The 57,671-nt window shown below is 43.2% G+C and carries 41 protein-coding genes and 2 pseudogenes; 13 read left to right on the top strand and 30 right to left on the bottom strand.

Annotation, left to right across the window (positions count from 1 at the left end; all coding sequences use genetic code 11):
• Positions 1 to 333 precede the first annotated feature (333 nt).
• Positions 334 to 1,638, bottom strand: coding sequence for an ATP-binding protein (locus F597_RS0117305; protein ID WP_026327596.1), 1,305 nt, complete (start codon positions 1,636 to 1,638; stop codon positions 334 to 336).
• 297 nt (positions 1,639 to 1,935) lie between these two features.
• Between F597_RS0117305 and F597_RS0117300 the strand changes: the two genes are divergently transcribed.
• The gene (locus tag F597_RS0117300; protein WP_019541014.1) at positions 1,936 to 2,508 is read left to right on the top strand and encodes a DNA-binding domain-containing protein; all 573 of its coding nucleotides are present in this window, start codon (positions 1,936 to 1,938) and stop codon (positions 2,506 to 2,508) included.
• 345 nt (positions 2,509 to 2,853) lie between these two features.
• Here the strand turns inward: F597_RS0117300 and F597_RS0117295 are convergent, their stop codons facing one another.
• The 5 genes from F597_RS0117295 to bamJ (F597_RS0117275) all read right to left on the bottom strand — a co-directional run bounded on the left by F597_RS0117295 (position 2,854) and on the right by bamJ (F597_RS0117275) (position 10,623).
• Complete coding sequence (locus F597_RS0117295) at positions 2,854 to 3,249, bottom strand: DUF5053 domain-containing protein (RefSeq protein ID WP_019541013.1); 396 nt, start codon at positions 3,247 to 3,249, stop codon at positions 2,854 to 2,856.
• 623 nt (positions 3,250 to 3,872) lie between these two features.
• Entirely contained in the window at positions 3,873 to 5,270 is a 1,398-nt protein-coding gene (locus F597_RS0117290; RefSeq protein WP_019541012.1) for a RagB/SusD family nutrient uptake outer membrane protein, read from the bottom strand.
• 12 nt (positions 5,271 to 5,282) lie between these two features.
• Positions 5,283 to 8,375 (bottom strand): SusC/RagA family TonB-linked outer membrane protein, encoded by a 3,093-nt coding sequence (locus F597_RS0117285; protein WP_026327594.1) that lies wholly within the window; start codon positions 8,373 to 8,375, stop codon positions 5,283 to 5,285.
• A gap of 575 nt (positions 8,376 to 8,950) precedes the next feature.
• Positions 8,951 to 9,964 carry a BamJ family beta-barrel-assembly machinery protein gene (gene bamJ, locus F597_RS23010; RefSeq protein ID WP_026327593.1) on the bottom strand — a complete coding sequence of 338 codons (1,014 nt, stop codon included), beginning with the start codon at positions 9,962 to 9,964 and terminating at the stop codon, positions 8,951 to 8,953.
• A gap of 74 nt (positions 9,965 to 10,038) precedes the next feature.
• Positions 10,039 to 10,623 (bottom strand): BamJ family beta-barrel-assembly machinery protein, encoded by a 585-nt coding sequence (gene bamJ / locus F597_RS0117275; protein ID WP_019541009.1) that lies wholly within the window; start codon positions 10,621 to 10,623, stop codon positions 10,039 to 10,041.
• A 114-nt stretch (positions 10,624 to 10,737) separates the two neighbouring features.
• On the opposite strand from bamJ (F597_RS0117275), the gene F597_RS0117270 reads away from it, so the two are divergent.
• The 4 genes from F597_RS0117270 to F597_RS0117255 all read left to right on the top strand — a co-directional run bounded on the left by F597_RS0117270 (position 10,738) and on the right by F597_RS0117255 (position 15,529).
• Positions 10,738 to 11,424: an SIR2 family NAD-dependent protein deacylase gene (locus tag F597_RS0117270; protein WP_026327592.1), complete on the top strand. Its 687-nt coding sequence runs from the start codon at positions 10,738 to 10,740 to the stop codon at positions 11,422 to 11,424.
• A 283-nt stretch (positions 11,425 to 11,707) separates the two neighbouring features.
• Positions 11,708 to 14,296, top strand: a complete 2,589-nt coding sequence (gene mutS, locus F597_RS0117265) for a DNA mismatch repair protein MutS (RefSeq protein WP_019541007.1) — start codon at positions 11,708 to 11,710, stop codon at positions 14,294 to 14,296.
• A 69-nt stretch (positions 14,297 to 14,365) separates the two neighbouring features.
• On the top strand, positions 14,366 to 14,947 hold the full coding sequence (locus tag F597_RS0117260; protein ID WP_019541006.1) for a thymidine kinase: 582 nt from the start codon (positions 14,366 to 14,368) through the stop codon (positions 14,945 to 14,947).
• A 111-nt stretch (positions 14,948 to 15,058) separates the two neighbouring features.
• Positions 15,059 to 15,529, top strand: coding sequence for a hypothetical protein (locus tag F597_RS0117255; protein WP_026327591.1), 471 nt, complete (start codon positions 15,059 to 15,061; stop codon positions 15,527 to 15,529).
• A gap of 116 nt (positions 15,530 to 15,645) precedes the next feature.
• On the opposite strand, the gene F597_RS21805 is transcribed toward F597_RS0117255, so the two are convergent.
• Complete coding sequence (locus F597_RS21805; protein WP_019541004.1) at positions 15,646 to 16,026, bottom strand: hypothetical protein; 381 nt, start codon at positions 16,024 to 16,026, stop codon at positions 15,646 to 15,648.
• A 120-nt stretch (positions 16,027 to 16,146) separates the two neighbouring features.
• Here F597_RS21805 and F597_RS0117245 point away from each other — a divergent pair, with 120 nt between their 5' ends.
• Positions 16,147 to 16,329, top strand: a complete 183-nt coding sequence (locus F597_RS0117245) for a hypothetical protein (RefSeq protein ID WP_019541003.1) — start codon at positions 16,147 to 16,149, stop codon at positions 16,327 to 16,329.
• Between the two features lie 130 nt (positions 16,330 to 16,459).
• Entirely contained in the window at positions 16,460 to 16,942 is a 483-nt protein-coding gene (locus F597_RS0117240; protein WP_019541002.1) for a helix-turn-helix domain-containing protein, read from the top strand.
• Positions 16,943 to 17,125: 183 nt separating this feature from the next.
• On the opposite strand, the gene F597_RS0117235 is transcribed toward F597_RS0117240, so the two are convergent.
• The 9 genes from F597_RS0117235 to F597_RS0117195 all read right to left on the bottom strand — a co-directional run bounded on the left by F597_RS0117235 (position 17,126) and on the right by F597_RS0117195 (position 30,303).
• Positions 17,126 to 18,496, bottom strand: coding sequence for a family 43 glycosylhydrolase (locus F597_RS0117235; RefSeq protein ID WP_019541001.1), 1,371 nt, complete (start codon positions 18,494 to 18,496; stop codon positions 17,126 to 17,128).
• Between the two features lie 143 nt (positions 18,497 to 18,639).
• The gene (locus tag F597_RS0117230; protein ID WP_019541000.1) at positions 18,640 to 19,755 is read right to left on the bottom strand and encodes a glycoside hydrolase family 88/105 protein; all 1,116 of its coding nucleotides are present in this window, start codon (positions 19,753 to 19,755) and stop codon (positions 18,640 to 18,642) included.
• Between the two features lie 112 nt (positions 19,756 to 19,867).
• Positions 19,868 to 20,071: a hypothetical protein gene (locus F597_RS0117225; RefSeq protein WP_139224165.1), complete on the bottom strand. Its 204-nt coding sequence runs from the start codon at positions 20,069 to 20,071 to the stop codon at positions 19,868 to 19,870.
• Positions 20,072 to 20,179: 108 nt separating this feature from the next.
• Positions 20,180 to 21,298, bottom strand: coding sequence for an Ig-like domain-containing protein (locus tag F597_RS0117220; RefSeq protein WP_019540998.1), 1,119 nt, complete (start codon positions 21,296 to 21,298; stop codon positions 20,180 to 20,182).
• A 39-nt stretch (positions 21,299 to 21,337) separates the two neighbouring features.
• On the bottom strand, positions 21,338 to 23,173 hold the full coding sequence (locus F597_RS0117215) for a RagB/SusD family nutrient uptake outer membrane protein (protein ID WP_019540997.1): 1,836 nt from the start codon (positions 23,171 to 23,173) through the stop codon (positions 21,338 to 21,340).
• Between the two features lie 212 nt (positions 23,174 to 23,385).
• The gene (locus tag F597_RS0117210; protein WP_019540996.1) at positions 23,386 to 26,814 is read right to left on the bottom strand and encodes a TonB-dependent receptor; all 3,429 of its coding nucleotides are present in this window, start codon (positions 26,812 to 26,814) and stop codon (positions 23,386 to 23,388) included.
• Positions 26,815 to 26,977: 163 nt separating this feature from the next.
• Positions 26,978 to 28,159, bottom strand: coding sequence for a glycoside hydrolase family 88/105 protein (locus F597_RS0117205; protein ID WP_019540995.1), 1,182 nt, complete (start codon positions 28,157 to 28,159; stop codon positions 26,978 to 26,980).
• Positions 28,160 to 28,502: 343 nt separating this feature from the next.
• Positions 28,503 to 29,603: a FecR family protein gene (locus tag F597_RS21125; protein WP_161947582.1), complete on the bottom strand. Its 1,101-nt coding sequence runs from the start codon at positions 29,601 to 29,603 to the stop codon at positions 28,503 to 28,505.
• 127 nt (positions 29,604 to 29,730) lie between these two features.
• Complete coding sequence (locus F597_RS0117195; RefSeq protein WP_026327589.1) at positions 29,731 to 30,303, bottom strand: RNA polymerase sigma factor; 573 nt, start codon at positions 30,301 to 30,303, stop codon at positions 29,731 to 29,733.
• Between the two features lie 338 nt (positions 30,304 to 30,641).
• Here F597_RS0117195 and F597_RS0117185 point away from each other — a divergent pair, with 338 nt between their 5' ends.
• Positions 30,642 to 32,951, top strand: a complete 2,310-nt coding sequence (locus tag F597_RS0117185; protein WP_019540991.1) for an ATP-dependent helicase — start codon at positions 30,642 to 30,644, stop codon at positions 32,949 to 32,951.
• A gap of 65 nt (positions 32,952 to 33,016) precedes the next feature.
• Here F597_RS0117185 and odhB read toward each other — a convergent pair whose 3' ends face one another.
• Both odhB and F597_RS0117175 read right to left on the bottom strand, forming a co-directional pair.
• Positions 33,017 to 34,366, bottom strand: a complete 1,350-nt coding sequence (gene odhB / locus F597_RS0117180; protein ID WP_019540990.1) for a 2-oxoglutarate dehydrogenase complex dihydrolipoyllysine-residue succinyltransferase — start codon at positions 34,364 to 34,366, stop codon at positions 33,017 to 33,019.
• 123 nt (positions 34,367 to 34,489) lie between these two features.
• Positions 34,490 to 37,225, bottom strand: coding sequence for a 2-oxoglutarate dehydrogenase E1 component (locus F597_RS0117175; RefSeq protein ID WP_019540989.1), 2,736 nt, complete (start codon positions 37,223 to 37,225; stop codon positions 34,490 to 34,492).
• A gap of 314 nt (positions 37,226 to 37,539) precedes the next feature.
• Here F597_RS0117175 and F597_RS0117170 point away from each other — a divergent pair, with 314 nt between their 5' ends.
• Positions 37,540 to 39,198 (top strand): diphosphate--fructose-6-phosphate 1-phosphotransferase, encoded by a 1,659-nt coding sequence (locus F597_RS0117170; RefSeq protein WP_019540988.1) that lies wholly within the window; start codon positions 37,540 to 37,542, stop codon positions 39,196 to 39,198.
• 83 nt (positions 39,199 to 39,281) lie between these two features.
• Here F597_RS0117170 and F597_RS0117165 read toward each other — a convergent pair whose 3' ends face one another.
• The 8 genes from F597_RS0117165 to F597_RS0117130 all read right to left on the bottom strand — a co-directional run bounded on the left by F597_RS0117165 (position 39,282) and on the right by F597_RS0117130 (position 49,912).
• Positions 39,282 to 41,411 carry a peptidylprolyl isomerase gene (locus F597_RS0117165; RefSeq protein ID WP_019540987.1) on the bottom strand — a complete coding sequence of 710 codons (2,130 nt, stop codon included), beginning with the start codon at positions 41,409 to 41,411 and terminating at the stop codon, positions 39,282 to 39,284.
• Positions 41,412 to 41,541: 130 nt separating this feature from the next.
• Complete coding sequence (locus F597_RS0117160; protein ID WP_019540986.1) at positions 41,542 to 42,831, bottom strand: hemolysin family protein; 1,290 nt, start codon at positions 42,829 to 42,831, stop codon at positions 41,542 to 41,544.
• A gap of 71 nt (positions 42,832 to 42,902) precedes the next feature.
• Positions 42,903 to 43,553, bottom strand: coding sequence for an LPS export ABC transporter periplasmic protein LptC (gene lptC, locus F597_RS0117155; protein ID WP_026327586.1), 651 nt, complete (start codon positions 43,551 to 43,553; stop codon positions 42,903 to 42,905).
• A gap of 26 nt (positions 43,554 to 43,579) precedes the next feature.
• Positions 43,580 to 44,944 carry a tetratricopeptide repeat protein gene (locus F597_RS0117150; RefSeq protein ID WP_019540984.1) on the bottom strand — a complete coding sequence of 455 codons (1,365 nt, stop codon included), beginning with the start codon at positions 44,942 to 44,944 and terminating at the stop codon, positions 43,580 to 43,582.
• A 146-nt stretch (positions 44,945 to 45,090) separates the two neighbouring features.
• Positions 45,091 to 46,437, bottom strand: coding sequence for a BamG family beta-barrel-assembly machinery protein (gene bamG, locus F597_RS0117145; RefSeq protein WP_019540983.1), 1,347 nt, complete (start codon positions 46,435 to 46,437; stop codon positions 45,091 to 45,093).
• Positions 46,438 to 46,620: 183 nt separating this feature from the next.
• A complete protein-coding gene (locus F597_RS0117140; protein WP_019540982.1) occupies positions 46,621 to 47,178 on the bottom strand; it encodes a nitroreductase family protein in 558 nt (185 codons plus the stop codon).
• 1 nt (position 47,179) lies between these two features.
• A complete protein-coding gene (locus F597_RS0117135) occupies positions 47,180 to 47,785 on the bottom strand; it encodes a riboflavin synthase (RefSeq protein ID WP_019540981.1) in 606 nt (201 codons plus the stop codon).
• 93 nt (positions 47,786 to 47,878) lie between these two features.
• Positions 47,879 to 49,912: a M13 family metallopeptidase gene (locus F597_RS0117130; RefSeq protein WP_019540980.1), complete on the bottom strand. Its 2,034-nt coding sequence runs from the start codon at positions 49,910 to 49,912 to the stop codon at positions 47,879 to 47,881.
• 350 nt (positions 49,913 to 50,262) lie between these two features.
• Between F597_RS0117130 and F597_RS0117120 the strand changes: the two genes are divergently transcribed.
• The 3 genes and pseudogenes from F597_RS0117120 (at position 50,263) to F597_RS21120 (ending at position 51,346) form a co-directional block, all read left to right on the top strand.
• Positions 50,263 to 50,505 (top strand): DUF4160 domain-containing protein, encoded by a 243-nt coding sequence (locus tag F597_RS0117120; RefSeq protein WP_019540979.1) that lies wholly within the window; start codon positions 50,263 to 50,265, stop codon positions 50,503 to 50,505.
• Between the two features lie 9 nt (positions 50,506 to 50,514).
• Positions 50,515 to 50,946 carry a DUF2442 domain-containing protein gene (locus F597_RS0117115; protein WP_019540978.1) on the top strand — a complete coding sequence of 144 codons (432 nt, stop codon included), beginning with the start codon at positions 50,515 to 50,517 and terminating at the stop codon, positions 50,944 to 50,946.
• Between the two features lie 50 nt (positions 50,947 to 50,996).
• A pseudogene (locus F597_RS21120) lies at positions 50,997 to 51,346 on the top strand (helix-turn-helix domain-containing protein).
• A gap of 88 nt (positions 51,347 to 51,434) precedes the next feature.
• Here the strand turns inward: F597_RS21120 and F597_RS0117100 are convergent.
• The 4 genes from F597_RS0117100 to F597_RS0117085 all read right to left on the bottom strand — a co-directional run bounded on the left by F597_RS0117100 (position 51,435) and on the right by F597_RS0117085 (position 57,325).
• Positions 51,435 to 51,902, bottom strand: a complete 468-nt coding sequence (locus F597_RS0117100; protein ID WP_221406113.1) for a PIN domain-containing protein — start codon at positions 51,900 to 51,902, stop codon at positions 51,435 to 51,437.
• The gene (locus tag F597_RS0117095; RefSeq protein WP_019540975.1) at positions 51,883 to 52,110 is read right to left on the bottom strand and encodes a UPF0175 family protein; all 228 of its coding nucleotides are present in this window, start codon (positions 52,108 to 52,110) and stop codon (positions 51,883 to 51,885) included. The genes F597_RS0117100 and F597_RS0117095 overlap by 20 nt, the downstream gene beginning before the upstream one ends.
• A 489-nt stretch (positions 52,111 to 52,599) precedes the next feature.
• Positions 52,600 to 54,189, bottom strand: a complete 1,590-nt coding sequence (locus F597_RS0117090) for a RagB/SusD family nutrient uptake outer membrane protein (protein WP_019540974.1) — start codon at positions 54,187 to 54,189, stop codon at positions 52,600 to 52,602.
• A gap of 28 nt (positions 54,190 to 54,217) precedes the next feature.
• Positions 54,218 to 57,325: a SusC/RagA family TonB-linked outer membrane protein gene (locus F597_RS0117085; protein WP_026327583.1), complete on the bottom strand. Its 3,108-nt coding sequence runs from the start codon at positions 57,323 to 57,325 to the stop codon at positions 54,218 to 54,220.
• Positions 57,326 to 57,451: 126 nt separating this feature from the next.
• Between F597_RS0117085 and F597_RS22740 the strand changes: the two are divergent.
• Positions 57,452 to 57,671: pseudogene (locus F597_RS22740) on the top strand (hypothetical protein); the annotation flags it as partial.

Below are 57,671 nucleotides of genomic sequence, written 5' to 3'. Positions count from 1 at the left end.
GAAATATCACGCCTTCAAACTATCTCCATCCATCAAGAACTCATAGATATTCGTAAAGACAACACCATCGACATCTTTTTTATCAATGTAAGGATGATTGAATTTCCTCTTGTAATCAGTAACTTTTTATGCATTCGTCTACCTATTTTATCGCTCCGGGTATTTCGTTTAATAATATATACATGGGGTTTTCGTTATCGTATCGTGTAATTCAATTCTGGAAATGACTTCGTCCGATACGAATGACAGGTTGACGTTATTACGTTTCAACCCCTGAAATATTTCTTACAATTTTGGAATTGAATTCCAAAATTGTAAACTTCAACTTCTGTGCTATGGCTCTAAAATATCCTGTATAGCCAAGGCATACAAGGGGATGTTAATTAACCTATCCTGTTCCCGGTAGTCGGACATGGAAATCCTTAGAGCAACATCCGGATTGTATTTTTGACAATAGGATTGTAAGCTTTTTGCTTTGAGGTTTTCTTCGGCTTTTACTTCAATTGGAATTACTTTTCCGGAATATTGTATGACAAAGTCCACTTCTGCCGTTGCTTTTTCAGCAGACCAATAAAAAATCGGCATATCCGGATTGACAATAAGTTGCTGGAGCACATATTGTTCGGTCAACGCTCCTTTAAATTCTTCAAAGATAGCATTACCTTCCAATAGTGTTTTTACGTCTATATCCCCCATAGCGGCCAACAAACCGACATCTGACATATATATTTTAAATGCGGAATTGTCGGCATACCCTTTCAGCGGAATATCCGGTTTGGAAATCCGTTTGATCTGGTATATGAGACCACAGTCGATAAGCCACATCAAGGCCATCTCATATTCCCTTGCACGGGCTCCTTTTTTTATCAACCCGAAAATAAACTTCCTGTTTTCTTTTGATAATTGACTGGGGATAGAATTCCATAGCTGCCGCAAACGCGGAACAACATCAGGAGGTACATGTTTAGAAAAATCCTGATCATAGGCAGTCAGAATTTCTTTTTGAATACTTCTCACCTCATCATAATCATTATTATGAATAAACGAAGAAACAACTTCCGGCATCCCCCCGATATAATAATAGTGGCGCAAAAAATAGCTGTATTTTTCTTTAAACGTTCTCACGAGTCCCCAGTCTCTGCTTTGTAAAAGGTCTAACAGAGGTTTCTGATGAAGGGCCGACAAAAACTCAGCGAAATTCAACGGATAAAGCTCCATGAATTCGACTTTCCCGACGGGGAAGGACTTTGTACTATGTAATGAAATGCCCAATAAAGAACCGGCCGCGATTATATGATATTCGGGCGCATTTTCACAGAAGTACTTTAACGAGGTAAGCCCTCCCTCAGCTTCCTGTATCTCATCAAAAACAATTAACGTGCTCTCCGCATGCACCTGTATCCCTGTCTCAATCTGTATGGCATTGATAATCCTTGGAATATCAAAATCAGAGGAGAATAAACCTTGCATGATTCTTGACTCCTCAAAATTGATATATGCCATTTGTGCATACTCTTCTCTACCGAATTTTTTTATCAGCCACGTTTTTCCTACCTGACGTGCTCCGCGCACAATAAGCGGTTTTCTTTTCGCCTTATGCTTCCACGTTTTTAGATGATTCATTGCTATTCTTTCCATATCAATATTGTGCTTTTAAAGAAATTACCCGAGGAAACCATGCGCAAAGATACATTTTTCCAAAGGATAATATGTTATAAAATACATTTTTCCAAAGGATATTTTGAAAACTTATCACCCCGAGTCCTAAAAGCAAACAATTATTCACTTTTTCATTAAATAGTATGACTTTACCCTGACTTCGGATTAGGAACTAAATGGGATCCATGTTCGAGATTGTGAATGAAGGGTCATTTACAAAGAAACGAGGAATGTAGCAAATCTATATCCTTGAAACAATATCTAAATCAAATAATAATGGCAACAACTGGAAAAAACAAGGTAATGGTAGAGTTGTACGACCTTCCGATCACCAAGCGCAAAGACGACCGTTTCGGCCGTGTGGTAACCAGTAAATCGCTCACTGAGGACGACCTGATAAGAACGGCGGTAGCCCGCCGGACCGACCTGAATGCCACTACCCTGAAAGCATCTTTCGACATCCTCAAACAAGTAGCCGTGGAGGAACTCTGTAACGGGGCATCCGTCTCTTTCGGCCTTGGCTTTTTCATGCTAAAGGTAAACGGCCTGTTCATAGGGGACAATGCCCAGTGGGACAGTAGCAGGCATAGCCTGTCGATACGCATGGCTCCAAGTCCGGACGTGCGAAAGGCCCTGGAATCGACTACCGTCAACGTCAGGGGACTGGCTGTTTCCGATACCGTCATTAACTCCGTAATGGATACCACTTCCGGCAAAGAGAACAGCCAACTCACGCCCGGGGGCGGGGTCAATGTAAAGGGCACCCGCATACGTATCAAAGGGGATGCCCCGAAAACACTACTGAAAGAACCCCGTTCATACACATTCGAGTATCCGCTCACCGTATAAGGGCATTCGACACGAGGCTGTCGGACTATTCTACTCGGGGCTGTCGGTTTATTCGATACGAGGCTATCGAACCGGTCGACATTAGGCTATCAAACTATTCGTTATTAGAATACCGCATCGTTCGATATTAGGCTACAAGCTCCTTTTCTAATTTCCTCCGTTCTCTTGATACGTAGAATATCCGCTTGCTGGAAGAACCGGGGAAACAGTTTCATGAATTATCACGCATTTCGCCTTCTTATAGCCAAGGTAATACAATAAGGAGCCACCTTCCTTTTTCCTTTACCCTGACCGCTGATCAGGGATTAAATGGGTTCCACATCCGGGTAGCGAATGCGGGGTTGTTTACAAAGAAACACGAAATGCAGCTAATTTTTGAGACAGATCGGAAAACGCTTTGTTGAGCGTATCTATTTCTTCGGGCGTAAATTGAGCCTGTCTGCCGTTCACATCGTGCCCATTTATACGCTGGCTAAGCCAGCTTTTTGTTTTGTTGAAATAATTCTTCGCGATATACGACATGGATACGAATTGTGTAATCTCTCTCATTTGCTCTTTTATTCTCAAACGCTTGGCGTCTACAAGCGTTTGCTTTGCACTTGCTATAAAAGCGGCTTCAAAACCTTCCGGATCGTTATTTGCAAGCTGTTCTAATTCTTTATCAATAACCATCCGCTCCCGATCAGATTTGGCAGCTATGTCTTTCTTTTTCATCTCTTCAAATTTTTCGCCTGTTGTCATATTTTTTTCGTTTTTGTGTCTTACCCCTTATCAGGTAAGACCTTCTGTTAAACATCACTTTTCAACTCCTCTACGATTTGCGATATAATCCAACCCAGATCATTTTTATGTGTAAACCGGGATTGAAGAACCGGTATTTACGAAGATAAAATAGGTGTTCCTTTTCCAGTTTCCTCCGTTCTTTTGACACGTACTGTTTCATGGCGCTCCTTTGTTAATTATCCTTCTTCGACTCGACAAAGGTAATAAACTTTTGTTTATTATGCAGACGATATCCTAAATCTCATTCTATATTGCCTACGTTTTCGGCGGGTTTTCTTCCTGAAAGTTGCGGTCATCTCCTATATAGTCACCTGACGGATATCTTTCGCCTTTTAAATGTATCACTTACTACCTTGACTTTTGGACAAAGCAGCATACACCGGCTTACACCTCTTCCTGTAAAGCGATTGCGGGAGGCCAAACTCCCATCTATATTGCAGTTACGAACGAGAGAATTATCTCCCGTTTTCACGGCACACTGCACAGCATATCACCAAAAAAGCTGCCTCGTCTTGAGACAGCTTTTCCTCTTAGCTTAATCACAGAATCTAAACTATGGTTATTTGTATAATTTCAACTTTTTAGCGATTGGGCAAGTTATCACTCCAACCTTCGTTTTGGATCACACCAAATCCAGCATTGATCTCTTCAGAAGGAATAGGATATACAAAGTTGGCAGCTACAAACTGATCATCACCTGCAATGGTAGCGACTGCTCCGGTTCTTCTCAGATCATAGAAACGATGTCCTTCTGTGAAGAACTCACGAATTCTTTCGTCCGCTATAAATTCCAATAAACCGGCCTGGGTAGCAGGTAGATCTGCGACTGTGGTTATATCGGTATTTCTTTTTGCAGTATAAAGCAGAGCAGTCTGGGCAGCACTGATATTATTCAATTGTGCTTGAGACTCAGCAACGATCAAATACATTTCAGATAGCCTGAAAACAGGAACGTTACTAACTGCAGCAGCAGAAGGTATTCCATCATATTTTCCGGGATGATTCGTAGCAGAAATTAAACCTCCACGGATATCATTAGCTGCAAATTTTTCTTTTGTAAATTGAGATACCTGTCCTCCATATGATCCGTACAACGTGTTCAATGCATTAGCGGACAAGTTATCATCATTTGATTTTACCAAAGTGAATATATCCTCACCACTTATAGCCGTACTTCTCCACATTGACAAATAGGTCGCATTATCGACTCCATTAGAGTTGCGGAGCTCAATGGCTTTATTGGCTGCTGTGATTGCAGCTTCATACCTATGCATATAGAGATTTACACGTGCTTCCAACGCATAGATGGCCGCTTCATTGAAATAATATTGATTGATCCCTCCTGTTACATACTGCTTGGCACTGTTGATATCTTTCAATACATGTGCATAGGTCTCTTCTACTGTCGATCTTGAAACTTGTTGAAAATCTTCAATAGGCTCCTGATCTACAATAACTATACCCAACTGAGAGTTATTTCCACCTGCCTTATAAGGAAGACCAAAAAGATTTACTAAGTCAAAATGTGCTAATGCTCTCAATGCATAGAATTGAGAGAGAGCTGATTCCAACCTGGCATCATCACCCTCAGGCAGATTTCCGCCATTAAGCAATTCCAGGGAACCGTTGATCCCTCTTGTGGACTGGTCTATTACTTTATAAGCATATGTCCAGGCATCCAATAATTCACCACTGGTATCGGTAAATGTCCACATATTGATTGCGACGAAGTGACCTGTACTAGCATCCGCTTCAGCTACATCTGAAGCCATATCGCCTATAGCAATCACCCTGTTTCCCCTGTAGTAATAACTTCCCACATTTCTATATGCTCCATTCAATGCATTTTCTATATCCTGTGCCGATCCGAAAGCATTATCCATGTCAATGGCTGTGTAGATATCCGTTTCGAAATCGCAAGACCAGAATGTCGATAATCCGACAACCAGACTAAATATATATATAAGTATTCTTTTCATAATCTATCAATTTTAAAATCCTAAAGTTAAACCAAACACAAATGAACGTGGAGTAGGATAATTCCACCATTGAACACCATTAGCATCAACGCTTCCGGGATCAAAACCCCTATAATCTGCATCGGCAATCGTGAATAGATTTTCAGCATTGAAAAACAGACGGGTCTTACTCAATCCGATATTCGATACAATGCGATTAGGCAAGGTATAACCTAAAGACAAAGATCTGAATTTCACATAAGAGCCATCCATCAGGAAACGGGATGAATGCGAATTTTCGGTTACACCGGTGGTAAACATTAACATCGGCACCTTTGCAATATCCCCAGGTTTCTGCCATCTGTTTTCAGCCACATATTTTGTAAATGGAGATCCGAACGAATTACCAATTTGTTCATCATAACGCAGATGGTTTCCATATATTTTACCGCCTACCGAGAAATTAATTTGGAAACTCATATCAAACCCTTTCCATTGGAGATTATTGGTAAGTCCACCTTGAAAATCAGGAGTCGCTTTACCCACATACCGTTTTTTAGCAGCATTATAATTGGTGGTTGTTTCATCTCCTTCTTCGTTCAGGTACCACATACCAACTCCGGTTTCCGGGTCAACCCCAGCCCACTCTTTCATAAAGAAAGTATAGTAATCTTTTCCCGGTTCTATAATTTGATAAGTATATTCAATTGGATTATCAGTGCTTAACTTGATAATCTCATTTTTATTGTGTGAACCGTTTAGAGTCACGTTCCAGGAGAAATCATTCCGACTGAAGAGACGTGCCATTATGGAGAATTCCACACCTTGGTTTTCCAATTCTCCCACATTGAGGTAAGAAGAACTCATACCTGTAGTGCGTGAAAGCGGTACACCAAATACCATATCCTTTGTTCTGTGTTTATAATAATCGGCAGACACAGTCAGGAAATTAAATAACATAACATCCAATCCCACATTAAATTTGGCAGTTCTTTCCCATTTCAACGAACTATTTCCAATCTGCAAACGGTTTGAACCCGGTTGTCCATTGTAGTTATAACCAAAATCATAGAGATTGCGCGAAGCATACCAACCCTGCATTATATCAAGATTTCCTACTGTTTGATTACCTGATGTACCGTAGCTGGCACGAACGGTCAAATCATCCAACCAGTCAATTCCTTGCATAAAGTTTTCACTTGATATACGATACTTAGCACCGGCTGACCAGAAAGGAGCCCATCGGTTTTCCTTTGAGAATCTGGAAGAACCATCCATACGAAAACTTCCGGACAGATAATATTTTTCATTATAGTTATATTCAGCTCTTGAAAAATATGAATTTAAAACCAACTCCCTCCTGGTTGTAGAAGCACTACCCGGAGTAGCTGCCAGTTCAACATCTTCCAAATAGTCAACGGGATAATTTGATCCGGCCAGATAAGTACCTTTATAGTTGGTTTTTTGTCCTTCCTGCCCTAACAATACATCCAGATTATGTCCGTCAAAATTTTTGCCATAATTGAGTGTGTTCGTAATGGTTGTAACAAAATTAGCCCTGTAACCATTTTCACCCAAGCCTCTCATATCCTTACCTTGTGGTTGCAGGAATGACCAGGTTCCAAACTCATCAATCAGGTACCCATCCACACCTAATCGTGATGTAAAACTTAATTCATCAATAAATTTATAAGTTACATAGGGAGAAAAAATAAAACGATACTGTTTTGCTTCACTTTTATCTCCTAACTCACTTCTTTGGGCAACCGGGTTATAACCATTAATGGTATTAAAATTCCATGTGCCGTCTTCATTATAGACAGGAGAAAGCGGACTTTGCATAATAGCCTGCGTGATGGGATCGGAGAAATATCCTCCTCCGGCTCCCATATTGGTAATGGTATGTGCCACATTGGAATTGAATCCATAAGCTACTTTCTCAGTAGGTGCCTGATCAAAATTAAAACGGAAAGAATACCTCTTCATGTCTTTTCCTCTCACGATAGCCTTCGTATCGAAATAATCCACAGAAGTATAATAACGTGCCGCTGTAGCAGTTTCACCGCCTCCATTGAGTGTCAGGGTATAATTTTGAATCAATCCCGTACGTGTAACCTCTTTTAACCAGTCAGTATTATAAGGAGAGTCGTAATCAATTTCGGTATACCAACTGAAAAAATCTTCTGCTCCCGATTCATTATAAGGAAGTCCTAAGCTATAAGCGTCATTATATAGTTGAAAGTAACTTGATCTTCCTACTGTCGAAGCATAATTATAACCATTCAACAATGCTTCCTTTGAAAGTTGTCTATAGGTATCGGCATCCACAAGTTTATAGTTATCTGTATAACTCGGCATACTCTCGGTACCCACTCTTGCCGTAAAATCAATATTCAATCCTCTCTTACCTTTTTTCGTGGTAATCACAATTACACCATTGGCAGCCCTTGCTCCATAAATAGAAGTAGCACTTGCATCCTTCAGTACCGTAACACTTTCAATATCCTGCGCACTAATGGTGGCCAGAGGGCTCATCTGTTGCCCTTCACTCTGACGCATTCCCTGTATACCCGTCTCGAAGGGTACTCCATCAATTACATATAAAGGTTGCGTACCGGAGTTTACGGAGTTTCGACCTCTAATAAAGATATTGGCCGGAGCACCCGGTTGTCCGGAACCTACATTCATCTGCAAGCCGGGAACAGTTCCGGCAAGTGCCTTAACAGGATTAATATCAATCTTGTTTTCAATTAAATCATTGGAAACAGAGGAAGCGGCACCGGTAAAAGCTCTCCGGGTTGTTGTTCCATACCCAACCACAACCACCTCATCCAATAATTCTGTGTCAGTAGTTAATTGCACCTGCACATTTGCACTCACGGGCACTTCCTGTGTTTGATATCCTACATAGGAAATCACGAGCGTACCACCGGCAGGGGCAGACAGGTTGAAATTACCGTCAATATCGGAAACGGTTCCCTGCGATGTTCCTTTAATCTGGATGGTAGCCCCGATCACCGGTTCGCCCGCTTCATCAACCACGGTACCGCGTACCTGGGTCTGAGCCACAGCAAGCCCTATCCCAATAAAGAACAGGGCTAAAAACATAGTTAGCTTTCTTTTCATAAACTCTACTTTTAAATTAAACACTATTATAATATCATCTTTTATCCTATCAATTCAATAGGCTGGAAGGGCTTTAACTAATAATACAAGATTAATTATCAAAATAATTAACATACAAACACCTTTCCTATCATAGAGACTCTATAACTCTACTATCTTACAACACCACTCTACATAATTTTAACATTTTTGTGGTTATATATACGTTGCGCAAATATAAATCATTTATTTTAATTACGTGGTTTTTTGCACTTTTTTTTTAAAAAAAACGTCAGACTGAAATTTTCATCCCTGTTTTTGATATATTTCATTAAAAATTCCACCGAAACATAATAGCAAAAACGGTCATGGGATTTTAACAAATTCAAATACTACAACCTTACAATCTATAATAGTGCAAATATACACCCTCAAAAAACATTATGCAAGTAAAAATTGAAAATTTCTTTATTTTTTATTGAATATTGAAGAAATCAATATAAAAAAGATAAAACCAATCGATTATTCAAAAAACAATAAAACAAAAAAAGAGTGACCTTTTGGCCACCCTTTCTTACTCCTATTCCGAGAATTGCTTATTCTTCTATTCCCAATAATTCTACATCGAAAATAAGATTGGAAAATGGTTTGATGGTTCCACGATCCTGTGCTCCGTATGCCAGATCATAGGGAACATATAATCTCCATTTCGATCCTACGGGCATCAGCTTCAACGCTTCAGTCCAACCGGCGATCACCTGGTTCACACCAAATGTGGCGGGTTCTCCCCTGTTTACAGTACTGTCAAACACAGTACCATTGATCAACGTACCGTGGTAATGTACTTTCACACGATCGGTATCAGTGGGAATCGGCCCGTTACCTTCACGAAGGACCTCATATTGCAATCCGCTGGGGAGCGTAACCACTCCTTCTCTTTTAGCATTCTCGGCAAGATACGCATCACCGGCGGCAATACTATCGGCATACTGTACCTTAAGTTCTTCTTCCTGACGAGCTTGGCTGGCAGCCTGGGCCTCCTCCATCTTTTTCTGCACTAACGCGTTGGCATCCATCGTACTGATAGCCAACTGTTGATTTTTCAATACAGAGATCAATCCGGCCATAATCTGGTCGTTATCCACTTTTTGTGTGGAGTCGGATCCGAAAAGCATCGAGTTGAATTGAGGAAGCATCATCTGGGAAAACTGTACTCCAATACTTAACCCCTGGGCATAAGGAGACTTCTCCTCAAGATTCATTGCTGCTTTTAACCCTTTAATAAATTCATTAAGACGGGGAGCATTGATCTTGTTCACTGAGTCGATCTTTGCGGCCATCTCTTTTTGTAATGCTGCCTTTTGGGTAGAATCGGCAGCAGCAATCCTCATCTGATAATCGTATTCGATGTTGGATGCACTTTGCAATACTCCTTGCTGTTCGAGGTATTGCACTAATCCCTGCTCTGCCATACTTACACCATAGGCATAAGAGACACTGTCCACAGAATTTTTCAGGGAGGTCTTCGGCGTGGAGGCTCCTCCGCAGGACACCATCAACACTGCCAGCACAGTCATGGCACAAAATGCGCCTAAAATTGTTTTCTTCATTTTCTTCTATATATTAATAATGTATTATGTTGATTTTGTAAGGGAAAATAAGAAAGTAATATAAGTATTATTAATTACTCTATTCCCAATAACTCTACATCGAAAATAAGAGCGGAATTAGGTTCAATGGAGTTTCCTGCCCCCTGTGTTCCGTAAGCAAGATCGGAAGGAATATACAATCTCCACTTCGACCCTACAGACATTAGTTGAAGCGCTTCTACCCATCCTTTGATCACCTGATTTACACCAAAAACAGCAGGTTGGCCTCTCTGTACGGAACTGTCAAAGACTTGACCATTCAATAATGTGCCGTGATAGTGGCATTTCACTTTGTCGGTAGCTTTCGGTTTAGCTCCGTCTCCTTCCTTCAGCACTTCATACTGTAATCCGCTGGAAAGCGTAACTACACCCTCTTTTTTACTGTTCTCTTCAAGAAATGCTTCTCCCTCTTTCAGATTATTCTCCAACATCTCATCCTGTATCTTGCTAAAATAGCTTTGAATAACCTGATTTGCCTCCTGAGGGCTCATGGAGGGGGTGGTATTATTCATAATCTCCGTAAAGGCTTTCACAAATGATTCCACATCGATCAGCTTCAATCCTGAATTCATCAAATTTGAAGCCATACTCATCCCTAACGCGTAACTTAGTTTGTCCATCTAACTCTTTCTTTTTGATTTTAACTCACAAAAGTAAGATTTTAATATGAATTATCTTCATTTTCCGGCAATAAAAAACTATATTTGCCTCTGGCTGACATAACAAAGAAGAATATGCAAAAGAAACTGGTTGTACTTACAGGAGCCGGGATGAGCGCAGAGAGCGGGATTGCTACTTTCCGGGATTCCGGAGGGTTGTGGGAACAATATCCGGTGGAACAAGTAGCTACTCCCGAAGGGTTTGAAGTGAATCCCGAATTAGTCCTGAATTTCTACAATATACGCCGTCGTGAACTGATGAAAGCCATACCCAATGAAGGGCATTATGAACTGGCAGAGATGGAAAAAGAGTTCGATATCCACATTATCACTCAAAATATCGATAACCTGCATGAGCAGGCCGGAAGCACAAAGGTACTGCATCTACATGGGGAACTGATGAAAGCACGTTCTACCGGAGATGATTCGCTTGTTTACGATATCGACCCGGAGCATATCGATATGCATTTGGGTGACACCTGTGAAAAAGGGTTCCAGCTACGCCCCCATATCGTCTGGTTCGGCGAGGCGGTTCCTATGATCCACGAAGCGGAAAAAATTTGCCGGCAGGCCGATATCTTCGTTATCATCGGTACTTCCATGAATGTATATCCGGCCGCCGGATTGCTCAATGACATAAGAAAGAATGCACCGGTATATTTAATTGATCCAAAAGATGTGCATACAAACCGTTACGATATCCATCATATTCAAAAAGGGGCTTCGGAAGGGATTAAAGAACTAAGACGACTGCTACAGTAATTCTTAAAGCGTTTGTTCATTAATGATCTGATCTCGTATGATATAGACATCAATAATTTCACGGAATAAATACACTGATTGTATCCCATAAAGCAGGTTTTATCATTATCGAGAAAATTACAAATCGATTTTAATTTTTCGATAGTCATGCTTTTTTTGTAATTTCGCTTCTTGGATTCACAATTTCAAATTCAAGATTCAAGATTCAAGATTTGGTAATTAGTAATTGCTAATTGGTAATTGTAAATAAAGATTTGTGGGAAAAAAGATAGCAGAAACACCGATGATGAAGCAGTACGTTGAGATAAAAACACAACATCCCGACGCTATATTGCTGTTTCGTGTAGGTGATTTTTATGAGACATTTTCGGATGATGCCGTCGTGGCTTCAGAAATACTGGGTATTACACTTACACGAAGGGCAAACGGTACGGCGCAGTTTGTGGAACTGGCAGGTTTTCCTCATCATGCTCTGGATACCTACCTGCCGAAACTAGTGCGTGCAGGCAAACGGGTGGCTATCTGCGACCAATTGGAAGATCCAAAGATGACCAAGAAACTGGTGAAGCGGGGAATTACGGAATTAGTCACTCCTGGGGTCTCTATCAACGATAACATATTGAATCACAAAGAAAATAATTTTCTCTGTGCAATGCATATGGAAAAAGGGAATCGGTTCGGGACTGCTTTTCTCGATATTTCTACCGGTGAATTCCTCACTGCTGAAGGTACAGTGGATGATATTGATAAGCTTCTTTCCAACTTTGCTCCGAAAGAGATACTCATTGAACGAGGCAATAAAAAGAAGTTTGAAGAAGCCTTCGGTTCTCAATGGTTCCTTTTTGAACTGGACGACTGGATTTTTACTGAAAGCAGTGCCCGCGACAGATTACTTTCCCATTTTCAGACAAAAAATCTGAAAGGCTTCGGGATCGAGCAGCTTACACAAGGAATTATCGCTTCAGGTGCCATACTCCATTACCTGGATATCACGCAACATAAACATATTGGACATATAACTTCCTTGTTACGTATTGAAGAAGAGCGTTTCGTAAGACTCGACAGATTCACCATACGCAACCTGGAATTGATCAATCCTCTCAACGAAGGAGGAAAAAGCCTTCTCAATGTGCTTGACAAAACCATTTCCCCAATGGGTTCACGACTGCTGCGCAGATGGACGGTGTTTCCCTTGAAGGAAGCTAAACCTATCGAGTCACGCCTGGACGTAGTAGAACATTTTTTCCGGAATCCGGAACTGAAAATGTTGCTTGAACAACAACTCCCACTCATAGGCGATTTAGAGCGGATCATCTCTAAAGCCGCCACGGGGAGGATCAATCCGAGGGAAGTAGCGCAATTGAGAGTAGCGCTCACTGCCATTGAGCCAATCAGGGAAGCTTTCCTCTCATCCGATAACCAAAGTATTGTAGAGATGGGAGAGAAACTCGACCCCTGCCTCGCGATCCGGGATCGTATCGAAAAAGAGATTGTCCCTGACCCACCGACCTTGCTACACAAGGGTGGATATATCAGGAAGGGTGTGGACAAAGAGTTGGACGAACTGCGCCAGATCGCCTATTCAGGTAAAGATTACCTGATGCAAATCCAGCAACGAGAGAGTGAAAGGACCGGTATACCATCGCTAAAAGTAGCTTTTAACAATGTCTTCGGCTATTATATCGAAGTACGCAACACCCATAAAGACAAAGCCCCGGCAGACTGGATACGCAAACAGACATTAGTAAACGCCGAACGATATATCACGGCAGAACTGAAAGAATATGAAGAGAAGATCCTGGGAGCCGAAGAGAAAATTATCTCGCTTGAGAACCGTATTTACTCCTCATTGGTAGAAAGCCTGCTGGGATATATTCCTGCTATACAGACCAACGCTAACATAATTGCCCGGGCCGATTGTCTTCTCGCTTTCGCCAACGTAGCACAAGAAAACAAGTATATCCGGCCGGAGATCAACGACTCCGAAATCATCGACATACAAAGCGGCCGCCATCCGGTAATCGAGAAACAACTCCCTGCCGGAGAACCGTTTATTGCAAACGACCTTTATTTGGATAGCGAAAACCAACAGATCATCATCATTACGGGACCCAATATGGCGGGAAAATCGGCACTCCTCCGCCAGATTGCACTTATCACGCTGATGGCACAGATCGGATGTTTTGTACCGGCCGATTCCGCGAAGATCGGACTGGTAGATAAGATATTTACCAGAGTAGGTGCATCGGACAACATCTCTCTTGGTGAATCCACTTTTATGGTAGAGATGAACGAAGCGGCCAATATCCTCAATAACCTGTCAGATCGCAGTTTGGTCCTTTTTGATGAACTGGGACGTGGGACAAGCACCTACGACGGTATCTCCATCGCCTGGGCGATAGTGGAATATATACACGAAAATCCGAAAGCGCGAGCCAAGACACTCTTCGCTACGCATTATCACGAACTGAATGAGATGGAGAAATCGTTCAAACGTATTAAGAACTACAATGTGGCGGTAAAGGAGATCGACAATAAAGTGATCTTCCTGCGTAAATTAGTGCCGGGCGGAAGCGAGCACAGCTTCGGTATCCATGTGGCAAAAATGGCCGGTGTTCCACAAAGTATTACCAACCGGGCAGATGCGATCCTTGCCCAGATGGAATCCTCTAACCGGAAAGAGATGATCAAAAAACCTATTCAGGATTTTGTAGAAAAACGGGAAGGCTATCAGTTGAGTTTCTTCCAATTGGATGATCCGATCCTCAGTCAGGTGCGAGACGAGATCATCAACCTCGATGTAAACAACCTAACCCCCATCGAGGCACTCAACAAACTAAACGAAATCAAGAAAATTGTCAAAGGAAAATAATTCCCCTTATATTGCCGTACCTGGTAAACCGTCAGAAAACATATCAGGAAAGAAACATCCGAACAGAAGATGTATAACGAAAACAAACTAAACGAAACAGCACGCACCGGACGCATCGAAGTTATTTGCGGATCAATGTTCTCCGGCAAAACCGAAGAATTACTGCGCAGATTACGCCGTGCCCAGTTTGCACGTCAAACGGTAGAAATCTTTAAGCCCGCCATCGATACCCGCTATTCCGAAGAGGAGGTAGTATCGCACGATAAAAACGCCATTCTTTCCACCCCTGTGGAACACTCCAGTAATATCTTACTTCTCTCCTCGGGAGCGGAAGTGATAGGGATCGATGAGGCACAGTTCTTCGACATGGGATTAGTGGATGTGTGCCAGAATCTGGCCGACCAGGGGATCAGGGTGATCATTGCCGGGCTCGACATGGATTTCAAACGCATTCCCTTCGGCCCGATGCCGGCATTGTGTGCCATTGCCGATGATGTAATAAAAGTACATGCCATCTGCGTACGTTGCGGTAACCTGGCAAACTACTCGCACCGGTTGGTAAAAAACGATAAACAGGTGATGTTAGGCGAGACCGACGAATACCAGCCTCTCTGCAGAAAATGCTATTTAGAAGTGAAAAGTGAAAAGTGAAAAACTAATAGTGAAACCGGGAAGAGGTTGGGATGATAATTCGATAATGTTTTTAAATGACAGCAAACAATATGCACGGTTATTTGTTATCTTCCTATATAAACCAATCGTATGAAACTAAAAAAACTACTTTTCGCAGCTCTTCTAATGACAGCTTTTGCAACTACACTCAACGCACAACAGTACAATACCGCCCTCGGTGTGAGATTGGGCTATGACAGCGGTGTAACGCTGAAACATTTCTTTGCACCCGCATCGGCAGGCGAGTTTATCCTTGCAGCATCACCCAATTACTTCTTGCTTACCGGGTTGTACGAATATCAACAACCTATCCCCGGTGCACCCGGCTTAGATTGGTATGTGGGACTTGGCGCCCATCTCGGGGGAATACGCAAAGATAAAAACCGTTACGACAACGCTTTTCTGCTTGGAGCTGATCTGATTGGAGGTATCGAGTATGTCTTCCCCACGGCTCCGTTTAATGTCTCTTTAGACTGGAAGCCCTCGTTTAATTTCACCAACAGCTACAACGACTATTGGTTTAGCGGATTTGCACTCAGTTTGCGCTACACGTTCAGATAAAAATTAAGAAACTGTTTTGAATTTTACGAGTAATTCTTTTCTAGAGAGGGAGTTGTCTCTAACAAGGCAACTCCTTTTTTTTTGACCAAATGGATGGTAAAATTATATGACCTCAATTACGGCCCGACGACAGCAGAAGATTTATAAGACAGGCTTTTTTTTCCTATTTCATTGGCTAAACGTTCATTTTCCATTTTTAGTCTCTCATTCTTGGCTGATAATTCTTTGATCTCATTGAGAAGTTTATCTAAAACCGGTTCCGGAATATTATTATCTCCCGGATCATTGAACATTTCACCTCTGCCTAAAATCAACCACATCGGGTTCAAATCCGGACAATTTTCTATTATCTGTAAAAGAATACCCTCCCCTACATCCGAAAGCCTTGCATACATTTTACTTATATAACCATTGGAAACGCCAATCATCCTCTCAAACTCAGCCGGCCTTACCCCCTTCTCATTTATATATTGATATAACCTTTGTATTATTTTCATGAAAAAATAGAAAATTGTCCGGGAAAATTTGATTAATTAGAAAATTGTCTATAACTTTGCGTAAAGTTTCAATTTGAAAACCGCTATAAAGGTATAGAAAAATTTTCACATATAACAAAAATGGAAAATACTATCATAAAAGTTGACTATTCGGTACGAAAAGAGATTATGAAACTGCTCAATGTAACGTACCCTACGATCCGGAAGGCGTTAAATGGTAAAACAAATACGGAATTATCAAAAAGAATCAGACAAACAGCGATTGCAAAAGGGGGTGTCGAATTAAAAATTATCGACAAATAAAAGTCAAAAACACCCTACCCAACTATATATCAATAATTTATACACTTATCTGCAAAACCCTGTAAAAGTAGCATATTCGCTGTCTTGACTGCGGTCATTAAAAATATTCATCTAAGTAGTGGAAGATTGTATGGACGGCATTAAATTAAAAAATAACAGAAGGAATGACGTACGCAAATATTTGCTGACGGATGTAGTATCATGCACGTTTACTTTCTCGGACGGACTAAAAAGCAGAGTTACCTCGTCGCCCGATAATGAGATCGTACTTGTAAAACTGATCCCGCGTTCTTCAAAATCAAAACGCTTTGAGGATAGTGTGTTAAGTAATTACTCTTCTGCAAAAAATATGTATGAACTGGCGGGACTTTGTGGTTATGATTGCATAAAAACTTTCACACGTCATTTTAAGAAGTGTTTCGGACAAACGCCTTATCAATGGATGTTAGACAGGAAAATGGAAGAAATCAACTCATTAGTGGTCAATTCGGATATGAGCATTACAGATATAGCCGCCATGTACAACTTCAAGAATATATCGCATTTGATAAGCCTATATACCAAACGTTACGGTATTCCACCCCGTAAAAGCAGATTACAGGATATTCCCTGATCCCTGTTCTTACAGAAAAAACAGTATCTTGCATATATTTGTTTACCCGGGCACCCGACGACCGCCTTCAAGGCGGATGTCTATTTTACCCTCATATTCCTAAAGTACAAGCGGTACAACACTGATAAACATCGGCACGGATATGCCCCATACCCGTGCCGACAATAATATTGATGATGAGCATCAGTGGCTTTCACCCGAAGGGATTGCCAGGCTCTCTCCCCATCCCGCAGGAGTTCCGAAAGACGGTGTTCCATCGGGCTTCCACGTAAATTTCTGAATGAATGTCGACCTGCCTGATGACCAACCGCTGTCGTTACGGTTTTTGACATGGTAGACGATCCAGTCTTCCGCATCGTCAGGCGATTTTGTGAAGCTACAGTGCCCCACTCCGTTCACTCCATCAGCACCGGCCGAATCATCGTTGCGGTAAAAGACGTCCGTTACGGACTTAGTCCAGTTAGCAGGATGGGTGGGATCAGCCAACGTATCATTGAGCATAATATAACCCAGACGATAGTGCTTTGTCCATGAACCGTTGCAGGAGTAGACCACAAAAAATTTACCCTGCTCCCTGTTTTTCAGGAATGCCGGTCCTTCATTTATTTTCGTCGCAGAAGAGATGAGTTCCCAATACTTATCGGCACCCGATATCGCGGATCTTGACGAGGATATGGTGCAGGGATCAGACATGGCGGCAATGTAGAGCTTTTGCTCGGAACTGCCAGCCGGATTCCCCGACCACACAGCGTATAATTTTCCGTTCAACATGAATACACCCAGATCAATCGCGTAATGGGTGTTGGAAGCATCGGGCACGACGCCCGGCTGGTAGTTATCGCCCGTATAGAGCATGCCCATATCTTCCCACTCCCCCATCGGATCGTCGGTCTTCGCCCGTAATACCCCGCTACGCTGATAGCCGTAGGAATTTGTCTCTGAGTGGGGACGTCCGGCAGCGTAATAGATGTACCACCTGCCGTCGACGCGATGTAATTCGGGCGCCCAGACATGTGTCACGTTCCACGGTTTACTGTTCCCCACGTCAATAGGACAATTCCATACCCTGCGGGTATGGGGGAATTCGGACAGCTTGTCGGACCGGGCTATATTTATTCCATTTCCGTCCGCTTTACACAGGTAATAAGATCCTTCATGCTTTATGATCCACGGATCCGGTATTCCCGCTATGGGATTGGTGAACGTAAGCCTGGTCTGGGTTACGGTCAGTTCAACAGGGGATACCCCTTCACAGGTAAACACAATGATACCGGTACGTTTATCCGCAGTACTCTCATCATACTGAATTCTTACCGATATATCCCCTTTTCCTTCCTTTCTTTCCGGTCTCAGCCATGAATTTTTGGATTCAATGGTCCATGAACTATTGGAAGTCACATAGATGTCGAATGATCCGGCAGCATTCGCAACCAGTTTTTCCTGTGTATTTATTTTCAGAGCAGGCTTTTCGCTATTGCCCGGATCATCCGGACCATCTTCACAACCAAAGCAAAGAAGGGAAAAGATACATAAACAAGCATACAGATGTCTCATAATTGAAGTTGTTTTATTGAAGTATTCTAAATCGCTGACACATTAACCTTTCAATTTCATTAGGCGTTTTTTCGCTATGGCATAGTATAAGCAAGCTTATCCTCTGCTCATTTAGCTTAACGAAAACGTTCAATTTCATTAGACTATTTATCGAGTAAGGCATAAGCACACCATAATACAGGCGCTTGTCCATGAAAATCGCCTGCTATACGAGGGCGATCAAGGTAATATTGCTTACTGTTCTTTTTACCAGTGCCGATACATACTTCGGTAAGATCATTGTCATCGTTTATATAATTGCACAATGAGAGCCAGGCCCTGCGGGCGACAGGTGCAAATTCCCCCTCATCCAGCCAGCCGTTCTTCACACCGGCAATCATGGCATAAGTGAACATGGCCGATCCGGATGTTTCCGTCCAGGATTCGGGATCATCGATCAGTTGATTCCAAAGTCCGTCTCTGTTGATATATTTTTTCAGATTGTTCATCATCAGGAGATACCCTTTAAGGATGCGTTCCCTGTTGGGATCGCTTTCCGGTAAATTGAACAGAAGTTCGGTCATTCCTACCGCCATCCAGCCGTCGCCCCGTCCCCAATAAAAAGGCACGTCCGGTGCATGGTAGAAAAGGCCATTGGCATGTTGCAACTCATCCAGATACAATACCATCTCTTTGGCGGCCCTGTTCATGTATTCGGCATTCCCGGTAATAGTATAGGCTTCGGATTGTACGATCGTAATCATATACATATCATCTATCCAGAGGCGGGTTTGCCAGGAATATCCTTTCTCATGCCATTTACGCTCTTCCTCTCTGGCATTGGCCGGCAGTATCCATTGGGTGTCGGCATAGGGCAGCCCGAGATCCAGATAGCGCTTATCCCCGGTTATACCGTACAATCTGAGAGGCAGGCATCCGAACATATTCTGGTCTACATGGATGGGCGGGGGAAGAAGATCCTTTTCTATGTGGAACAGTAATTCGAAGCGGTTTCTCAGTTGTTTTATCAATGCCTGATCATCGGTCAGCTCTGCGAACCGGAGTGCTCCATACCAGGTGCATACTTCAGCATAATGTATTCCTTTATCGAAATACAACTGATGTTTACTCTCCAAAAAGCGTTTACTCAGTTTATCACCAACACTTTTGGGATCTGCATTTACAGGGAAATTATCAAAATAATCCTGAGACGCAACAGAGTTTGTTGCCAAGAAAACAGTTACAAATAATACACAAATAAAGCGGTAATTCTTTTTCATACGATAAATGTTGGAGCCAGGAATCAAGACACAAGACAATTTAAGTATGCCTTGGGAGTAATAATGCCCATGCTCGTTTTATACAATTCATTGATTTTAACTTACAATCCGGTTACAGGTATCTGGTTTGCCGTACTTGCCAGGGAGGCATCGGAAACTCGGTGCTCCTCAGCCCGTCATGTGACACCCTTATCCGGTATAGTTTAGGGGCATCCGTAACCGGACTATTATTTCCCGGACCGTCATTTTTGTCACCACAGGCTATAAAGACACAGCAGAGTGCCAGTAAAACTGTTGCTTTGAAAAATCTTTCCATTATATAAATATTTGAATGACCCGTGATACATTTTCTATTCAATCGTGACGGAATAATCAACCATGCATCACGGATCATTTATAACCTCAGTTCATCAATGGAAGAATACTATTTACCTATATAGATTTCGGCCAACTGTACCGATCCCCGGTCTGTTGCAAAACATTCCGGCTTCTGAGAATAAAATTTCAGATACCTGTATGTCGATTGAGGGATCACAAGATTCGGCGTCTCTACTGTGGCCGCTACATCCCAGCCCGGGACAACAACATCCGTAGCAATAGGAGTGAAATTCACGCCATCGTTACTCCCGGAAACCTCTTCTATGATCCGGTATCTGAGAAGCGTATCGGTACCGCTCCTGTGACGGATCCTGAAGTAACTTACCTCGCGTTCTGCTTTCATATCGACAATGAAATAAACAAAGCCGCCATTTGCCGCAGTAGGTATTGAAATACCCGCATGACTTTTCCCCGGTTTCACCAAAGCAAACCATGTAGCAGGATCTCCGTCGAGTGCATGTTCCAGTTTATTATTGTTCCCTTCTACAAAAAGAGGATTTTGCGAGGCGGTTAACGTCCATCCTTCACGCGAATAGTCTTCAAACACCCTTACATTAAATTCTCCCGAAACGGATGGATCATATTTGGATGTAACGGTTACCTTTGCGGTTCCACCAGCGACCCCCGTGATGATCCCGCTTGTGTTTACATCCACGACCGACGGGTTGTCGGAACTGTAGAGCAAATCGTTGATAGAAGCTTCCGCGGGAGATATGATGATGAGTGTTTTCAGATCTTCGGCAGATCCTACATTGATATGTATTTCAGGATCAATGATTTCTATTTCAGAGATTTCGATGACGTCTTTTTCTCTTACCGTCAATGTAAATTCGTCGGATTTTCCATCTACCGTTACAGCTATTACAGCGGTACCCACTGAATTTGTATTGATTTTTCCCCTGGCATCCACCACGGCCACATCGGCATCGGAAGAGGCAAACGTTTGCATTTTATTGGTGGCATCTTCCGGAAAAACGGTTAACCGGTTTGCAATCACCAGAGAGTCGCCGATCTCTATACTTACTCCTTTTTTGAGGTCTTCGTCCAATGTTATACTTTCCACACTGACATTCTCATATTTGGGTATGTTATTGTCACAATTGGTCAATGATAATCCGGTAACAAAGAACACCAGAAGAATGACTATTAATGTATTTTTTGTCATAGCACACTGTTTTTATGTTATTATCATCTATCATTTATTTTACCAACCCGGATTCTGAACAAGTTGCTCACTTTTCTGAATGGCGGCGTAAGGTATGGGATCAAAATAATTTTTCCTTTTAAAGCTACGGTCATGTATGACCGTTCTTGTATGAAATGTGGTTTTGTTCCCATACATGTTCATGCCGTGGAAGTTTCCTCCCTGTCCGCCTTCTCCCGGCGCGTTTTCAGCGATCATCCACCGCCGCACGTCGAAATAACGTTGTCCTTCGGTTGCCAGCTCGATGCGCCTTTCCCTGCGGATGGCTTCCCGTTGTAAATTTTGGTCTCCTTTTATAGCAGGGTTGAGTTCTTCCAGCTTCGGCAATCCGGCACGTTCCCTTACACGGTTTACATATTCCAATACATCGGGATCGGACGGGGTGACTTCATTCAATGCCTCGGCATATAACAGGTAAAAGTCAGCCAGGCGGAAGATGATGGAAGGTCTGAACTTGGACTTGACTCCCGGGGAATCCATGTGCACGGTACGATTAACCCTCTTATAGAGGAGATACCCTGTCCTCGGGGATCCTTCCACCCTGTTGTCGGCGTTCCCACCTCTGTAGAACTGCACTTCTTTATTACTGATATGCCATCTTTTCCCGGAAAAGGTGACCGTATTGTAAAAGCGCGGCTCACGGTCGATATACATATTGGAAACCTCCACTCCATTGTATGTGCCGAATCCGGTTTCACTGTACAATGGAGACTTAGACAAAAAAGACGTATTTTTGATCGGCAACCCGTCTTTCATATAAAAATCGTCAACCAGTTCCTGTACAACCGCTATATCTCCCAATCCCTTACTCTCGCTGCGGGGTGTGGTAAAGGTATCATAATCGTTTCCGTCCGCACCTCCCCAGGAGGTGACCGAAGTAGCCCATATGATCTCCCTGTTATACTCCTGGAAAACCCCGTAAACGGATTGATCAGGATCTAAAACTCCGTTAGACATCACTCTATACAATTCGTACCTGTTATTTTCTTCTGCATAGTGGATGAAAGCCTTGCACGCATCAAGCGCTTTCTGCTTTTTGCTTTCATCTTTGGCAGGGAACAGGTATTTACCGTCTTTATTCTGCAACTGCAAAGCCTCCGTATATTCGCCGTTATAAAGCGGGCTGGCAGCATACATCCATAATTTAGCAAGCACAGCCAGGGCCACTCCTTTGGTAGGTACCGCCCTGAAACTTTCATTATCATGGTAAGGTTCCTGCTCCATGCCCGGGATGGCTTCCTTGATCTCGGTATCTATAAAATCAATGACTTCATCCAATGAGTTACGGGGGATATCCAGCTCATCATCCAGTGTAAAAGACTGGGTAATAACAGGTATCGGCCCATTTAACTCCATCAGGTAAAAATGATACAATGCTCTCATAAAGCGCACATTGGCCTTATATCGATCAACCTCCGCCTGCGTAAGTGTGGCTGCATTAGGACCTCCTTCTTCTACGATGGGTTTGGCTTTTTCCAGGAATATATTCGCCTGCCTTATCCTCTGGTATAACTCGACCCACCTTTCCGAAGTGTTGTTCGTTGCATTCCAGTCGTTATACCGCCCTGTATTATTTGCCCACCGGTTATACACCTCATCGGTATACGCGCTCCATATACCACCCATTCCATTCGCATTGCAAAACCTGGAATAATTAGGCATATTACTATACACATTTGCATACCATCTCTTGGTATAATCCACATTGCTAAAGACCTGATCGAAAGAGGACAGTCCTCCCGAGAGTTCGTCAGATACGTCCAGATAATCCAAACAAGAATTGAAAGAACTGACCAATAAGCCGATAATCAGTATTTTTATTGATTTGATTTTCATACGATTAAATTTTAGAACCAAGAGTCAAGAATCAAGATCCAAGACGATTTCATCATTCGTCCGGTTATTCATCTTTTATCATGGTTGTTTCATACGATTATTTTATTTGTTTACATCAATGTGTATGGAACCTTTGATGTTTAAGATAATCATTCCCTTCGGGTGTTTAATGATTATCTTAAGCATGTCGGTTTCATACGATTATTTTATTTTTAAAAATTTAATTCAACCCCCAACGTAAACGTTCGGGGCAGCGGATAACTATTTCCCCCGTTCTGGTTACCGAGTTCCGGATCCCAATATTTCACATCATCCCATACATACATATTATACCCCTGGAGGTATACCCTGGCGCCATTCAACAGTAACTGCTGCGTATATTGCTTTGGGATGTTATAGCCTACTTCAAGATTCTTGAAACGAAGGAAACTTCCGTTTCTCAACCACCACGTACTGGGTTCCTTGTTCACATTTTTAGCATAGCCTACGTGTAATCTCGGCATGATCACATCCTGGCTTGGATTGTCGGCTGTCCACCGACTGTCGAGGAACTCTTTACGGATATTTGATTTTTCGATTCCCCAGTTGAAAGGCCAGAAGGTGTTGTTGCCGCTTGCCAGAAGGATAGATGAATTACCTGTCCCCTGGAAAAAAGTACTTACATAAAATCCTTTGTACTCGACATTTATCCCGAAGCCATAGTTTATTTCCGGATTGTAAGGATGACCGACTCCTCTTACCTTGTCAAAGTTGTCGATCCTGCCGTCATTATTGATATCCCTGTATTTGATATCACCGGGACCTAGGATACCTTCCAACGTGACTTCGGGTAATCCGGGTTTCAGTTCGTATGTATAAGTACCATTCGCTTTTTGTGTTTTTATGAAATCGTCTTCCGTGTACAGCCTTTCAGCAATATACAACTCATGGTCTCCCACTCTTGTGCCGGTGACGGCCTGCCACGGATATTCCTTCGGCAATTCATCGTATTCGATAATTTTATTCCGTGCAAAAGTGAAGGTACCTCTCATGCTTACTTTTACCGGTCCCCAATCCTGGCGGACATTCAGACTGGCATCCACACCCCGGTTATCCACAATCCCGAAATTTTCCCAGGGCCTTGCGTGGAACCCGGCTACACCGGGAATGGTGTTCCGCTCCATCAGTATATTCTCCCTCCTGTTATTGAAATAATCGGCGGTCAGTTCGATCCGGTTGTTCATGAATCCAAGATCGACACCCACATTTCTTTTATTCTCAATTTCCCATTGGATATTGTTATTCACGAACCGGATATCCTTGATCCCGTCTCCCAGTCCATTGGTGCCGCCGTTGGAACCTATTCCCTGATTGAAACCGCCTGCATCCATCTGAAATGTAGCGCGGTAAAGGAAACGGGCGCTTCCGGTATCGTCATTTCCCGTACGTCCGTAAGAAAGCCTTATCTTCGCCTTGTTCATGATATTGCTCAATGCTGCAGGATAGAATTTTTCGTTCGAAATATAATAGCTCAATCCCACGGCAGGGAAGAATCCGAATTTTTTGCCTTTGGCAAAGGTTTCACTGCCGGTATATCCGAAGTTACCCTCTATAAAATACCGGTCGTCGTACGAATAAGTCGCACGGCCTACCATCCCCTGCTTCCTGAACGGAAGAACCACATCCGATGCCTGCGTTTCTTTCTGCATATACAGGAGCATACCTCCTACCGTATGTTTCTCCTGAAAGGTGCGTAAGTAATTGAATGAACCTTCTATATAGATCCTGCGGTACGATACGCTTGGTTGCGTTTCAGGATCTTTCAGCTCAGGAGAACCGGATTCCGATGTCGCGAAAATCAGGGTTCCGTCTTCATCACGCCCGATGGCATTGAACAAGCTGGGCCAGTGATTTCTTAAGGTCTGGAAATTTCCGTCATAATCCAGACTGACTTTCCCGTTAAATTTCAATCCTGGAGTAACAAAGCTAAGATCCTGGTTTAAACCGATATTCGATTGGATCATTGTCCCCCACATTTTCCTGTATCCCTGGTTCATCAGCATATTATACGGATTCCTGTTATTGCCGTCACTCTGGGTAAGATAAGTGGCAAGCGTGCCGTCGCTGTAAACAGGAGGGAACAAATGGGGCGGGGTATGCAACATGAATCTGAAGATATCGCCGGGCGACCGGTTGGATGTCGTGCGATTGACATACTGCCCGCTTAGGTCAATGCTCAGAAGGGTCGATTTCGTTACATTCAAATCGATATTGCTCCTGAGATTATACCGCTCAAACCCGAAGTCGCCTTTATACTTTTCCATCGGATTTTGCTTGAAGATCCCCTCCTGCTGGAAATAGGCCATTGACACGAAGTACTTGGCATTCTCCGCCCCACCCCTGAAATTCAGGGTATACCGCTGGTTGGAATAATTATTGGCCAGTAACTCATCCATCCATTTACTGTTCGGGTACAGGTCATTGTCGACCCTGTTACGGTATCTTTCTATTTCCTCCGGATATTTATAAGGGTTCTCCCCGTCATTGAAGTTGGCTTCATTGGCCAGTTCGATATAATCCCACGAATCGACGAATTCAGGCAGGCGGGTCGGTTGGGAAACCGAATATTCGCCGCGAAAAGAGATCCTCGGTTTTGAGATATTTCCGCGTTTGGAAGTGATCAGGATAACGCCGTTCGCTCCTTCGGCTCCGTATACCGCTGTGGCCGCGGCATCTTTCAACAGGCTGAACGTTTCTATTTCATCAGGCTCAATGTTACTGATTGCCCTGGGAATCCCATCGACTAACACAAGCGGATTGGTTCCCCCTTTGAATGTGCTGATACCCCGTATCCAGAATTCCGCGTCATCACGACCGGGTTCCCCGGAGCGCTGGATACTGATCAGTCCGGCAAGCTGGCCTGCCAGGTTATTCGTAAGATTACTGGTGGGCACGGACAATTCTTTTGAAGTGACCGTACTTACAGAGCTCACCACACTCGATTTGCTCTGTTGCCCGTAACCGACAACCACCACTTCTTCGAGCATCTGTTCGTCTTCCTGAAGCGTTATGTTCAATACATTCCGGTCCCCTATACGGACTTCCTGGGTGAGAAAACCAATATAGTTGAATACAAGAATATCCGTATCATTGGCATCGATTACATACAATCCGTCTATATTGGTGACGGTACCATTTGTCGTGTTCCTGACCGACACGTTCGCCCCGATCATGGGATCGCCGTTGGCATCGGTGACGGTACCGGTGATGCGTTTTTTTCCACTTTGCCTTATCTGCGGGTGCTTTTTGGACAGGTAGATCTGTCTGTCTTTGATCAAGTAACCTGTATCGGTTGATCTGAAAATCTGATCCAGTATTTCATTGATCTTCTTCTCTTTCACATTCACTGTAACCTTTCTATCCAGATCCACATCATCATGGAAATAAAAAAATATAAATTCACTGTTCTTCTCTATTTCCGCAAAGACTTCTTTGACGGTTTTTTCTTCCAGGTTTAAAGAGAGTTCCTTGTCTTGTGAATAGCTGTTGGCAGCTCCACAGATACCGACACATGTCAATAAGAGTATAGTTGCTATTTTCATCCTCCGTAACAGCTGAATATTAATGATATGGCTAATACCATACTTATCGAAATTTTTCATACATTTGTAAATGGTTTTAATATTGTTATAAAAATCGTTAACTTGTTGAAACCGGACCGGGCGGTATGTGAGAGTGCCGTCCGGTTATTTTTTTTAATGTTCGGGGTATCTTTCCATAGGCTATCTGTTTTTAAATAAAGTGAATCTGTTCTTTTCTGAATCGTTATTTTTTTGTCGTTTCCCTATCGCGGCACAAAGCATCCGCACACCAAAGGAGGGGTGCCTGGCCATGCAGGTCGCCGGTATTTCGTTTGCGGTCAAGGTAATATTGATGGTCGTTTTTGGCATTTGTGCCCTCACAAACATTTTTGATATTATCGTCCTCATTCAGATAGGTTAAGAGCGCAAGCCATCCCTTACGGGCAGCCGCACCGTATGTTTTTTCATCGAGCCAGCCATTCTTTACCCCGACAATCATCGCATAGGTAAACATGGCGGTACATGACGTTTCCTTCCATGATGAAAAATCGTCTATGAGCTGGCGCCACATCCCGTCATTCGCTTGATATTTGAGTAAGGTCTGCATCATTAATCTATAGGCTTTTTCGATTTTTTCCCTGTCGGGATTATCTTTCGGCAGCACCCTCAATAAATCCGCCATCCCTACGGCCATCCATCCGTTTCCTCGGCCCCAGAAGAATGGCACATCGGGAGTATGATAAAACAGTCCGTTAGGTCGTTGTATCCGGTCGAGATACATTGCCATTTCCCGTGCCGTTCTGTCAATATATTTCCTGTCTCCGGTGACCAGGTATGCCTGTGACTGAACAGTTGTGATCATATACATATCGTCAATCCATATACGTGTCTGCCAGGAATAACCCTGATCGTGCCAGTTTTTTTGCGATTCCTTGGGATCCGGCGGCAGTTCCCACTGCGTATCCGCGTACATCAATCCCAGTTCAAGGTATTTATCTTCTTTCTTTGTTTTATATATTTCCAGCGGAACCGATCCGAATACATTATTATCCACATGGTTTGGAGCGGGGTACAGGTTATTCGATTCTGAAGAAAAAAAGATATTGTCATATCTTTCAAGCAGCCTGTTATATAACTGATCGTCGCTGATAGTCTGTGTAAACCGGAAAGCGCCCAACCAGGTACACACATAGGGATAGTTCACACGGGGGTTTTGGGTATCGATGGTACGAATATATCGTTCGGAGAGTCTTACACCGATTGCCTTAGGATCGGCTCCCTGGGGAAAATTTGTTAAATCGTAACTCTCCGGCGTTATTTTTCCTGTATTCCCGCTCTCAGCCGGATGATCTGACGAGCAGCCATATAAATGGGAAACAGTATAAAAAGAAAAGAGGGTCACAGCAATTAAAATTCTTTTTTTCATATGATTTAAATTAATATTTTTTTACTAACGTTAAATAAAGATGTCGTAGATAATTGAGCGAAGCGAAATCGCCGACTTCCTTTAAATGATTATTTATTCATGGAATGAATGTTCCTTATGCTATACAATTAAAGAAATTTTTCATATAAAAAAGCATACATCTCTCATGGCCGGATCATGCAGATGATCTTTAATCCGGCAGAATATCGGTAAAAATCCGGTTCAGATTTCTTTCAGAGAAAAGTCAGTATTCTGAAAATCAATGAGATTTAAGAGGGGCTTTTCATTTTCATTATTTAATTTTTTATAGTGTTATTATATATAGGACCGTATGGCATCCGGATTAATAAATTTTATAGGTATTATTACCGGATGTATATTTCAGGTTGAGATTATCTAAAATATCATTTAAACTTTCTTTTAAATCAAGTTTTCCCGAGCACCGTAACTGTCCGGTTTCAGGGCTGCACGCTATTTTCTTTCCATAGTACTTCGAAAGGCGTTTCAGGACGACCTCGAGCTTTTCATTATCAACGATATATAACCCGTTGATCCATGATGTATAATATTCGGCATTGACCTGTTTTTTCATGGACTGCCCCTCGTGAAGCTCAAACATTTCATTCGGTTGCAGGAAAACATCCTGCCGTTTGCCCGATTGGGATATTTTTACCGACCCGGAGACCAACACAACGTTATTGATTTCATTCTCATACGTGGAGACATTGAACTTCGTACCCAAAACCCGGATATCAAAGTTATCCGTTTTTACAATGAAAGGGCGATCCGTATCGTGGGCAATATCCAGAAAGACTTCTCCGCTTACATAGATCTCTCGCCTCGTATCCGTGAATTCAACAGGATAAGTAAGGTGGGTTCCCGCATTTACCCATATTTTGGTACCATCGGACAATGTAAGTCTTGATCTTTTTCCATATGGGACAATCAACTGGTTATATTCTGCCGATTCGGCCTTGGAAATTTCTGTCGTCGCTAATTTTATCTCTTTCGAATCGTAGGCAATGACAGGTTCAACTTCTTCGGTGACAATTATTTTCTGATCAGAAATAATCAGTTTGACTGTCGTATCATCCAGATTAATTGTTTTGTTTTTTTCCACGTATGACAATATTTTATCCTGCCCGAGGGTCAATGGTCCGGGCTCTTGAACTATCATTATTACGGCAATAACGCATGCAGCAATACCAGCCGCAACCCCCATCCAATAGCGTACAACCCGCCTTTTTTTATTTGTCCGCCCGAGGTTTATATCCATGATCCGATCTAGCAGCTGATCCACCTCTTCGTCAGGCAACATCCGGCTTTCGTCATCCCTGATCGCAAGAAGTATTTGTTTTGCCTGAATGAATTCCCCTATATTGGACGGATTCCTTTTCGTGAATTCGGACCAGAAATTCTCGGATTCTTCCGTCGGTTCCTTCATTGAGCGTATAAAAAAAGTATCTGACAGAAACTCTTCGGACCTATAGTTTACGTATTTGTTCTTGTGATCTGAATAAAGCATATTACATGAACGTTATATATATAACTTCGGGTTTATTTTTTAATACTCACTTCAACGAATCTTTTTTCAAATGTTGACGAATTTTTTTTAAAGACCGGGAAAGGATATTCTGCAAAGACTGGTAGTTCAGATCCATCAGACGGCATATTTCTTCAGGGGTTAAACAATCTATATAACGGTAACGGACTGCTTCTCTTTGCCTGTCGGTCAGAAGGGACATGGCCAGGTTGATTTTATCTCCCATGGCCCTATCCTCTTCCCGTTCTATCAGGATGTCTTCTATATTCTTTTCAGGCAGATTCCCTGCATTTGTGTCTTCCCTCTCAACATCCATATATATTTTCTCTTTGGATATCGCGGTGAGCAACTGATTACGCATGGAGGTCAGGAGGTAATATTTTATATTGTCAGTATCCCCTAAATTCGAACGGTATTTATATAACTTGGTGAAAACATCTTGTATACAGTCCTTAATGATTTCCTTATTTTTGGTAAATTGAAGTCCCTGAAAATATAAATCCCGGACATATGTCCTATAAATAAGAATATATGCATCATCGTTCCCATTTCTGAAACTATTCCATAATAAAACGGGATCATTGGTGTCACTCTTTTTCATAATCACTGATCATCCGTAATGGGTGCTGTTATCAATTTTTATTCTGAAATCCGGTTGATACGAAACGGCTGTAAAAGCGAGCGCATCAGATTGTTTTTCCCGGAAGGATCTTTGGTTGAACTGATGGCAAAACTCATAGGAAAAACATTGTCAGTCCGACAAAGTTATCTATTTTTTCTTAAATTTCCCTTTTTCACCCGATTATTCTGAATACTCTCCCAGTCCCCCCTTGCTTAACACCCATATAAGCAAACCATTGATTCACCCTTTACCGTGACACCTTCAAAGAGGGACAGTTTTTTTATTCCGTTCCGTCGAAAATTCGTACTTTTGTAGTTATGCAGAAAACCGAAAAAAATAGTGACTCCGGCTTGCTCAGCCACCTGAACGAAGCACAACGGGCTGCCGTAGCATTTTGTGACGGACCTTCACTTGTGATTGCCGGTGCAGGATCGGGAAAAACACGGGTACTCACTTATAAGATCGCCTACCTCCTGGAGCAGGGACTTCCCCCTTATTACATCCTGGCGCTCACCTTTACCAACAAGGCGGCACGCGAGATGAAATCGCGTATTGCCGATCTGGTGGGAGAAAAAAGGGCCCGGCGGCTCTGGATGGGGACCTTCCACTCCATCTTTGCTCGTATACTACGGAGTGAAGCGGAAGCGATCGGTTTTCAGTCGAATTTCACCATCTTCGACTCATCTGACTCCAACAATTTAGTAAGGCTGATCATCAAAGAGATGGAGCTGGATGACAAACAGTACAGGCCGGGGGTGGTGCATGGACAGATATCGAGGGCAAAGAACAGCCTGATCACACCAGCCATGTACGCAGCTAACACCGAAATTATACAGTACGACCGGATGGCGAAAAGGCCACAGCTCTTCGAGATTTATCAACGCTACCAGAGCAGACTCCGCTCGGGCAACAGCATGGATTTCGACGATCTGCTGATGTATACCAATATATTGTTTCGCGACCACAAGGAAGTACTGGAAAAATACAGGAACCAATTCCAGTATATATTAGTAGATGAATACCAGGATACCAATTTTGCCCAACACCTTATTGTGAAGCAATTGGCTGATGCACATCACCGTGTATGCGTGGTGGGTGACGATGCACAAAGCATCTACTCATTCAGGGGTGCCAATATCGACAATATCCTGAAATTCAAATCGAATTTTCCTGGTACACAAATATTCAAATTGGAACAAAACTACCGTTCCACCCGGAATATCGTGAATGCGGCCAACAGCCTGATCAAAAAAAACAGTGAGCAGATATTCAAAAATGTGTTCTCCGAGAATGAAGAGGGTGAGAAGATCGAGATAAGGAGCGCTTTTTCCGATTTTGAGGAAGCACTGATCGTCTCCAACAAAATCGCCCGGATGCGGCTCGAAAAATATGCCGGCTACAACGACTTCGCTATCCTTTATCGTACCAACGCCCAATCGCGTGCCTTTGAAGAGGCGCTTAGAAAGAATAATATTCCCTACAGGATATACGGGGGACTGTCGTTCTATCAACGCAAGGAGATCAAGGATATCATCAGTTATTTCCGGCTGATCGTCAATCCGAACGACGAAGAAGCTTTCCGCCGTATCATCAATTACCCGACCAGAGGTATCGGTGCTGTAACTGTCGCCAAGATCACTTCTACCGCACAACGCCACAACGTCAGTCTCTGGCAGGTGGTTACCGCTCCACTGGAATATAATCTGGATGTAAACACGGGTACGGCAAAGAAATTGGAAGGTTTTTATTCCCTGATACAGGGTTTTATCGATAAAAACGAAACGATGAACGCCTTCGAACTGGCACAGGAGATAATTAAAAACAGCGGAATCGCCAAAGAAGCTTATGACGACATGACCCCCGAAGGGATGAGCCGTGCACAGAATATGCAGGAGTTGCTTAATGCGATGAACGAATTCGTGGAAACGCAACAGGAGCAGGGTGAAGAAAATATCCGCCTGGCAGACTTCCTCTCAGAAGTGTCATTACTCACCGATCAGGACACTGACAATGAAGCCGATAACGAGAGGGTAACACTGATGACGGTCCACTCTGCCAAAGGGCTGGAATTTGACCACGTATTCGTGGTGGGACTGGAAGAAGATCTCTTTCCTTCTGCTATGGCGAAATCGGAAATACGGGGCCTGGAAGAGGAACGTCGCCTTTTTTATGTGGCGATCACCCGCGCAAAGAAAAGCTGTACTATTACCTACGCGAAAAGCCGCTTCAGGAATGGACAGACTAATCCCGCCACACCAAGCCGCTTCCTGAAAGACATTGACTCCTCCTATATTGAAGGTGGGGAAAATGACTTTATTACCAGGACGGCCCCGGCAGATGATTTCTGGGGATCTATGCGGGAGCAGCGATTACAGAATACCATGAGCAATCACACCATTACTCCAAAGCGAGTGGTACCCGTTCAACGAGTCGCTTCCTCCACTCCCTTATCGAAAGAGGCACAAGAATTGGAAGTCGGACATATAATAGAACATGAGCGATTTGGACGCGGTGTGGTGACTTCCATCGAGATGAGCGGCAACGATCGACGTGCATTTGTAGAGTTCGAGTCCGCCGGTAAGAAACAACTGTTACTCAAATTTGCCAAATTCTCGATTGTTGAGTAAATTCATCACAAATGCCAGATTTATATAACACACCTCGTGTAGCAAAGAAAGTACAGAATCTTTTTTCAGACTCCAAGTAATGCCTTCTCCCCGCTACTTCCTCCGAACAGTATATCAGTCGGTTTTTCCAGCAATTGTTTAACCCTGACCAGAAAACCGACCGACTCCTTGCCATCAATCACACGATGGTCGTACGATAATGCCACATACATCATAGGACGGATTACTACCTGACCGTCTATGGCTACCGGACGCTCCTGGATATTGTGCATACCCAGTATGGCAGACTGAGGGGGATTGATAAGAGGTGTGGACATCATGGAGCCGAATATACCACCATTAGTCACGGTGAACGTGCCGCCACTCATTTCGGGGATGGAGATCTTGCCGCTCCGTGCCTTTGCTGCAAGTTCCTCAAGCGCACGCTCTATTTCTGCCAATCCCAGGCTTTCTACATTGCGGATGACAGGTACCATCAATCCTTTGGGTGTACTTACTGCAACCGAAATATCGGCATAATCGTAAGTAATCATATTCTCACCGTCGAGCATGGCATTTACATTGGGAAACTCGCGTAGAGCTACAGAGCAGGCTTTCAGAAAAAAAGACATGATGCCCAGCTTGATACCGTGTTTCTCCATGAACTGGGTCTGGTATTTCTTCCGCAAATCCATAATAGGCTTCATGTCTACCTCATTAAAAGTGGTCAGCATGGCTGTCTCGTTCTTCACTGATACCAAACGCTCGCTTAACTTCCTCCGGAGTGAGCTCATCCGTTCACTTTTGGATTCCCGGGTGACCGGACGCTTCAGTCCATTCGCACCAATTCTGTCCGATGCTGCACCCAGTACAGTCTCCACATCCTCACGCTTTAATCTCCTCAAACCGTTGATCACATCCTCTACCGACAACCCGTTCTCTATCATCACTTTTTTTGCCAGAGGGGTGATCTTTATTTTGTCATAATCAGTTTGGGATTCAGATGGCTCAATGGCAGTTTTCGCCGTAGAGATACCTGTTGCGGTAGATTCTTCTACCGACGGAACAGAAATTTTTTTTCCGTCCTGCGATGCCGTTTGTGTTGTATCTGCTTTCTCAGAGGATTGCCCCGAAGCGGGAGGCTGTTCCAAGGATGTCTTATCATCTGCTGCCGGCGCTACAGACTCTTCCGGTTGTACCGAGGTATCTATGGTACAGGCCACAGCACCCACCTCTATCGATTCTCCCTCCGTAGCTTTGAGTGATATTTTCCCGCTCTCTTCGGCCATCAGCATCAGCGTAGCTTTTTCCGATTCCAATTCCGCTATTTCAGTATCTTTTTGCACGAAGGCACCCTCTTCTACCAACCAGCGGGAAAGCTCCACATGCGTAATGGATTCTCCGGGACTTGGTATTTTTATTTCTATAATTGCCATATTCTTAAAGTGAATAGTGAATAGTGAAAATTTAGATTGGTAATTTCGAAACACCAAGCATCGCAAATATTAAAATTCGCTCTTTTCACTTTTCGTTTTTAGTTTATCAGAAATCTTTGTTCTTTATTCTCCAAGAAAATTGAACGCTTTATCCATGATGACTGCCTGACACACCTTATGCTGTGCCGTAAGGCCTTCGGCCGTGACGCCGCTGGCGGGACGGCTGAGAATCTGCAAGGTACAATCATCCATTTGCTGTTTTACAAAAAGGGCTGCACCCATATTGAATGGTTCCTCCTGTACCCACACAAGCTCCACATTTGCAGGATAGCGCTGTAATACCTTCCTGATCTGCTTTTCCGGGAAGGGATAGAGCTGCTCCACACGCAGAATGGAGATATCGTTTATTTTTCTCTCTTTCTGCACTGCATTGAGTTCGTAATAGATCTTACCGCTACAAAGCAGCACTCTTCTCACTTTCGACAGATCTTTTATGGACTTGTCTTCTATCACCTCCATAAATCTACCTTCAGTGAAATCGGCAAGGGAAGAAGTACACTCAGGGTGACGCAGGAGGCTCTTGGGTGTAAAGACGATCAGAGGAAGACGGATATCGCGGTGCAACTGCCTGCGAAGCACGTGGAAAAAGTTGGCGGGAGTAGTACAGTTTACCACTTGTAAGTTATAGTTAGCGCAAAGGCTCAGGAAACGTTCTATTCGTCCACTCGAATGTTCCGCTCCCTGCCCTTCATAGCCGTGCGGAAGAAACATCACCAGCCCGGATCTTATACCCCATTTCTCCTGTGCGGCTGAGATATACTGATCCACGATCACCTGCCCTACATTGTAGAAGTCACCAAACTGCGCTTCCCAGATGGTAAGCCCTTCGGGATGAGCCAGTGAATAACCATACTCAAAGCCCAGTATACCATACTCATTGAGGGGCGAATTATAGACCCGTACAGGCGCCTGTCCCTCACCCAGGGTTTTCAGGGGAAAGTATTTCTCTTCACCGTCTTCGGTGATTACCTCAGCGTGGCGATGCGAAAACGTACCCCGCTCGGAGTCCTGACCGCTCAGCCTTACCGAATGCTTTTCTTTCGCTAATGAAGCATATGCCATCAGTTCACCCATCGCCCAATCGTAACTATCCTGTTCGATCATAGCTGCCCTCTGCGCGAACAGGCGCCGGGTCTTGTTAAAGAATTTTTTATCCTCCGGCAGCTTTGTAATATCTTTTGCCAGTTCTATGAACAACTCTTTTGAAATGGCCGTATCGACACTCTTTTCAAAATCCGCAGCCTCCGGATAACGTATATTTTTATATCTTTTCGGGAAAAAGGGCTGAAGGTTTAGTTTATTGGATTTGAGCGATTCTTCGTAAGCCTCCTCTAAGCGCCGGTGAAATCCGGATACTTTTGCTTCAAACTCCTGTCGGGTAATGACATCTTCAGCAATCAGTTTTTCCGCATAGATATCACGCGGATTTTTATGTTTGGCAATGATATCGTAGAGTTTTGGCTGTGTAAAACGTGGCTCATCCCCTTCATTATGACCGTATTTTCGGTAAGAGAGCAGATCGATAAAAACATCGATATTGAACTTCTGACGAAATTCCAACGCCAGCTTGGCTACATATACCATCGCCTCTATATCGTCTCCGTTCACATGGAATACGGGTGAATGGGTCACCTTTGCCACATCGGTACAATAGGTACTGGATCGTGCCTCCAAATAATTAGTGGTAAATCCCACCTGATTGTTAATCACAATATGGATAGTACCTCCTGTTTTGTAACCTTCGAGTTTTGAAAACTGAATGGTCTCGTAAACAACACCCTGTCCCGCGATAGCCGCATCACCATGAATAAGGATCGGCAATACCTGATCATAATCATAATTGTGCACGTTTTCCAGCATCGCCCTGGCAATACCCTGTACTACGGGTCCTACCGCTTCAAGATGAGAAGGATTAGGAGTAAGGCTAAGCGTGATAGTACGTCCTTCATACTCGATCGTACTGTTATATCCAAGATGGTATTTTACATCACCGTATTTAATTTCCTCATCGTAATTTTGGGCATTGAATTCGCGGAAGACCTGTGCATAAGGCTTTTTCATCAGATTGGTAAGGACATTCAACCGTCCGCGATGCGCCATACCTATCACGATCTCATTCACATCGTAAGCGCCACCACGCGACATTACGGCATCCAGCGCCGGTATGATGGACTCTGATCCTTCCAAAGAAAACCGCTTTTGTCCTACAAACTTTTTGTGAAGGTAATCCTCGAAGCCTGATGCCTCGATAAGCCGGTCAAGGATCCGCAGCCTTGCTTCCCGGGACAGTACATCCCGATTTTCGGAATCCTCCATTTTGTCCTGCAACCATCGAACAATCTCCGGCTTGGTCATATAACGGTATTCCACTCCGATCGATTTACAATAGGTCTTTTCGAGACGGGCGATAATCTCCCTCAGTGTGGCCTTTCCCATCCCCCCCACCTCATGCCCGGCCTCAAAGTGCCTGTCGAGATCACTTTCGGTAAGATCGAAATTCTCGATGGCAAGAGTCGGGAAATAACTCCGGCGCGTACGTACCGGATTGGTCTTGGTAAAAAGATGGCCTCTTCGCCTGTAACCGGTAATCAATTTCATTACCGCCAACTCTTTCCGGGAGTTTTCTACCGAGACACTACTCTCTCCCGGCTTTACCGGGAAACGGGTAATGGCTAAGTCAAACCCCTGAAAGAAATAACGAAAACTCTCATCCACACTTTCGGGATCTGCCTTATATTTTCTATATAAATCCTCTATGGCTTCCAGATCCACTGCATTCATCTCATCTTTGGCATTCATCGGTCAATTTCAAAAAGTGAAAAATGAATAGTGAAGAGTGAAAAACGAACAGAGAAGAATAAAAAATTAATCACCTTCCCACTTTTCCACCTTTCCTCCTTCCCACTATTAAATATGAATGGTAAAGATAGTAAAATTGTTCATTATTTCCCGAAAAAATAGTACTTTTGGGGTTGAACTTCATCGACTGTCAGTCGTTGTCCGGACGTATAAATCCGTGTGGAGTTATCCTCCACCCGTTTGCTTAACGCAAAGTCCGGCACAAACTATCCGAGAAGAGACAAATACAATTCATCATAAAAAAAATCGATCTAATGACAAAAAGTGCTTTACAAATTGCAAGGGCAAGTTATGTGCCCAAGATGCCCGAAGGTTTGAAGGGCAATGTAAACATCCAGGAAGGTGTTGCCACACAATCAGTACTAGATCAGGAAGAGATACAAAAGCTCTTCCCCAATACTTACGGGATGCCGATTGTTCAGTTTGCACAGATTGCCGGTGAAGCCGGGATATCTACACCGGTAAATGTAGGCGTGATCCTTTCAGGAGGACAGGCACCCGGAGGACACAATGTGATTGCCGGGATATTCGATGGGATCAAAAGACTGCACAGTGACAGCAAACTATATGGTTTCATCCTTGGACCTGACGGACTGGTCAAGCATACATATAAAGAACTTACCGCCGATATCATTGATGAGTATCGTAATACAGGAGGATTTGATATCATCGGCTCCGGACGTACAAAACTGGAAACCAAAGAGCAATTCGACAAAGGACTTGAAATACTGAAAAAGCTGGACATCAAAGCACTGGTTATCATTGGGGGGGATGACTCCAATACCAACGCCTGTGTATTGGCCGAGTATTACGCATCAATCAACGCCGGCGTACAGGTGATCGGTTGCCCCAAGACCATCGATGGTGACCTGAAAAACGAGCAGATCGAGACCTCTTTCGGTTTCGATACCGCATGTAAAGTATATTCTGAGCTAATTGGAAATATCCAGCGCGACTGCAATTCGGCGCGTAAGTACTGGCACTTCATCAAAGTAATGGGCCGCTCGGCATCACATATCGCACTGGAGTGTGCATTGCAAACACAACCCAATATCTGCATCGTATCGGAAGAGGTGGCAGCCAAAGGACAGTCGCTCGACGATATCATCGACTACATAGCCGGTGTGATTACCCAGCGGGCAGAAAAAGGATTGAATTTCGGCACGGTGGTCATCCCCGAAGGACTGATCGAATTTATTCCGGCGATGAAGAAATTGATCCATGAGTTGAACGATTTCCTCGCGCACAATCAGGAGGAATTCGACTTGGTGCGCCGCTCCGGGAAACGCGATTATATTATCAGCAAGCTCTCGCGCGAGAACGCGGAGATTTACGCCAGCCTTCCCGAAACGGTAGCCCGCCAGCTCACACTCGACCGTGACCCGCACGGCAACGTACAGGTATCGCTCATCGAAACCGAAAAATTACTCGCCGAGATGGTGAAGAAACGGCTTGATGCATGGACGCAAGAAGGCCGGTATAAAGGTAAATTCTCCAGCATCACCCACTTCTTCGGATATGAGGGACGTTGTGCCGCCCCGTCGAACTATGACGCCGACTACTGCTACTCTCTCGGCTACACCGCTTCCATGCTGATTGCAGCGGGCAAGACCGGATATATGTCATCCGTACGCAACACCACCGCCCCAGCCAAGGAATGGATTGCCGGCGGCGTACCCATCACCATGATGATGAATATGGAACGGCGTCACGGAGAATTGAAACCGGTAATCCAGAAAGCACTGGTGGAATTGGATGGCGCCCCGTTCAAGTATTTCGAAAGCCAGCGAGACCAGTGGGCAATCGAAACGGACTATGTATATCCCGGCCCGATCCAGTACTTCGGCCCGACCGAAGTGTGCGACCAGCCGAGCAAAACATTGCAATTAGAACAGAAGGGTAACATCGAGTAATAACTCACTTAATACGAATAGTAAAAGAGGTGGCCTCGAATAATCCGAAGCCACCTCTTCTTTTCATTTCGTCCGGGATGTAATCAAAAGAACCTGAAACGATTGTCCTCTACTCCCAGTTTATCTTTCAACACCTCTACCGATTGCATCTGCAAGCGATAAGCATTGTTATTGAGTATCCGATTCTTCTGCTCTTCCGCATCGTAGTCTTCCGTACCTTCCGAGCGGTTGGCAACTGCAGCCACATACACACCCATATTCCCCTTCAACGGGCCTACAACCTTATTGAGTGGTGCAAATGCAGACACAGCGTTCAATGCCGGTTCAAATCCTAATCCGGTAATATTCTGCGTATTGAAATTTACAAAACGAACGGTATCGCTATTGGTGTTCATGGCTGAGGCATAGGCATCGAGAGAGGACAGGTTTTGCGCCTTCAGATCGTTAATGATCTTTTCAGCCTTCTTCTCGTTCACTAATTGGGCACGGATACCTGAAGAGACTTCCGACAGCGGTGTCGTACCTGACGGTATCACCCTCTCCACCCTTGCTATAATACGCAGGTTGGTGAGATCGAACTTCTTCACGGCTCCTGTTTTCTTCTCATTGGCAGCCCAGCTGATTACCTGGCGGGAACCGGGTATCTGCGCCAATGTAAAATCATTTGCAGAAACAGTAATACCAGGCATCACCATATATCCTTTTTCAGAGGCCAATTCATTGAACTTCTGCTCTACACCGGGCGTGGAGACGAATTGATTCAGTTCGTTATCGATATTGTTCGAGGTCTTTTCACTTGGCAATACCGGCATATCGATAACTGCCAGTTTATATTTATTGACCGGACGGGTGCGTTGTTCTACCTGAAGGATGAGTTGCTGTCCGGGGATAGACAATTTAACAGGTTGTCCTATAGGTGCATTAAAAGCAGTTTTTACCAGATCTGTGCTGAAGCCTGCAAGATCGATCTCTCGTGCCCATCCCATATCTCCGCCGTTGGAATTGGGGTTGAGGCTGTTGGCAACCTCTGCAAAAGGAGTACCTCCGGCAATAGCCCCGTAAATACTATCCACAAAGTGGGTGATGATAGAATCCTGTCCAACCATAGAAGCATTCGGAACGGCCATCATCCTCAGATACACAGAGTCGGGAGCTATAGTCTTATCGATCAGCTTGTAAATATGAAATGAATCACCTTCACGCACAGGACCGTACATTTCATTGACTGCAGCAGAGCGGACAAACTCCACCTGCGTGGGAGTCAGCATATGCTCGCTTACAAATACATCACGATAGGGCGTTTGCGAATAATCGGCCACAATAGCCGCAGGATTAGCAGCACCGCTCAGTTCATCAAAGGCTTTGCGCGATTCTGCTTCTACTTCGGCATAATCTTCTTCACTGGGAGTGATGCCTTTGGTAAAATAAGAGAGCCTTACGAGAGGAGCTTCCATCCTGAAAGATCCCTTATGCTTGTTATAAAACGCTTTTACTTCGTCATCAGTTACATTTACAGTAGAATCAGGAATAGTAAAATAACTCTTCATCGCATACTCAATGTCGGCATTCCGCTGTGAAAGTTCGAATGCGGTCTTCGCTTCCATATCATTCACAATGACAGCATTAGACAGAAGGGAGATATATTTTTCTTCCAGCCGTTGTGTCCTGACCATTTCTTCGATGAACAACCACAAACTCTTGTATTGATTCACCAAAGCCTGTTCCTGGGGATTGGGACTTGGGATGTTAACCGTATTAATAAATTCTATCAGGGCATTCCGGTCAAACATACCCGTCTGCGGATCGAGAAAAAACGGAAGTTGCTGTAACACAGGCGAAATAGATTGTCCGTGCACCAGATCATTCAGTTCCTCTTTGGTTACAGTGAGTCCCAGTTTTGCTGTCTGGTGACCGAGCAAACGATCCCGCACCATTTGCTGATACACGGCTTCGCGTATCTGCGACGACACATTTTCATCGAGGGACGACTGTCCGCTTACCATCTTCTGGAATTCTTCGAACTGCGTAATTTTATCGGCATATTGCTGGGTTGATATCACCTCACGATTCACTACGAACGCCTTGTCCTGCGCTCTTCCAAATAATGTTGTTCCGGAAGTGAGTAAATCTCCCAACACAAAGGCAATCAACGCCGCGCCGATTACAATGACGAGAAGCGTACCTTTATCTCTAATCTTCTGTAAAGTAGCCATCTAACTATCTTTTTATTGTACTTAGAACGTGATAAATTGTTATAATTCAAATAAGGGCACGAAGTTAGCAAAAATAACGCAGACAGCGTTATTTTTTTAAGGAAAAGTGCAGATTAACGTGTCCATATAATCAGGACAACATCTCCTCTGCTGTTTTGCTTTTGGTAATAAGCCGTACGACTTCTATTTTCCGCGCCGTTACTTTTAGTATTTTAAAGGTATATTTTCCAATAATAACAGTTTCATAGGTCTTCGGGAAACGTTGAGTGTGAAACAACAGGTAACCGGCAATAGTAGAATACTCGTCCGACTCCGGAATATCCAGATGGTACACTTCGTTCAGATGATCTATTTCCACACGTCCCGACATCACCAATTCGTTTTCTCCCTCCCGTTTCACAAATTTTGATTCCACATCATATTCATCTTCGATGTCCCCGAATATCTCTTCTACAAGATCTTCCATAGTAACAATCCCGGATGTACTACCAAACTCGTCCACTACCACGGCGATACTTTTACGATGCTGCATCAGGTCGCTCATCAACTGGTTGGCCTGCATACTTTCCGGCACAAAAGAGATGGAAGCGAGATTATTTGTCCAGTCCTGCGGATTATTGAAAATCTCCCACATATGGATATATCCGACTATATTATCGAGATTTTCTTTAAAGACTAAAATCCTGGAGATGCCGGATTCGATGAACAACTCTTTCAATTTATTGAGATCGGTATCAAGGCTTACCGCCACAATATCGGCACGAGGCACCATGCAATCCCTCACTTTTTTGGAGGAAAAATCAAGGGCATTACGAAATATCTTAACCTCTGAATCGACCTCTACTTCTTTCGACATATCACCGGTATTCTTTTCTATAACGGTATCGAAATTAACTCTGTAAAACAGATCATCCTGTTCTGCCCCGGAGAAATTAACGCCTGATAATCTGAATATTACCTTTGACAAACCCTCAAACAGTCCCGCAAGCGGATAAAGCAATATATAGAACAAAAAAGCAGGGACGAGAAACAGTTTCACCCAAAGATCAGGCTTTTTACCAAACAGGATGCGCGGCAGAAATTCATTCGTCAGCAAAAGCAAAAGTGTGGCAACCGCAATGATCAGTAATATTTTTATAAAATCGTTATGTAGTGTTTCATTCGAATATTGGTATATGACCAGGGTAGTAAAATAAACAAAAAAGAGGAGTAGAATAATCCTTCCCACCATCATTGTAACCTGAAACCGGCGGAAGCGGCTGTAGATAGTGTCCAGTATATACCTGTAAGCCCGCGACGAACCACTGCTGACAACATATTCCAACTTACCTGAAGAAATATAGGCCAACTCTATTCCCGAAAAAAGAATAGAGAGAAGCAGGAATGTAATCCACCACCCTATTTCTACATGGTTATACATTTTAGTTATGAGTTATGAGTTATGAGTTATAAATTACCAATTATCAATTGTCAATTGTCAATTATTAATTATCATTCAGTTTCAGGCATCAGGTTTTCCGCTTCACTTACTTCTCCGGAGTCCGATTGAATAGAATCGGCAGGCGTAGTCTCAGAGAAAGGAAGTTTCCCGTCATGCGGCCGAAAAATACGGTAATCGGTCATCGTCTGGTTCGATTCAAACCCATAACCTTTGAGTTCTGTAAGACCGCTCTTGATCTCGATATATGCCTCGGAAAAGACTTTCCCGTTTTTTCCATCCCAGAAGAGCTCATCGCTATCGAACTGCTCCCCTTTCCTGTTTTCCACATGGACATTCTTTTTTAATCTCCACAGGTCTTTCGTATTGTAATACCACGCCGTATCGGCCTCAACAGTAGCCTCAATCTCAAAATCGGGCGTGAACTGTTCAAAATATAATCCTTCGGGAAAATACCAATAAGGCTCTTTCGCCTGATCGAAAACCATCCACACATCCGCAACTATTCTATAACGGGTAATACCGGAATCTGAAATAAGTTGTGAAACGGAAGTGGTGATCATAGTCGGCACCGTGTCCGGGTCATAGGCAAATGCTATCAGATTATCGTTCTTATCCTTACATGAAAAAAGCGACATAACAACCACTGAAACAGTGATTGTTATGCGCCATAAATATTTTATGTAACGATGTCTTCGCAACATTTGTTCAATTAATCAGACTGTACGGATTATCTCAAACGAACAGTGGTCGTTTCTCCGATCCAACCGGGAATAGTTACCGTCTCACCGGCTTTAATCCCCATCATAAAAGCTGTTTCGGTATCCATAAAGGCAGCAGAATAACGATTGATAAGATTATTCGCCTTACTTGCCACACTGGGGTCTACCGATCTTGCTTTTTGCAGTTTATCTACTGCCGCGAGGTATACCAATCCCGCTTTTTCCGGTTCAGGGAAGATATTGGCTGCCGAGCTGGCATAGAGCTGGGCAATCAGGATATATGCTTCTCCGTTGTTCGGGTTATACTCCAACGCATCGTAAGCGGCTTGTCTTGCCCTTGCAAAATTGCGCTGGTTAGAGAAAATACCTGCAAGTTGCATCATATAATCGGATGCTTTATTCTTGTCGGTTTCCATCTTGGCAGCATCGCCATAATACTTCACAGCTGTTTCGTAGTCCTTATCTCTCAGGCTCTTGTTAGCCAATCCGAGAGCAGCTCCCGCTGATGGTTCAAGATGGTAGAGGTACTCTGCAGCGGTAAAGTAGAGATCGGTATCAGAACAACCTACTGAAGCCAATGCATCCAGTACTTCATTCAGGAATGCCTTATCACCCTTATTAGGTTCCACCTGATCGGCATAGTAATCAGTGAGCGTCTTGCAATCACCGGCACCACTATTGACAAATCCCTTTACAATCCCCTCTTTCACCTGTCCCAGATAGTCAGCGCTGGCTTCGTCATTCGCGGTGCGGGCATTGGCAATAGCCTGGTCCACATAACCTGCCACTCTAAAATAGTCAGAGATATACCGGTCTTTTTTGGAATTATCACTCAGATATTCATTCAAAGAGGCAACCATAAAATAAGAATAGGCATCGAGCGGGTTCATGTGGTCTTTCAGATCTTCGATAGCCTCATTCAACATGTCATAAATAACCGACTGGTCAGCCTGCTCACCCATCAGCTCCATATAATCGTAAGCTTTATAAGCAAGGATTGTTCCTTTGGCATCATCCTGACCGTAGTATTTGAGACGTGTATCATATATCTCCATCACTTTGTCGAGATGCTCTTTTTTCTTGGCTGCATCTGTTTCGGCAGCATGAAGCGCTTTGAAAATACGGGGGCCATAGATATAGATATTCTTGCTTGAGGCGGGGCAATTCTCATAGGTATAAACCCACGGTTGCAATGCACCTTTATAATCTTCCGCCTTGGCAGATGTTTGCATAAGACTTAAATTCAGCCGGCAGTTCACACTATCCTCTCCATGGCCGTAAGGCGCTTTCACAGGATCATATCCCGGTTTTTGCGCTGAGGCGGCAGCTACTACCACAATAGCTACCAAACCCGATAATAATAACTTTCTCATATTCCTTGATGTTTATAAATTGTTTTTTCAACTCATTTGCTTGACAAAAATCTATTTTGTGGATTGGACAGAGTGTTAAAGGAAAAGTTTAAACAACTGCCCGAATTTGATTTCTTTTTTGACTCTACTTTTTCCTATACAAAGCATTAGTTAAACTGCCGTTTAAAGAACCAGAGCTCATTTATATTCATATTTACAGATATCTTAAACATATCCTGGCTGATCATATAGTCAGTATTAGGTTGCTGTCTTGTATAGCCAAATCCGATATTAAGCATCGAGACATGCCCCGACATATAATCTCTTAATGGCAGTCCTAATCCCACATTAATTCCGTATTCATTGAAGGTGCCAATATACTTTCCGATACCGTTCACAGGATCAGTCGGGTCATTCACACTGAAATTGCTATAGGAGTTGGAATAAGAAAGCCCTCCCCTGAAACGTATCCGGTGAAAAAAGTTCTGACTCATCGGATCGATGATATATTCCATACCGGCATTAATGCGAAAAGCGTTATTAAATCGGTTTTCCGATGAAAGATTATCCAGCAGGTCGGGATAATCCAGATTTTTCCACAGTTGGTAGGTTCCATCCAGGCCGACCAAAAACCGGCCGGTACTGTATGTAATACCTGCACCAAACGTATGGGGCAGCTGGAAAGAAGCATTCCTCAACGTATCAGTCTTCAATATCTGGGAAGGTGTCAGTCCCGGGGTGTTATACGGGTCACTGGTATATAACATCTCGGTAGGATTCACATCGGCCCGGGCATTCAACTGAGGTGAATAAACTGCGCCAATGGTTACCGAACGGGTCTTATCGATGGGATAAGTAAATTGTACTCCGAGATCATATTTCAATTCACGGAAAGAATAACCATATTTGGTCTCTCCCACTAACCCGGAGCTCGGAATAACCACACTACTACGCGAAAAATTACCGAACAGATAAGAAAGATTGGCTCCTATGGAAATATTTTTAATGGGCTCCCAGGCAATCCCCCCATATATCTGGCTTAAGCCCCCGGTACCCCTGTAATGCTCATCATACCAGGTATTCGACACTGAGCGGCGATCTCCGAAATTATATCCCATTTTGGAATAGGGGAGAAGGCCAATACTCGCCCCCACTTTGCGGAAGATTGGGAACTGCATGGCCACATAATCAAGATTGCCGTTATAAAAATCCCTCGGCTCATTCACTCCGTCGTTCATGCGGGCAAGATGCCCGGAAATACCCAAATCAAAGATAAAGGTGAGTGAGTCGAGTTTCGAATAGGATGCCGGGTTGGCCCAATTCACCTGTTGACTTCTTCGCAGTCCGTAGCTGATTCCTCCCATAGCCTCCGACGCACCTGGTACCGGATTCATTAAAAGTCCGTATCCATACCTGCTATAGGGTGAATTAGACCCTACTTGTTGTGCGAGAATAACTGTGGTAATCGAGAGAAAAGCGATCAATAAAGAGAAACGTTTTTTCCTAATATTCATCTGTTTCAGATATATAACCAGCTCTTAGCCGCCTTGTTTCATATTTTTTTTTAGCGTGTACAAAGATGACATATTTTTGCGATGTCACCAAAAATCGGAACAAACATCGTGTTAAAAAGATTAAAGTTTAATGTTTATAAACGATTTAAGTATATTCAGCAGCGGCAAGCTATATTCATACAATTATTTTATACTATTCCTATAACCGTTGTAGGAGACTACTTCCTCCAATAGTTTTCGTTTTTTCGGTCTTAACGGCTGCACACTGTACCCTATGGCAATGTCGAGCCACACCCTCTTTGAGCCGGGGATTGACAAGATATCCCGCATCTTAGGTTCGTTGAACCAGCCAAGAATACAGGAACCCAATCCTTCGGCATGAGCTGCCAACGCAATGTGTGCAGCAATTACTCCGAGATCCATCTGGGCATAATCTTTCTGCTTTACCCATCCGCCAACGCCGGAAGTAAGATTCACCTTCTCTTCCACCAGGACAATATGTACCGGTGCCTGTTTGGTAAAATGGTTCATACCCAGGGCGCGGGCAGAGGTGGCATCTGCGACTCTGCTCTTCAGTTCCGGATCATCCACTACAATCATGTGCCATGGCTGTGCGTTACAGGCAGAAGGAGCCAATCGTGCCGCCTCTACGATACGTTCAATTTTTTCTTTCTCCACCGGGCGTGCAGGATCAAAAGCGCGATCACTCTGGCGGGTAGAAACAAATTCTAAAAAATCCATATCATGCGTTTAATGCAGCTATCCGGCTGATATATTTACCAATAATATCAAACTCAAGATTCACCACCGTTCCTTTCTTTATCTGATGGAAATTAGTAAACTCATAAGTATAAGGGATAATGGCTACCTTAAAGCTGTTGTCCGTAGGCTCCACCACTGTAAGGCTGACACCATTTACCGTAACGGAGCCTTTATCTACTGTCAAATATCCTTTTTTGGCCATCTCACGGTCGAACGTATACTCGAAAGTATAGTACCAACTGCCATCAGCCTCAGTCACATCCGTACAAACTGCAGTCTGATCCACATGTCCCTGTACGATATGGCCGTCGAGTCGCCCGTTTATCGGCATACTGCGTTCCAGGTTAACCTTACTACCGACCTCCAACAGACCGAGATTCGATCGGTCGAGAGTTTCCTGGATCGCTGTTACAGTATAGGTATCTCCTTCGATAGAGACCACAGTAAGACATACACCGTTGTGCGACACGCTTTGATCGATCTTTAGTTCTCCTGTAAAGGAACACCTCAGAGTAATATGCAGGTTCCCTTTATCCTTTTTAAGTGCTACTACCGTTGCCGCTTCTTCTACAATTCCTGAAAACATATTATTGATGTGATGATTTGTTGATTTACTGATTTCACGATTTGTCGCCCATTAGTAATTAGTAATTTGTAATTACTAATTACTAATTGATAATTACCAGATAGAAGCCCGTTTCTCTTCGGGCAGATACATCGGATCGGATGGATGGATATTAAATGCTTCATACCATGCAGCGATATGGGGCAACGCTCCATCTACACGCCATCTGCCAAGTGAATGCGGATCCACCTTCGTGAGTCGGAGAATTTCAGCATCACGCACGTTGCCGGCCCAAAGAGCAGCATAACTCAGGAAGAAACGCTGCGCCGGAGTGAATCCGTCAAGAAGTTCGCCTGCCTTTGCTTGCTCTGTTTTCAGAAAGGCATGATAGGAAACCTGCAAACCTCCATGATCGGCAATATTTTCTCCAAGAGTAAAACGTCCGTTGGCATGCACGGTATCGAGCACCACAATATTATTGAAATACTCGACCAGTACGTTGGCTCTCTCTTCAAACCGTTGTGCATCTTCAGCAGTCCACCATTCAGCCAGATTTCCATCTTTATCGAATTTACGCCCCTGATCGTCAAAACCGTGCGTCATCTCATGGCCGATTACCACACCGATACCGCCATAATTGATCGCATCGTCGCCATCCATATAGAAGAACGGAGGTTGAAGTATCCCGGCAGGGAAACAAATTTCGTTGGATGATGGATTGTAATAGGCATTGACCGTCTGGGGCGACATATACCATTTCGCTTTATCGACCGGCTTGCCCAGTTCATCAATCATCTCGGCATAGGCAAACTCAGAAGCATGCACCATGTCCTGCCAGTAAGAATCACCCTTTATCTCGAGTGAAGAATAGTCTTTCCACTTATCAGGATATCCTATCTTCACAATAAAGGTACTCAGTTTTTCCAGCGCTTTCTCTTTCGTGGCATCGCTCATCCATTCCAGACCAGCGATCCGTTCACCCAAAGCTGTCTTCAGGTTATCCACCAATCCGAGCATCCGCTCCTTGGCTTCCGGCGGAAAATATTTCTGCACATAGAGCTGTCCGACTGCTTCGCCCATCGCTCCGTTCACAGCATCAATACTTCTCCTCCAGCGCGGACGCAGTTCTTTACTGCCACTCAGCGTTTTACCGTAGAATTCGAAATTGGCATTGACAAAATTATCGCTGAGATAGCCGGCGGCAGAATTGATTACTTTCCAGCTCAGATAGTCGCGCAGCGCTTCTACCGGTTCTTTGTCGACAATGTCGATAGCGGTTTTTATCGGCTCTATCTGTGAAACATTCAGGCTGTCGATACCGGCAGCGCCCATCTCTTCCAAATAGTATGTCCATTCGAACGGGGCAACAGCCCTGTTCAGGTCAGCCACTGCCAGCTTATGATAGTTAAGTTCCGGTTGACGCCGCATCTCCCTGGTGAAGTGCGCTTCCGCCAGCCTGGTCTCTATATTCAACACGTTCACGGCTGCTTTTTCTGCATCTACTTCGTTATAACCTGCGTTCCGGAACTGTGTTTTTATCAGCTTTTCATACTCTCCACGCACCATTTTGGTATGCTCATCCTGTAACAGATAGTAGTCCCTGTCGCTCATGCTTATGCCGGATTGGTAAAGGTGAGCGATATTCATGGAGCTATTCATGTCGTCTGGTCCTACATAAAATCCAAAGAAAGGATTAGCCGCATAACGGCTTATCCTGGCCATCAATCTGATAATATCTTTTTTGCCTGATACCGCTGCTATCTCCTCCAGTTGCCGGCGGACAGGTCCGGCACCGTCGGCATTCAATTTCACGCTGTCGATACCCATCTTATAGAGGTCTCCCACCTTCTGCGCATTGGAGCCTACAGGGTTTTTCTGCTTTCCGAGTTCCTCAATCAGCGACTGGATCTGCACCTGATTCTCTTCCCGTAGTTGGTCGAAAGAACCGTATCGCGCATACTCATCGGGGATAGGGTTGGCTTTCTGCCATCCTCCGGTGGCGTATTGGTAAAAACTCACCCCGGGCGCGGCCGTGGTGTCGAGATTAGAGAGGTCGAGCCGTTCCTGCGGCTGTCCTGTTTTCTGCTGTGTGCAGCTTGTGGTGATCATAACAGCTAAAACGATAATAGGATATACAATCCGTTTCATATATTTGAATATTTAGAGACAAGCGCCAAGACACAAGACATTTGAAATTATATCTTAAATCTTAAGCACATACAAAAGTACAAAAATATTTTGTTCGGTGTACATTCGCAAGGTTGAACTATCTCTTCTATCAGATCTTCTTGCGACAAGCCCGACGGATCAGGCCTATCAACTCTCCGCTACCGGATAGGATAAAAAAGACAGGGCGGGGAATGATTACTCCCGGCCCTTTTGAGAAAAACGCACACAATCCCCTTATAAGCAAAAAAAATGGAAGAAAATAATATCAAATTTTGCAGGTATCATTTTAGATACCTATATTTGCACTGACAAATAAACAGACAAGCAATATGCCGGAGGTTTTAAGGAAACAGGGGTTTACTTTCTATTTCTTCTCTGATGAGCATTTACCTATTCATATTCATGTGAGAAAAGGAGATGGGGAAGCAAGATTTGAGTTTACGAATGATGGGAAAGTAGAGTTGAAAAGATCAGTAAATATGAAGGTATCTGAACTGAAAACAGCCCAAATCCTGGCGGAGGCATATCAAGATGAAATTATCGACGAATGGGTGAAATATTTCAACAAATGACTTGGGATTATGGAATTGACAATTAATGATGTGGATAAAGTTTGGTTTGCAGGAGATCATATCTACCTTCGCACCAAAAACGGCAATGAAAAAGGGATGCCATTGAGATGGTTTCCCCGCTTGCAGAATGCAACAGAAGCAGAAAGAAACGATTATGAAATGCGGATATGGGGGTTGCATTGGAAAAAACTGGACGAAGATTTGAGTTATTCCGGTTTTTTCACTTTCGACAAAGACAAGATACACAACAACCGCACGGAAGTACAAATGCTGCTTGCCCGATTTCCCGCGATAAATATCAGCGAACTGGCCGTTTTAGCCGGTATCAGTCCCACGCTTATGAGGCATTATGCATGCGGAGTAAAGACTCCGTCCCCGGAGCGATTTCAACAGATAAAAGATGCGCTACATCAGTTAGGATACAAACTGATAGCGGTGTGACCGGCAGACACTCCTATTTGTTTTGTTATCTTTAAGCTGACTTTTTCTTTATGGTAAGACAATATGAAGTTGTAAGGCAACGAATAAAGGATTTACTGCTTATTACAGATGACAATACACCGGTTGACAGCAAAGAAATAGTCGAATTGGAAATGCTGTCTGATTTGGCTGAGGAATACGAATTAGAACATTATCCTGTCGGAACACCCTCTTTGCCGATGTCATCAAACTGCGAATGTACGAAATGAACCTCACGCAGGAAAAGCTCACCGAAATGCTTGGATTGAGCCAATCGCGCATAAGCGATTACCTCACAGGAAAAACTGAACCCACGCTGAAAGTGGCCCGGGCCATAAGCAAACAACTCAATATTGATCCGGGCATTGTACTTGGCGCATAAAATAATCACAATTACTCAATAGTCATCGGTTTGAAATCGTTATTTACCATTACCATTACAGTACATCCGAATTGATTATTCTGCTTTTTCATTCTTTCGCTAACAAAAGTGCTTGAAGTTCTAATTCGGGCGAAATCCGAAAATTTGTCTCTTTTATTTTTTCCAAAACAGGTTTTATACTGTCGATAATACCTTTGTTTTTCGCCAAAATAATAATCCCTATTGTGCCTGTATAGCCTATATTAAGCATACGAGCCATTTTTCTTGCCTTAAAGTCATCTACAATTAACAACGGATTTTCAGACTCTAAAGCCAAAGCAACCGCACTGGCTTCACCTTTATCTATATGTATTTCGAGTAGCCGTTTCTTATGACTATCTTCCGGATCAACGACCCCAATCCAATCAGGCAAATTTTCTCCAAACTCTTCTGCGATTTCAGATGTAGTTACAATATGCCCAAAAATTTTATTCAGCAAATCCAACTGCCCTATCTTAGACAACACAATAAGACAACTTGTATCTGAAATAACCGTCTCAAACATGATCCACTTCATTTAACAGGTCTGATGCAGGGTAATTAAATACCGATACGTTATAGCTACCTAAAAGTTCTGCAAAGGCCCGTTTTGACAGTTTTGCAACCTTAGCCGCCTGCCCCAGTGACAACTTTCCTTTCTCATACAGGCTACTCGCAAGTATCATATACAGTTGAGCAGAATCAAGTTCAGACATTTCAGGGACATCTATACTTATTGTTCTCATATTGATATCTTTTTTAAAACACTACAAATATAAGATTATTCCCATAAAAAACAGGAAGAATGTCATAAACTGTTGTTAAAAATTAGATACTTCAGAGATAGAGCAAAAAAAATCACATTATTAAGTTGTTGAATGTAAGTTCGCAGGAATTTTCCACGAATATACTATCTTTTTCAAATTATACAAAATAAATAATTCATTCTACGGCGTGACCGGCAAAGCTGGATCCTCTGATTTTCTTTAAAATACCAACACAGATAGATAAAAAACGTCCTCTCAAAATATCTTCTGCGGGTTCTTCTTTAGAAAAGCCCCGGCAGGTCAGGATTATCACCTCCGAACTGCCGGATAAAAAAGACAGGGCGGGGAATCGCTCCTGGCCCTGTCCGGTCCTTTCATTAGTGTTTAATTTAATGTAGAGTTTATGATAAATTGAACTGAAAGGTTTTATTGTTTTACTTACTCAGTATTCTCTTATAACAGATTTGCTTACCATCCGGCATTTTGTTGTTTTGCCAACGTCGGATTCCGGATAATATCGTCTTGGGAGATAGGCCACAGGAATCTTCTATCCGTGTATGGTATCGGATCTTTATAAATTAGCGAAGTTGTACTCTTTCCTATTTCATATACATCATACGCCGTTAATTTCTTAGGATCAACTTTTGCAGGAATACCCTGCGAATCAAAATCTGTATCGTTAATTAAGCGATGAATATCTTCCCATCTTCTTCCTTCAGCGAAAAACTCAATGCGTCTTTCCCATAATAAGGCTTCTAACATTGCTTTTTTTGTTGGGAAAGTTGATGAAGTATATCGATCCGCCTCTTTCACTGACCGGTTTCTCACAGCATTCAGGAGCTTTAATGCCATTTCCGTATTATCGCTGCTTCTCAGTTCTGCTTCTGCATAGTTCAATAATACTTCGGCATAGCGTATAATTGGGGCATATTCATCCTGTTCCTGCGGTCTTTGATACTTATCCGCATAATACTTATTATTACTCCTTAGTATTAAATTACGACGCAAGTCGTCTTCCAGCCAAAATGTAGAGTTATACAATATGGGGGATAAAGCGATCAATCCTCTACCACCGGTACGGTTACTCATCATTTGTGCTAAAGAGCCATTTACCGTCGCATTATCGTCAGTGCTGTTTTCTACTGAGAACACAGACTCAACGTTACTCGTATAATTTGTAAACGGAACATCAGGTGTATCTGCCAATTTGTAATCTCCAATAGGACTTGAGAATGGGGCCTCCGATTGCGGAACAATTTTTTTCGCTTCTGAAATAACATTTGCCCAATCTTTCTTCCATAGATAAATCCTTGTCTTAAGTGCGATTGCCGCTCCGGACGATGCTCTTGTTATAGCATCCACATTGTGTTTGGGGGCAAGTAGATCTTCGGCATTATCCAAATCCGTAAGTATCTTGGCGTATGTATCTGCAAGGGAAGATCTCTCAATCAACAAGGATTCTTCCAATCTCTCGGGAGTATTAATCGCTATCTCATAATATGGTAAACCGTAATTATTATTACCGTCCACTCCATATGGAAGACAGAAATGAATCAGCAGGTTTGAATAAGTTAAAGCCCGCAAGAAATAAGCTTCCCCAATATACTGGTCGGCAACATCCGCTGTTATAATATCATTCTCTTTAGCTTTATTTATTCCTTCTATCACAACATTAATCCGGTTGATAGCGGCAAAAGAGTTCTCCCACATTGCTACATTATTGGCAGATGTGGTACCGTGTGTAGCTTCGTAGGTAATTTGATAGAAGGCCTCCATATTTACAAGGTCTTCTCCTCTCATATCGGACTGTATGATTGAAGCCGCGCCGAAAGGATATCCCCGACGCGCATTGTTACCGGGATAATAACCACTTTGGATCGCGTCATACATTCCCGTAACGGCTAAGGCACACCTTTCCGGCGTATCAAAAGCGGTTTCATCGGTAATCCTGTCAACAGGCATTAAATCTACCGTATCGTTCTCACAGGATGTCAATATAAAAAGGCCACACGTAAAGCAGAATGCGGCAATGATTTTATATATATATTTCTGTATCATATTATTTCGTTTATTAAATTCAAATTAATCAAAAACCAATATTTACGCCAAAGGTAAATACCCTCTGTTGCGCTTTTCCGCCTGCATCGACTCCGAATGCCCCCATAAAATCGGTAGTAGTTGAAAGATCCGTAAACAATTCGGGATCCAGCCCTTTATATTTTGTCAATGTCAAAAGATTTTGTCCTGAAATATAGAATCGGATATTAGACACATCCAGTTTTCTCACAACATCTTTTGGTAATGTATATCCAAAACTGAGGGTGGATAATTTCAGATAAGACCCATTCTCAACGAAACGTGAAGTGGCCGAACCCTGAAAATTCAGTGCGATATCATCTCCGATTCCTACCATTGGAGTTACTCCGTCTCCCGGATTCTCCTTGCTCTGCCAACGCCCTAAAATCTCCGTTCCGTTATTTGAGAAGGACATGTTCAACAAATCGTCCTGCCTTGTACGGTTAAATATTTTATTACCGCCGGAGAAGCGAATAAACAGAGTTGCGTCGAAATTTTTATAAATAAATGTATTATTCCATCCCCCAAACCAGGTAGGAATAGCACTACCTAGTACCTTCCGGTCTTCGGAAGCGCTTAAATTCGCGGCTTTGGAAACATCCCCGGGATTTGCCTGATCATATTCCTTCCAGCTATAATCGCCTAATAAGTCGAACTGCACTAAATTTCCGTTTGCCTTTCTATAGATCGGATATCCGTTCTCCTTATTTACACCCACGTAATCATATCCGTAAATGGAATTCATGGATTCACCTTCGCGCATAATGGTGTAGGCTCCTACGATATCATTATGTCCTACCAACTCTTCAACTTCATTATTCAAAGTTGAGAAGTTCAGATCGGTTTTCCATGTAAAATCATTATTGTGTATTACAGTACTTCCAATGGTGAACTCAAATCCATTGTTATTGATTTTTCCCACATTGTTAATGAAAGAGTTATTCGGAATCCCCATTGATGGTGCTGTCGGAACTCTTAAAACCAAATTCTTGCTGTTTTTATTCCAATAAGCAACCTCAAATGTTACTCTATTATCGAAAAGGGAACCGTCTATACCTATGTCATATGTTTCAGTACTTTCCCATTTCAGATTGGGATTTCCCATATTGAGCCATGCTGTCGCATTTTGCGATCCGTATTTTTGCGCACTGTATGTTCCTAAATAAGGAAATACATTGGAACCCAAATCCTGATTACCAATCGTGGCATAACTACCCCTTACACGCAAGTCACTGAAAATATCACTATTCCAGAATGCTTCTCTCGATATACGCCAGGCACCCGAAGCGCCCCAGAAAGTACCCCAGCGTGTATCTTTCGGCAAACGGGAAAGGCCGTCACGCCTGATCGACGCACCAATATAGTACTTACTGTCATAATTGTAATTTGCCCGGAATAAGTAAGAGGCTAATCCATTGAACGTTTTACCCCCATATACATCCTTTTCCCCGAAAGTCCCTGAAATAATATGATCCATAAAAAACGGATCGGATATTATATTTACCGAACTGTTATCCCAATCAAAATCATTACGTGTATATTCCTGTACAGCCGTAATATCTATATTGTGCAAGTTATCAATCGATGTATTATAGCTTAAAATATTTTGCCAGTTCCATGTCGAATAATTCGTATAAATCTGATCGATAAGACCACCGTAACCATATCCATCACCGGAGAACGGATCCCATGTCATATAGTTGTTCATCAATGAAACGTCCATACCGCCTAAAGTTTTAAGAGTAAGTCCTTTCATTAAAGTAAGCTCCAGGAACGCATTCGAGATTATCCTATAATTTGTCGCGCGATTCACATTCTTGTCTAAAACATACACAATATTGGGAATTCCATTTGCGATGGTACTTTTATTGGCCCCACGCCCTAAGGCTTTCCTGTTTGAAGCATCTATATTGTATCCTGTTATATCCTCACTATTATATACCGGGACATTTGGCAGCATACGAATACCTGCAAAAGAAGCATCGCTTAATGAGTTCGCCCCTTCTACAATACCATTTGTTTTGGTTTTTGCAGCATTCAAGCTTATACCAACATTCAACCATTTATTAATATTACTTGAAACATCCCCCTTTACAGTAAGCCTGTTCAGATCATTAGCACGGATAATGCCCTCCTGTCCGGTATATCCAAGGGAAAAATAGTATTGGCTTTTTTCTGTTCCTCCGCTTGCGCTTACCGTATGGTTATGCTGAGTAGCTGTACGGTAAACGTAGTCATTCCAGTTTGTATTGACTCCATCATATACGGCTAAACCCGTATCACCCCAATTTTCATACTTTTCGTTGGCAATCTCTGTAAATTGCTCTCCATTCAATAAATCATGAAGTTTGGATGCCTGCGCAAATCCAATATAACCACTATAATTCACTTTAACTGAACCCTTTTGACCTTTTTTAGTAGTGATCAGTACAACACCGTTCGCCGCACGCGAACCGTAAATGGCAGTGGCGGCCCCATCTTTAAGAATGTCTATGCTCTGGATATCGTCGGGATTTATATCCCCTAACGCATTGGCGGCAACGTATCCCTGGGAAATATCACCGCTTGTCATCGGAACCCCATCCACAACAATAAGAGGTTGGGTTCCTCCGGACAACGAGTTAACACCCCGAACCCTAAATTTAGGGGGCGCTCCTAAAACTCCTGAAGGCTGAATTACCTGTACTCCCGCGGCACGTCCAGCAAGTTGGCTGTCAAAACTGGGAGTTGCCAAATTGGCAAGGGCCTCACCGCTTACATTGGATATAGAACTGGTGACGTCTCTCTTTCTTTGTGTTCCATAACCAACTACAATCAGTTCATCCAGCAATTCCGTATCTGATGTTAACACTGCACGCACATTCGCACTTACCGGCACTTCCTGTGTTTGCATTCCCACATAAGAAACAACAAGTGTTCCACCGGCAGGAGCAGACAGATTAAAATTCCCGTCCATATCGGTTACTGTTCCCTGTGAAGTTCCTTTGATCTGGATGGTAGCCCCGATCACCGGTTCGCCTGCTTCATCCACCACGGTACCACGTACCTGGGTCTGAGCCACAGCAAGCCCTATCCCAATAAAGAACAGGGCCAAAAACATCATTAGCTTTCTTTTCATACTCTACGTTTTTAATTAATAATTTATTCGAAATAAAGTTTTGTTTTTTATTACAATACTTCGGTAAATATTCAATTAACTAATTAAAATTCAATGATTTACATAACATAGTTTAACATAAAAAAGATGGTTAAGCAGCTGATTATCAGTATCTTTATAGCTGATCAAAGTCTATTAAAGATGGATAAAACCAGCATACTTAACCAATATAGAGGTATCTGCGGTGATGTTCTAATTGAACTAACCACGAAGTTAAACAAAAGTTTCAAATCATTCCTTATGGAGACGTTTATTTTGTATCTGGTCATTCCCGGCAGGATTAATTTCCTACAATTAGGGAGATATG

This window comes from Proteiniphilum acetatigenes DSM 18083 (assembly GCF_000380985.1).
GTDB lineage: Bacteria > Bacteroidota > Bacteroidia > Bacteroidales > Dysgonomonadaceae > Proteiniphilum > Proteiniphilum acetatigenes.
The sequence above is the reverse complement of the archived record's forward strand: the minus strand, read 5'-3'. Positions and strand labels throughout refer to the sequence as shown.

Coding starts and splice junctions, on each gene's coding strand:
- F597_RS0117090 (WP_019540974.1), bottom strand. CDS start 54,189: ATGATACAGAAATATATATATAAAATCATTGCCGCATTCTGCTTTACG.
- F597_RS0117150 (WP_019540984.1), bottom strand. CDS start 44,944: ATGAGAAAGTTATTATTATCGGGTTTGGTAGCTATTGTGGTAGTAGCT.
- F597_RS0117235 (WP_019541001.1), bottom strand. CDS start 18,496: ATGAGACATCTGTATGCTTGTTTATGTATCTTTTCCCTTCTTTGCTTT.
- F597_RS21805 (WP_019541004.1), bottom strand. CDS start 16,026: ATGAAAATAATACAAAGGTTATATCAATATATAAATGAGAAGGGGGTA.
- F597_RS0117300 (WP_019541014.1), top strand. CDS start 1,936: ATGGCAACAACTGGAAAAAACAAGGTAATGGTAGAGTTGTACGACCTT.
- F597_RS0117205 (WP_019540995.1), bottom strand. CDS start 28,159: ATGAAAAAAAGAATTTTAATTGCTGTGACCCTCTTTTCTTTTTATACT.
- F597_RS0117175 (WP_019540989.1), bottom strand. CDS start 37,225: ATGAATGCCAAAGATGAGATGAATGCAGTGGATCTGGAAGCCATAGAG.
- F597_RS0117295 (WP_019541013.1), bottom strand. CDS start 3,249: ATGACAACAGGCGAAAAATTTGAAGAGATGAAAAAGAAAGACATAGCT.
- F597_RS0117140 (WP_019540982.1), bottom strand. CDS start 47,178: ATGGATTTTTTAGAATTTGTTTCTACCCGCCAGAGTGATCGCGCTTTT.
- F597_RS0117160 (WP_019540986.1), bottom strand. CDS start 42,831: ATGTATAACCATGTAGAAATAGGGTGGTGGATTACATTCCTGCTTCTC.
- F597_RS0117255 (WP_026327591.1), top strand. CDS start 15,059: ATGAAACTAAAAAAACTACTTTTCGCAGCTCTTCTAATGACAGCTTTT.
- F597_RS0117170 (WP_019540988.1), top strand. CDS start 37,540: ATGACAAAAAGTGCTTTACAAATTGCAAGGGCAAGTTATGTGCCCAAG.
- bamJ (WP_026327593.1), bottom strand. CDS start 9,964: ATGAAGAAAACAATTTTAGGCGCATTTTGTGCCATGACTGTGCTGGCA.
- F597_RS0117240 (WP_019541002.1), top strand. CDS start 16,460: ATGGACGGCATTAAATTAAAAAATAACAGAAGGAATGACGTACGCAAA.
- F597_RS0117285 (WP_026327594.1), bottom strand. CDS start 8,375: ATGAAAAGAAAGCTAACTATGTTTTTAGCCCTGTTCTTTATTGGGATA.
- F597_RS0117260 (WP_019541006.1), top strand. CDS start 14,366: ATGTATAACGAAAACAAACTAAACGAAACAGCACGCACCGGACGCATC.
- F597_RS0117210 (WP_019540996.1), bottom strand. CDS start 26,814: ATGAAAAATTTCGATAAGTATGGTATTAGCCATATCATTAATATTCAG.
- F597_RS0117305 (WP_026327596.1), bottom strand. CDS start 1,638: ATGGAAAGAATAGCAATGAATCATCTAAAAACGTGGAAGCATAAGGCG.
- F597_RS0117085 (WP_026327583.1), bottom strand. CDS start 57,325: ATGAAAAGAAAGCTAATGATGTTTTTGGCCCTGTTCTTTATTGGGATA.
- F597_RS0117130 (WP_019540980.1), bottom strand. CDS start 49,912: ATGAAACGGATTGTATATCCTATTATCGTTTTAGCTGTTATGATCACC.
- F597_RS0117230 (WP_019541000.1), bottom strand. CDS start 19,755: ATGAAAAAGAATTACCGCTTTATTTGTGTATTATTTGTAACTGTTTTC.
- F597_RS0117225 (WP_139224165.1), bottom strand. CDS start 20,071: ATGGAAAGATTTTTCAAAGCAACAGTTTTACTGGCACTCTGCTGTGTC.
- F597_RS0117135 (WP_019540981.1), bottom strand. CDS start 47,785: ATGTTTTCAGGAATTGTAGAAGAAGCGGCAACGGTAGTAGCACTTAAA.
- F597_RS0117100 (WP_221406113.1), bottom strand. CDS start 51,902: ATGAAGTGGATCATGTTTGAGACGGTTATTTCAGATACAAGTTGTCTT.
- F597_RS0117115 (WP_019540978.1), top strand. CDS start 50,515: ATGGAATTGACAATTAATGATGTGGATAAAGTTTGGTTTGCAGGAGAT.
- F597_RS0117215 (WP_019540997.1), bottom strand. CDS start 23,173: ATGAAAATCAAATCAATAAAAATACTGATTATCGGCTTATTGGTCAGT.
- F597_RS0117165 (WP_019540987.1), bottom strand. CDS start 41,411: ATGGCTACTTTACAGAAGATTAGAGATAAAGGTACGCTTCTCGTCATT.
- F597_RS0117270 (WP_026327592.1), top strand. CDS start 10,738: ATGCAAAAGAAACTGGTTGTACTTACAGGAGCCGGGATGAGCGCAGAG.
- F597_RS0117220 (WP_019540998.1), bottom strand. CDS start 21,298: ATGACAAAAAATACATTAATAGTCATTCTTCTGGTGTTCTTTGTTACC.
- lptC (WP_026327586.1), bottom strand. CDS start 43,553: ATGTTGCGAAGACATCGTTACATAAAATATTTATGGCGCATAACAATC.
- F597_RS0117120 (WP_019540979.1), top strand. CDS start 50,263: ATGCCGGAGGTTTTAAGGAAACAGGGGTTTACTTTCTATTTCTTCTCT.
- F597_RS0117195 (WP_026327589.1), bottom strand. CDS start 30,303: ATGAAAAAGAGTGACACCAATGATCCCGTTTTATTATGGAATAGTTTC.
- bamG (WP_019540983.1), bottom strand. CDS start 46,437: ATGAATATTAGGAAAAAACGTTTCTCTTTATTGATCGCTTTTCTCTCG.
- F597_RS0117185 (WP_019540991.1), top strand. CDS start 30,642: ATGCAGAAAACCGAAAAAAATAGTGACTCCGGCTTGCTCAGCCACCTG.
- odhB (WP_019540990.1), bottom strand. CDS start 34,366: ATGGCAATTATAGAAATAAAAATACCAAGTCCCGGAGAATCCATTACG.
- F597_RS0117245 (WP_019541003.1), top strand. CDS start 16,147: ATGGAAAATACTATCATAAAAGTTGACTATTCGGTACGAAAAGAGATT.
- F597_RS0117290 (WP_019541012.1), bottom strand. CDS start 5,270: ATGAAAAGAATACTTATATATATATTTAGTCTGGTTGTCGGATTATCG.
- mutS (WP_019541007.1), top strand. CDS start 11,708: ATGATGAAGCAGTACGTTGAGATAAAAACACAACATCCCGACGCTATA.
- F597_RS0117095 (WP_019540975.1), bottom strand. CDS start 52,110: ATGAGAACAATAAGTATAGATGTCCCTGAAATGTCTGAACTTGATTCT.
- bamJ (WP_019541009.1), bottom strand. CDS start 10,623: ATGGACAAACTAAGTTACGCGTTAGGGATGAGTATGGCTTCAAATTTG.
- F597_RS21125 (WP_161947582.1), bottom strand. CDS start 29,603: ATGAAGGAACCGACGGAAGAATCCGAGAATTTCTGGTCCGAATTCACG.